Consider the following 56,390-nt stretch of genomic DNA (forward strand, 5'->3'; position numbering starts at 1 on the left):
CGGCCGGCGCGGCCCCATACTGCCGCGCCGCGCGGCCGAGCTGGGCATCGCCACCGTGCTGCAGGGCGAACGCGACAAGGCCGCGGCGCTGGCGCGCCTGGCCCAGGAACAAGGCTGCCCCATGGAGCAGGTCGGCTTCATGGGCGACGACATCATCGACCTTGCCGCCATGCAGCGCGCCGGCCTGGCCGTCAGCGTGCCGCAGGCGCCCAGCTACGTGGCCCAGGCCGCGCACTGGGTGACCACGCGCGACGGCGGCGCGGGCGCGGTGCGCGAGTGCTGCGACCTGATCCTGGCCGCGCAGGGGCGCCTGCGCACTTTTCTCGGCGCACGCCCCGCCAGCGTGGCCGGCGCCGCGGTGCAATAGGCGGCCATGAAAGACCGCATTCCCGCCGTCATCGCCGTAGCCCTGCTGGTGGCTCTTGTACTGGGCACGTGGTGGGCGGCCGACTATGCGCAGCGATCCATACCCATAGATCCGCCGCGGCGCATCAGCCACGACCCGGATTCCTGGGCCGATCAGTTCATCATGGTGCGCACCGACCCAGCGGGCATCGCCATCAACCGCCTCGAGGGCGTGCACATGGATCACTACCCGGACGACGATTCCTACAAGGTCACCACCGCCCGGGCCATCGGCCAACAGCCCGGCTCGCCCATCACCGTCGGCACCTCCAAGATCGCCATCATGGACAAAGACGGTTCGCGCATCGTCATGCAGGGCGACGCCCATCTGCACCGGCTGCCCGACCAGGATCACGCGCCGCTCGACGTAACCAGCCAGAAGCTCACCCTGCTGCCCGACAAAGACGTGGCCTACACCGACCTGCCGGCGCTGGTGGTGAACGGCAATTCCACCATGAACGGCAAGGGCATGCGTTACGATAACAAGACTCGCGTCCTGCAGGTATTTTCGTCCACCGACGTCAAGATTTCGGCCCAGGACGTGCAGAATCAACAGCAATCCAACGCCAAAAAGAAAAAACCATGAATCTCGAATCCTGCACCACGCTCGCCCTGCATACGGCGGCCGCGATGCTGTTGGGCGCGGCCCTGGCCTGCGCCCCTGCCCTTGCCGCGCCTGCCGGCAGCGGCACCCGGCCGGCCCCGGCAAGCACCGGCGCCGGCAAACACGCTACGCCGGCACAGCCCGCCGCGGCCGGCTCGCAAGCCGGCTCCCGAGGCGCCTCGCAGTCGGGCAAGAAACCGGCCGAGCAGCCCGACACGGTAGTGCTGTCCGATACCCTGAACTACAACGACGCCAAGAAAGAAAGCGTGTTCACCGGCAGCGTCGTGATGACGCGCGGTCTCATGACCTTGCGCGCCGACAAGCTCGCCCTGCACCAGGACGCAGAAGGGTTCCAGTACGGCACCGCCACCGTGGGCCCGGGCAAGCTGGTGTTCGTGCGCCAGGAAAACCCCGAGAAATTCGAAGTCATAGAGGCCCGCGGCCTGCGCGCCGAATACGACGGCAAGACCGAGGAATTCGAGATGATAGGCAAGGCCGTCGTCACGCGCTTCATCTGTGGCAAGCCGTTCGACACGATCAGCGGCGAACGGGTCAAATACAACCAGAAGACCGACATCTACCAAGCCTACGGCGGCCCGAATTCCGCGGCCGCGGGCGGACGCGTGCGCTCGGTCGCGCAGCCTGGCGCCAAGGCCGACGCCGCCGTGGCGGAATGCAGCAAGAAATCCGCGCAGGGCACCGGGCGCGCCACCGGGAAACAATAAGCTTCATGTCATCGCCCCCCAACGCCGCAACTCCGCCCAACAGCCCCCCGCTGCGCACCCTGCGCGCCACCGGCCTGCGCAAGACCTACGGCAAGCGCACCGTGGTGCAGGACGTCTCGCTTTCGGTCGACAGCGGTGAAGTCGTCGGCCTGCTCGGGCCCAACGGCGCCGGCAAGACCACCAGCTTCTACATGATCGTGGGCATCGTGCCCGCCGACGCCGGCCGCATCGAGATCGACGGTACGCCGATCACCGGCCTGCCCATGCACCGCCGCGCCCGCATGGGCCTGTCCTATCTGCCGCAGGACGCCTCGGTGTTCCGGCGCCTGACCGTCGAAGAAAACATCCGCGCCGTGCTCGAGCTGCAGCTCGACGACTACGGACGGCCGATCTCGTCGGCGCGCATCGGCGAGAATCTCGAATCGCTCATCGACGAACTGCAGATCTCGCACATCCGCAACAACACGGCGATCTCGCTGTCGGGCGGGGAGCGGCGCCGGGTGGAAATCGCGCGGGCGCTGGCCACGCACCCGCGCTTCATCCTGCTGGACGAGCCCTTCGCCGGCGTGGATCCGATCGCCGTCATAGAAATCCAGCGCATCGTGCATTTCCTGAAAAGCCGCAACATCGGCGTGCTGATCACCGACCACAACGTGCGCGAAACCCTGGGCATCTGCGACCGCGCCTACATCATCAGCGAAGGCAAGGTGCTCACCAAGGGGCACCCCAGCGAAATCATCGACAACGAAGCCGTGCGCAAGGTGTACCTCGGCAAGAATTTCAAGATGTAGCAGCACCCCGCCCATCGTCCTTCGAGGGCTCCCTCATCGTTTTCCCCAAGCCCCTGTACCGGCCCCTGCCGCGGCCGCCGCAGGGGGCTTGATTTAGTTTGCACAAGCTATACACTGGACTGGTCATAACCACCGGCAAGGAGGCCGTACATCCGATACATCCGCGCCTAGCGCGCAACTGTGTGATTTTTTCTAGGAGAGCACAATATGAACCTGAGCATCAGTGGTCGTCATCTCGAAGTCACTCCCGCCATACGCGAGTACGTCTTGAACAAGATGGCGAGAGTTTCTCGACACTTTGATCATGTCATCGACACCCAGGTCATGCTCTCGGTAGAGCGCTTGAAGCATACCGCCGAAGTTACGATGCGGCTGCGCGGCAAAGACATCCACTGCGCCGCCGACGACGACAATCTCTACGCCGCCATCGATCTCCTGGCCGACAAAATCGACCGCCAGGTCATCAAGTACAAAGACAAGGCCCAGGATCATGCCCACGACCCTGTCAAGCGGCTGGAAGCGTCCGCCGGCTAAGCTTTCATAAATAGCGCCAAACTCCGTGATTGCGGGCCATCCGGCCCGCAAAGTCTTTCGTTCTTCTCCCAGCCAGAAACCATAGTCATAAGCCCATATAATGGGCCGTATGAACCTATTGTCCCGCATCCTGCCACCGCAAAACGTGGTGCTCGATCTGCCCGCCACCAGCAAGAAAAGGGCTTTCGAGCAAGCCGGCCTGCTCTTCGAAAACAACCAGGGCATAGCCCGTACTTCGGTGTTCCATAGCCTGATCGCCCGCGAAAGGCTGGGCTCGACCGCACTGGGCCATCATATTGCGGTGCCGCACGGCCGTATCAAGGGCCTGAAAGAACCCTGCGCCGCCTTCATCAGGCTGGCCGATCCGGTACGCTTCGACGCCAGCGACGGCCGCATGGCCAGCCTGCTGTTTTTCGTGCTGGTGCCCGAAACCGCCACGCAGCTGCACCTGGACTTGCTGGCCGAAATCGCCCGGCTCGTGTCCAGCCCTGCTCTGCGCCAGACGCTGGCCACGGAAACCGATGTCGCCGCCATCCACGCCCTGCTTTCCACCGACCCGCCCACGGGCGGCGCGCCGGCCTGACGCCCCGAACCGGCCCCGATATCAAATGCTCACCATCCAAGAACTCGTCAGCGACAATGCCGACAAAATCCCCTTCACCTGGATCGCCGGGCTGGGCGCGGCGCACCGCCTGATCCCCGACGTCGGCATGTCCGGGGCCGACCTGGTGGGCCACCTGAACCTGATCCACCCCTCGCGCATACAGGTGTTCGGCCGCGAAGAGCTGTCCTATTACACGCGCTTCGAGCCCAAGCGGCGCGTGCACCATCTGGAAGACCTGGTCGCCGGCGGCGTGCCGGCCATGCTGATCGCCGGCGACCAGCCGGTGCCGGACGACCTGCGCGAGTTCTGCAATCTGCAGCAGATCCCGCTGCTGGGCACGCCCATCGAGGCGGCGCAGCTCATAGATCTGCTGCGCATCTACCTGGGCAAGCGGCTCGCTCCCAAGACCACGGTGCACGGCGTGTTCATGGACGTGCTGGGCCTGGGCGTGCTGATCACCGGCGAATCCGGCCTGGGCAAGAGCGAACTGGCGCTGGAACTGATCTCGCGCGGCCACGGCCTGGTGGCCGACGACGCGGTAGAGCTGTCGCGCACCGCGCCGAACATGATCGAAGGCACCTGCCCGTCGCTGCTGCAGAACCTGCTGGAGGTGCGCGGCCTGGGCCTGCTGGACATACGCACGATATTCGGCGAAACCTCGGTGCGGCGCAAAATGAAGCTCAAGCTGGTGGTGCAGCTGATGCGCTCCAGCGCCGACGCCTTCGAGCGCCTGCCCGTGCAGGATCAAACCCAGGACATCCTGGGCATCCCCATACGCCGCGTCATGCTGCAGGTTGCGGCCGGCCGCAATCTGGCCGTACTGGTCGAGGCCGCGGTGCGCAACACCATCCTGACGCTGCGCGGCATCGACACCATGGGAGAATTCATAGAGCGCCAGGCGCTGGCGATCATGGAAAACAGCCGCAAAGAGTAATGCCTGGGCGGGCCGCGCACCTACACCTGGAATTCATCTGACATGTTTCGCGTCGTACTTATCACGGGTATTTCCGGCTCCGGCAAATCGGTCGCCCTGCGGCTGCTCGAAGACGCCGGCTATACCTGTGTCGACAACCTGCCGGTGCGCTTCCTGCACGAATTCATCGCCAGCACGCGCGAAGACTCCCTGGAGCGCGTGGCCGTCGCCATAGACGTGCGCTCGCCGGGCGAGCTGGCCGAGCTGCCGGGCGTCATCAACGACCTGCGCGCCGGCGGCACGGCCTTTCGCGTCATTTTCCTGGACGCCAGCGACCATACCCTGCAGCAGCGCTACTCGGAATCGCGCCGCCGCCATCCTCTTACCGACAAGCTGCAGCGCGGCGGCAAGACGCCCTCGCTGCAAGACTGCATAGACACCGAACGCGAACTGCTGGCCCCGCTGCGCGAGCAGGAACACGTCATCGACACGTCCGACCTGACCCCGGGCCAGCTGCGCGCCTGGGTGCGCGACCTGGTGCAGGCCGACCGCGCGCCGGTGGTGCTGACATTCGAGTCTTTTGCCTACAAGCGCGGGGTGCCGGGCGACGCCGACCTGGTGTTCGACGTGCGCTGCCTGCCCAACCCGCACTACGACCGCGCCCTGCGCCCCCTTACCGGGCGCGACGAAGCTGTGGCAAAATGGCTTGGCCAGTTCGGCAGCGTCGAGACCATGATCGAGGACATCTCGGGCTTCATACGGCGCTGGCTGCCTCTGTACATGCAGGATACCCGCAACTACCTGACGGTGGCCATCGGCTGCACCGGCGGGCAGCACCGTTCGGTCTATGTCGTAGAGCAGCTTGCCAGGCGCTTCGCCGATCACTCGCCGCTGCTGGTTCGGCATCGCGCCCAGCCTCCCGCTTAGGGTCTGTCCACAGGAGCCGCATAGCCATGAAAAATCAGGCTGAACCTATTCTGGATCCAGGGCCTGTTCACACTAAAAGGGGTGCCTCTTTTAGCGTGAACAGGCCCTGAAAGAAGTGCCCAGCGCCACATCGGGAGCCATGACCGTACTGCGTTCGCTTGCCGCCATCCTGACTCTGACCTGCCTGGCCGTTCTGGCGGGCTGCTCTACCACGCACACGCGCGGCGGCGGCTACTACAAGAACGACGGCCCCGGCGGCTACGCTCTCGACCTCAGCAAAATCCCCGACGCCGTGCCGCGCATCGAAACCCCGTCGACGGCGGCCAGCAAGCCCTATTCGGTGTTCGGCAAACGCTACGTGCCGATGGGCTCGAGCCAGCCGTTCCGCCAAGTCGGCACCGCCTCGTGGTATGGCAAGATGTTCCATGGCGCCAAGACCTCTACCGGCGAAACCTACAATATGTACGCCATGACGGCGGCGCACCCCACTTTGCCGATTCCCAGCTATGCCCGCGTCACGCGCGTCGGCACGGGCCAGTCGGTAATCGTGCGCGTCAACGACCGCGGCCCCTTCCATAGCGGGCGCATCATGGACTTGTCCTATGTGGCGGCGGCCAAGCTGGGCATTATCGGGCCGGGCAGCGGCAAGGTCATCGTCGACGCCATCACCAATACCGACATCGCGCGCGGCAATACCCATCTATCGGACATCGCAGCGGCAACCGGCGGCCGGGTACAGCCCCCGCCGCAGGCCGAGCCGGCCGCCGAGCCGGTAGTGGCCAAGGCCGTACAGGAACCCACGCCGAACGTCATGCTGGCACTGGATCAGCCGTCCGCGGCCGCCGACAGCCCGCAGCAGGCACCCGCCCCCGCCGCCACGAGCGACCCCGCGCCCCGCCCGCAAACCGCCGCCGCGGCCTACCGAAGGCCCGACTCCGGCCCCGCGCCGGCCGCCGACGCCGACGGCATCTACCTGCAGTTCGGGGCCTTCAGCGGCGCCGAAAACGCCGACCGCCTGGCACAAAAGATCAACACACGGATCGCCGGCACCGAAGGACACAACGCCCACGTCGAGCCAGGGGGCAATCTATACCGGGTTCAGTTGGGCCCTTACCCTGACCGCGGCACGGCGGTCAATGCGGCCTGGCGCATCCGGCAGAGCACCGGCATGGCCTCGACGCTGGTGACGCCCGACGTCGCCCTGCGCTGATGCGGCCTCAGGCTTGCGCCGGCCGGCGCGCCAGTGCGCGCGCATAAAGCTCATCACGCGGCAGGCCGGTCAGCTTGGAGGCGATCCGCGCCGCGTCCCGCACGCTCAGCGACTCCAGCAGGGTGTCGAGCAGCTCGGCGGTGCGGGCGTCGTCCGCCCCGGCAGCAGCCGGCTCCGCGCCCTGGTGCACGATCAGCACGAATTCCCCCTGGCTGCGGTGCGCGTCGGCCGCCAGCCAGGCTTCTATCTGCTCCAGAGGCAGCGTGACGATCTCTTCGAAGCGTTTGGTCAGTTCGCGCGCCAGCGTCAGCCGGCGCCCGGCCCCGCATACCGCCAGCAGATCGGCCACTGCCTGCGCCAGCCGATGCGGCGACTCGAACATCACCACCGGCGCCGGCACGGCGCACCATTGCGCCAGCCACTTGCGCCGCGACGCCTGGCGCGGCGGCATGAAGCCGGCAAAAACAAAGGCGGGGTTCTCGTCCGAGGTGGCGCCGCTGGCCATCAGCGCGGTGATCACGGCACTGGCCCCGGGCAGCGCCACAACCCGGTAGCCGGCCTCGCGCACGGTGCGCACGATGCGTGCGCCTGGGTCGCTGACGCCCGGCGCGCCGGCGTCGGACACCAGAGCGACACGCTGGCCCTCGGCCAGGCGCTGAACGATGGCCTGCGCGGCCTCGGCCTCATTGTGCCGGTGCGCCGCCATGAGCGGAGTGTCGACCCCCCAGGCCTGCAGCAGCGTGCGGCTGGCGCGCGTGTCTTCGGCGGCGATCACGTCGCAGCGCCGCAGCGCCTGCCAGGCACGCAGGCTCAGGTCGCCGAGATTGCCTATGGGCGTGGCCACCACGTATAGCGTGGCTTGCGGCCAGGCCTGCGCCCCGACGCGTTCGATGAGATCATTCCATGACGCCGGGGGCTCTGCAAAACGGGAGGCATCGTTCATACTCAAACCTGGATCTTGTTGCTCGTTATTCGGGATGCACCGGGCAGGCCACGGGGCCGCGACGGAGGCCGCGCAGCCTGCCCGCTACGCAAGGGGCCGACGCATGCAGGGTGAAGATTCCGCCATCCTACTCGAACTGGCACGCATTGCTCAGCGTGATGCCATACGCCGCCGCAAGCGCAGGCTGGCCGCCGCGGCCCGCCCGCAAAAACCGCGGCGCGCGGCGCCGTCGCGCATGCCGACCCAAGCCCAGCAAAACGGACTACAGGCCGAATCCCAGGCACGGCGCTGGCTGGAAAGATCCGGCCTGCGCATCCTGGCGCGCAACCTGCGCTGCGGCGTGGGCGAAATCGACCTGGTCGGGCTGGACGGAGCGGTGCTGGTGTTCATCGAAGTGCGACACAGGCGCTCGACGCAGTACGGCGGTGCGGCAGCCAGTGTAAACCGTCAAAAGCAGCAGCGTCTGATGCGGGCCGCGCAATACTTTCTGCCGCGGCTGAGCCGCCGCTATTTCGACTGCAATATCCCTGCCTGCCGGTTCGACGTCGTGGCCTTGGAGCCGTCGGGGCTGCGCTGGTACAAGCATGCCTTCGGCTCGGACTGAAGCGCTGCGCGGCGCCGGCCGATTCGGGCTTGCCGGCGACTGCTTCGGCATCAAGAACTTTTAATCACAATTGTGGTTGTCAATATTACCAACGTGATTGAATAACATTATTCAATCACGAATGTGAATACCTTTGCCGAGCGCATGCGCCACGCCCGCAAGCTGCGCCACCTCACTCAAGCCGAGGTGGCGATTGCTTGCGGCTTGTCGCAAGGGGCCATCGCCAACTACGAAAGCGGCAATCGCGCCGCGCCCAAGGATATATTCGGTCTGGCCGAAGCCTTGAAGGTCAATGCATTCTGGCTGCGGCACGGCAAAGGCGAAATGGATCCCGTCCCCCTCAGCGAGCCCCTGGTGGACGAGCCCGGGCCCAAAGGATCCACACACACGTGGCCGTTCGAGCGCATTCCGCCGCAATCCTACTGGAATCTTTCGGTGCACGACCGCCAGCTCGTCGAAAGCACCGTCCTGAGCCTCATCACCTCGCTGTCCGGCGGCCAATGATCGCGCAAAAGGCAAGGCAACCGGGCCCCGATCGGGCTCAGGACAGCACGACTTTGCTGCTTTCCCGGACAAGCAGCTCGCACGGCACCAGCGTGCGGCTGGCGACAGGCTCGGGCTCGGGGCTCGCGGCAAGCAAGCGCAGCACGGTGCGGGCCGCCTGCTGCCCGATTTCATAGCGGCCCGGCCGCAACGTGGTCAAGGCCGGCTTGAGACTGGCGGCAATCCCGGCACCGCCGAAACCCGCAATCGCACAGTCCGCCGGCAGGCGAACCCCGCAATCGGCAGCGTGCAATATGGCCCCCGCGGCCATATAGTCATTAGTGAAGATGATGGCCTGTGGGCGCGTATCGCGCGGCCCCGCCTTCAAGGCGGCGATCTCGCGCGCGCCGGCCTCGTAGTCATCGCTTGCATCGGCCCTGCGCACGTCCGGGGCCAGGCCGGCCGCCGCCATGGCTCGGGCGTACCCCTCGGCGCGCTGGGTCGCGCGAAAATCTTCTTCGGCAAAAGGCAGCACGAAGCGCACTCGTTTGGCGCCCTGCTCCAGAAAGTGCCTGGCCAATTCGGTTCCGGCCTCTGCATGAGGAAAGCCGACCTGGTGGAAGGGCCGGCCATCCACAAAGCCCCATGCCTCGACGATGGGAATATTCAACGCGCCCAACATGGCTTCGGCGGCAGGGGTATGGTCGTCGCGCGTCAGTATCAGCGCACTGGGATGCCAGCCCACGAACGCGCGGATCGCATCCTCTTCCAAAGACCGGGAATAGCGTGCATTGGCCAACAGCAGCTGCAGGCCGGAGGCCTGCAGCTCATCGGTCATGCCTTTGACCAGGTCGGCGAATGTCGCGCTGGCAATGTTCTGCATGACCGCGCACACCACGCGCCCGCGCCCCGAAGCCAGGCCGCCGGCCACCTGGCTCGGTACATAGCCTATGCGCTCGATGATCTCGCGCAGGCGCTCGCGCACGGCCTCGGACACTTTTTCCGGGCTGTTGAAGTAGCGCGAGACCGTGATGGACGAAACCCCGGCAAGTGCGGCCACGTCGCGGATGGTTCGCGTGCCTGCCTTGCGGCGCGAGGCGCGCCGGCTGCTGGGCTGGTTCATGGTTTTCACCTATGGTTCCGTGACGGATAAGAACTTTACACTCTATCCGATGTTAGCGGTAACATAAATATAAGAAAACATGCCGCGGAAATACGCCGGAAAGCCTGGCAGGCAATGCCACCCACCTGTCGAGTGGCAGCGGCTTTGCGGGAGACAGGGCCCACTTTGAATAGGAGACAAACTCAATGAACCGCCGACAAATGTTGTTCCGCTGCCTTACCAGCCTTGCGGTCTGCGCCATGCTGGACGTACCGCAGGCCGCCGTGGCGCAAGCTTCCGGCGCCTACCCCAGCCGGCCCATCACGCTGGTGGTGCCCTATCCGCCGGGGGGTGCGGCCGACCAGTTCGCGCGCTCATTGGGCCACGCGCTGGGCGAGCGCCTGGGCCAGTCGGTGGTGGTCGAGAACCGCCCGGGGGCAAACGGCAATATCGGCTCCGCCTACGTGGCGCGGCGCCAGGCGGCCGACGGCTATACGCTGCTGCTGGGCTCGGCCAGTACGCTGACGATCAACCCCAATCTGTATGCCGACATAGGCTACGATCCGGTCAAGGACTTGCAGCCGATCACCCTTACCCACCAGATGCCCAACGTACTGGTGGTCAGCTCGAAGACCCCGTACAAGCGGGTGGCCGACGTCGTCCGCGCGGCCAAGGCAAACCCTGGCCACATCGCCTTCGGCTCGGCCGGCTACGGCAACACCATGCACCTGGCCGGCGTCCTGTTCCAGAGGCAGGCTGGCATCAAGCTGGTGCACGTGCCGTACAAGGGAGGCGCGCCGGCGCTCATGGACGTGCTGGCCGGCACTATTCCGATGATGTTCAACAACCTGCCGGCGCTGGTGCCGCTGAAAGACAGCGACAAGGTACGCCTGCTGGCCGTGGCCGACACCAAGCGCTCGCCCGTGCTGCCCAAGGTTCCGACCTTCGCCGAAGAAGGCCTGCCGGGCGTGGTGTCCGTCGTGTGGAACGGCATACTGGTGCGGCGCGGCACGCCACAAGCCATCGTCGACCGCCTCAACTGGGAAATGGGCAGCATCCTCAAATCACCCGCGTTCCGCCAGCCGCTGGAGGCGCAAGGATACGAAGTCCTGTCGTCCACCCCCGGCGAGTTCGAAGCCCTGATCAAGAAGGACCTGGCGAACATGCACAAGCTCACCAAAGAAGCGGGCATGAAGATAAATTGAGCCCGGCTCGGCGGGCAAGGCGTGGCCCACGCAGGCACCAGCCGGGCCAGGCTGCGCCAAGACGGGCGCTGCCTACAGCCTAGAGCGAGTTTGGCTCAAGTGTTTACCGGGTTTTCGTGGCGCTTGTCTAATGCAATTGCTTCGAAGCATGTAAATACCTGAACTGGAAATGCTCTAGCCTGGCCTGGCGTGGCTTTGGCCGGAATGGGCCAGGCCGCGGCGCCGTTCAGCGCCCGACGAAGCGCGCCGGCCGCTTTTCCTTGAAGGACGCGACGCCCTCCTGGAAATCGGCCGTCTGCCGGATCTGCGGCTGGATCAGCGCCTCCATTTCAAGGAACTGGTCGAGGCTGGGCGACAGCGAGAACTGGAACATTTTCTTGGCCATGGCCAGCGCATAGGTCGGCTGCGCCGCCATGGCCTCGGCGAGTTCCAGCGCCTCGCGCTCGAGCGCATCGTCGGGAACCACACGCGTCACCAGATCCAGCGCGGCAGCCTCTTGCGCCGAGAAGAAGCGTGTGCTGAACACCAGCTCGCGCGCCCGCGCCATGCCGATGGCGCGCGACAGAAAGAACACCGCGCCCGAATCGGGAGCCAGCCCGCGCCGCGCGAAAATACACGAAAACTTCGCGGTCTCGGAAGCCACCACCAGATCGCATGCCAACATCATGCTCAGGCCTATCCCGACCGCGATGCCGCGCACCGCGGCAATCACCGGCTTCTCGATGTTGTAAAGATTGCGGATCAGGACATGCGCGTTCTGCTGCAGTTGCATGCGCGAGTCCTTTACGTCGCGCGGCGCCATTTTCGAGACATCGGCACCGGCGCAAAAACTGTCGCCAGCGCCGGTCAACAGCACCGCCCGCACCTCGTCGTCGACATGCGCGCGCAGGAATGCCTCGGCCAATTGCGCGCGCATGTCGCCGGCCAGCGCATTCTTGCGCTCCGGGCGATTGATCAGTATGTGCGCGACCGCGCCTACGCGCTTGAATTCGATTTCCGCCATGTTTGTTTACTCCGCCTTCGCCACCGCTGCGTCTTCGTGCCGTGAACCGGCCGCTGCGGGCGCAGCCGCCACCACCAGCGCATCGACGGCGCACACGCCGCCGCCGCGCTCGAACAGCATGACCGGATTGAGATCGATTTCGGCGATCTGCCGCGGATACGCCGCCGCCAGTTCGGACACCGCCACCAAGAAGCGCGCCAGCGCGTCGAGGTCGGCCGGCGCCTGGCCGCGCGCACCGCGCAGGATATCGACGCCCTGCAGGCGCTCGATCATGGCGTGGGCGCCCGCCAGATCCAGCGGCGCCAGCGCAAACACCACATCGCGCAGCACTTCGACGTAAATGCCGCCGAAGCCCAGCATCACCATCGGGCCGAAATCGGCATCGTTGACCACGCCGACCACCATCTCGCGGCCTTGTGTCATCATGCGCTGCACCTGGATGCCTTCGATGCGCGCCTGCGGCGCGTGGCGTCGTACGTTCTGCATGATGCGGTCGTAGGCCGCGGCTACCTGGGCCTCGTCGGCCAGCCCGAGCGCCACGCCACCGGCTTCGGTCTTGTGCGGGACATCGGGCGACACGATTTTCAGCGCCACGGGAAAGCCGATGCGCGCGGCCGCCGCGCGGGCCTCTTGCGGCGTGGCCACCACCGCCTCTTCGGCCATCGACACGCCATAGGCGGACAGCAGCGCACGGGTCTGCGCCGGATCCAGCGAGCCGGCCGCGGCATCCAGGGCAATACGCGGAGCAGCCGCCGCGTCCCTTGCGGCGCTACCGGACGCTGCGCCCGCTCGCCGCCAGCGTTCGACGAATTCGCGGTGTTCGCAAAGGCGGCGCATCGCATACGCGAAGTCGCCCAGCTGCATGTGCAGGCCGCCGATCTCGCTGAGCAGCTGCATGCCCTCGGCGGCCGGCTCGCCCGGCGAATGGAACACCAGCGGCCGGCGTCTGGCCTGCAGCATGGGCGCGAGGCGCTCGGCCACATCGCGCACCCGGTTCGAGGTGACCATCGAGACGATGATCAGCCCGATGTCGATGCCATCGGCGGCCGACACCAGCTCCAGGATATTCATCAGGGTCTGGCCGCCGTCCTCGACCACGCGCGCGGTCACGTCCACCGGGTTTTCCGAGGAGCCGTAGTCGGGCACGATGGTGGCGAGCTGCTGCTTGAAGGCCGGTTCCAGCGGCGGCACCTCGAGCCCTTCGGCCTCGCAGATGTCGGCGGCCCAGCCGCCCGCGCCGCCCGAGGTGGTAATGATGCCGACTTTGCGTCCGGCCGGCTCCATGCCTGCGCTGACCGCCGCGGCCAGCGCCAGCATCTGTTCAGGACGATCGGCGCGCAGCAGGCCGTATCGTTCGAATGCCGCATCGTAGGCGGTGTCGGCCCCGGTAAGGTGCGCGGTATGCGAGACCGCGGCGCGCTGGCCGGCGCCCGAACGGCCGATTTTCGCCACGAGCAGCACGATGCCGGCAGCCAGTGCGCGCTGGGCCACGCCGGCAAGCCGTTCGGGATTGCGGAAGCCCTCGACGAACAGCATGATCGCGCGCGAAGTGCCCAGCGTGATCAGATAATCGACCACCTCGAGCAGCTCCACGTCGGCTTCGTTGCCGGTCGAGACCAGGTGGCGTATGGGGATGTGCAAGGCGCGCGCCCGGCTGTACAGGGCATAGGCGCTGGCTCCCGACTGCGAGACAATGCTGACGCCGTGGCGCCGCTCTACCGTGCCGGGCGCCGGCAGGGGCACGACTTCCAGGGTCGGGCTGAAGGTCGCCACCACGCGCGCATCCGCGTCCAGGTAGCCTTCGGCATTGGGCCCCAGAATACGGATGCCGCTGCGGGCGGCGAACGCGGCGACGTGATCCTGCAGCCGCTCGCCGACCGGCGCGTGGCCGCCGGCGCTGAAGATCGCCGCCGCCTTGACGCCGCGCCGCGCACATTGTTCGAGCACGTCCATGACCTGATCGGCCGCCACCGCGATCAGGGCCAGATCCACCGGCTCGGGCAGCGCATCGACACTCGGGTAGGCGGCCAGGCCCTGGATCTGCTTGCTGCTGGGATTGACCGGATAAACCTTGCCGCTGTAGCCGCCGTCGAGCAGCAGCTTCAGCAGACGCCCGCGGATCTTGTTGGTGTCCTGCGAGGCGCCGACCAGCGCGACTGCGCGCGGGGCGAATAGGGAAGACAGACTTTCCACCTTGACTTGCTCCTGTGCTGATACCGGCTCGCCACCGCCTGGCGCGGCCATGTCCGCGGCCCTCATGGGGCCAATCGGGCACGCCATTGCGCGCGCGCCTCTTCGTATTCGATTGCCAGTCGATCCACCAGTTGCGCGGTGCGCGGCACGTCGCCGATCGCCCCTACGCCCTGGCCCGCGCCCCAGATGTCGCGCCAGCGCTTCTGCCGGTCGCCGCGGGCGCGCACCGCGGCCGCATCGACGACCGGCAGATTGCGCGGGTCGAGGCCGGCCGCGACGATGCTGGCCGCCAGATAATTGGCCGGGATACCCGAGAAATGCGGCGTGTAGACCACGTCGGCCGCACGCGACTCGACCAGCATCTGCTTGTATGCCGGCACGGCCGACGACTCTTCGGTGGCAATGAAGCGGGTGCCCATGTAGACCAGATCGGCGCCCATCACCTGCGCCGCGAGTATCGAGCGGCCGTCGCCGATGGCCCCGGCCAGCACCAGCGGGCCGTCGAACCTGCGCCGCACCTCGCCAAGCAGGGCAAACGGGCTCAGCGCCCCCGCGTGGCCGCCGGCCCCCGCACACACCAGGATCAAGCCGTCGACACCGGCCGCCAGGGCGCGCTCGGCATGCCGCAGCGAAGTGACGTCGTGGAACACCAGCCCGCCGTAGCCATGCACCGCCCGCACCACTTCGGTCGGCGCCCCCAGGCTGCTGATGACCAGCGGCACGCGGTGGCGCACGCAGCTGGCCAGGTCGTCCGCGAGCCGCTGGTTTTCCGCTTTCACCACGAGGTTGACCGCGTACGCCGAGGTGCCGGCATAGGCGGCCCCTGCAGCGGCGGCACGCGCACGATGCGCCGCCAGGCCGTCCTCGATGCGCGCCAGCCACTCGTCGAACACCGGCTGCGGCCGCGCATTGAGCGCCGGCACCGCGCCCAGCACCCCGCTGGCGCATTGGGCGACCACCGTCTCGGGATTGGACACCAGGAACATCGGCGAGCAGATCACCGGCAGGCGCAGGGAGCCGAGCAAGGAGGCCACCGCCTCGGATTGCGGACGGTCAAGAACGGGTGGAGATACTTGGTTCACTGCGCTTTCGCCTTGCCCATTACCTTGGCCATGAAGGGCGTCAGGGTCTGGAGCTGCTTGGTGACCTTGGCTTGCATTTCTTGCGGCGAGCCGCCCAGAATTACATAACCATTGTCCAGCAAATACTTCTTGTTGTCCTGCAGGGCGTGGGCAATGGCCTGGTTCAGCTTTTCCACCACGGCGGCGGGCGTGCCGGCCGGTGCGGCGATACCCGTCCAGGTATCAGCGTCGTAGTCGGACAGGCCCAGCACTTCGCCGACGGTCGGCACGTCCGGGATCAACGGCAGGCGCTTCGGACTGCCGATCGCCAGGATGCGCACCTTGCCGGACTTGACGTTCGGCAAGGCCGAACCGACATACCCGAACATCATCGATACGCGCCCCGCCAGGAAGTCGACCAGAGCCGGGCCGGCGCCCTTGTACGGGACATGCAGAATATCGACCTTGGCAGCCTGCTTGAACATCTCGCCGGACTGGTTCAGCGAAGTGCCGACGCCGGCAGAGCCGTAACTCAGCTTGCCCGGATGCGCCTTCGCGTACGCGATCAATTCCTGCACGTTCTTGAACGGCGAATTGGCGAGCACGGTAAGCACCAGCGGCGCGCCGTTGGTCAGGCCGACGAAGGTAAAGCTCTTGACGGGATCGTAAGGCAGGTGCGGATAGATGGCCGGGTTGATCACGTGCACGCCGGCAGTCGTATAGAGAATCGTGTAGCCGTCCGGCTCCGCCTGGGCCACCGTCTCGGCGCCGATGATCGCGCCGGCACCGCCGCGGTTGGTGACCACGATGGGCTGCTTCAGGTACTTGGCCATCGAGTCCGCCATCAGACGCGCCACGGTATCGGTCGCGCCGCCCGGCGGGAACGGCACCACCAGACGGATCGAGTGGCTGGGATAACCGTCGGCATGGGCCGGTATGACGGCGCCCAAACCGAACGCCGACATGGCGATCAACAAGCCGCAGGCGCGGCGTAGAATCGAGAGCATCAAGTTCGTCTCCTTGAGAAATTCGGCCCGTGGGCACTTGCTGTGTGTTGTCTGCCGGCCTCGCCGCACGACGCGGCCGATGGCATATCGATCTTAGGCGGCGGCCGGCGGCCAGGCTTGACGAAGCGGCAAAGGATCGTTCTGCTTACGCCAATGCCCGCATCGGCTATAGATTGCAATTGCCGCGCAGCAGCGCCCGCGCCACCATGCGCCGTTGAATCTCGCCGGTGCCGTCGGGAATGCGCATCTGCCGCGCCAGGCGATAGCCCTCTTCCAGCCGCAGTGCATTGGACAGGCCAACCGCGCCATGCACCTGGATGCTGCGATCCATGACCCGGTTCAGCATTTCGGTGGCAAACGCCTTCACCATCGAGGTTTCGGCAATTGCCCGCTCGCCCTGCGCGATGCGCCAGGCGCAGTTCTGCACCATATTCTTGGCGGCGTAGATATCGATGGCGCTGTCGGCCAGCAACTGCTGCACGGCCTGGTGCTCGCCTATCGGCTTGCCGAAAGTGCGCCGCACCTTTGCATAATCGACCGCCAGATCCAGCGCCCAGCGCGCCATCCCGACGCAGCTGGCCGCCATGCTGAGCCGCCCCGCATGGACACCGGACAACGCTTTCGACAGCCCTTCGCCGACCGGCCCGAGCCGGTGATCGTCGGCCACGCGCACCTGATCAAGCACGACCACGCCGATTTCCGCACCCAGGTGCCCCATGGTCGGGATCACCGAGCTTACGGTGAAGCCCGGGTCGGAGGTATCGACGAAAAACCCGGTGATGCCGCCCTTGCGCTGCTGTGCCAATTCGGGATCGGTGACGGCGAACACCATCGCATAGTCGGCATACGGGGCATTGGTGATCCATTGCTTGGTGCCGCTGATCACCCAGCCGTCGCCGCTGCGTTCCGCGCGCGTCTTGATCGCGAAGGCATCCGAGCCGGCGTCGGGTTCGCTCAGGCAGAAGCACAAGGTTTTCTCGCCCGAGGCGATGCCCTCCTGGTAATGCGCGAACACCTCGGGATCCAGATGCCGCAGCACCGGCGACAGACCGTTGGTGAAAGGCGAAGGCAGCACCACCGTCTGTATCAGCTTGCGCGCCGGCCCATAGCGATGGTTCAGTTGTTCCTGCACGTGCACATTGGCCAGCACGCCCAGGCCCAGCCCACCCAGCTCTTCGGCCGCGAACGCGCCGTAGAAGCCCAGTTCCGCCGAGCGCATGCGCACCTTGCGGCGCAGTTCCCGCACTTCGGGAACGAAGCGGCCGTCCTCCTGGTACAAATTGCGTTCATTCTCGAACAGGGCGCGGTTGGCCTGCTCCAGCGGCACCACTTCCTGGTCGATGAAGCGCAGCAGGCCATCGGCGAACAGCACCGTATCCGAATCGATCTCGAAATCCATGTAATTCTTTCCCTTCTTTCCCTGCAGCCTACAGCGTATCGGCGGTGCCCAGAATGGTGGTCGACTGGCTCGACAGCGTGCCGCCGTTGCCATGCACCAGCGCGGTGGCCGCGCCCGCCACCTGGCGTTCGCCGCAAGCCCCGCGCAGCTGCCGCACCGCTTCGACCGTGATGAACGCCCCATACATGCCGGGATGCACGCAAGACAGGCCGCCGCCATTGGTATTGACCGGCAGGCTGCCGCCCGGCGCGATGGCGCCGCTTTCGACGTAGCGGCCGGCCTCGCCCTTCGGGCAGAAACCCAGGTCTTCGAGGAACAGCAGCGTGTTGATCGTGAAGGCGTCGTACAGCTCGAGCACATCCATCTGCTGCGGCCCCAGCCCGGCCATCCGGTAGGCGCGCTGCCCCGAATCGACCGCCGCCGTGACGGTAAGATCCGGCATGGACGAGATCTGCTTGTTCCACATTGCCGTGCCGCTGCCGAGCACGTATACGGGCGGCTGCGGCAGGTCGCGGGCGCGATCGGCGCGCACCATGACATAGGCCGCCGCGCCGTCGCTCACCAGGCAGCTGTCGCGCACCGTCAGCGGGTCGGACACCATGCGGGAATTCAATACGTCTTCGATGCTCAAGGGCCCGCGCGCATAGGCTTCCGGGTTGAGCTGCGCCCACTTCCGCGCCGCCACCGCGACGTGCGCGAGCTGCGTGCGGGTGGTGCCGTACTGATGCATGTGCCGCGACGCGGCCAGCGCATACGAGGTCAGCGGCGGCAGCGGTTCGTAGGGATCTTCGTAGGGTTGCGGCTCGAGCTGGCGCCGCGCCTTCTTGATCGCGGCGCGGTTGATGGTCGCAGTGCGCTGGGTGCTGCCATAGCACACCAGCACCGCATCGCACTGGCCCGAGGCCAGCGCCAGCATCGACGGCAGGATGTGGGCAACGAAACTCGAGCCGCCGATCATGGTGCTGTCCATGAAGCGCGGCCGCAGCCCCAGGTATTCGACCACCGACAGGCCCCACATCGCCGAGGAGCTGCTGGCGGTCGCCAGCCCGTCGATCTGCTGCATCGTCAGGCCGGCGTCGGCAACCGCCTTCTGGCTGGCCTGTGCAAGGATTTCCATTTCGGTGAAGCCGGATGCGTCGCCGCAGCCGGCCTGCCCGACCCCGACGATGGCGACCGCGCCGCGCAAATCATGCAATGAGGTCACGCTGCATCTCCTTGGGGATTGAACACCACCATCGACCCGTCGGCCGCGTCGACGATGCGGGCCACCACCCGCATTCCGATCTGGACTTGATCCGGGGCGATACCGTCGATGCGGCTCATCATGCGTACGCCCTCGTCCAGATCCACCAGCGCGACGTTGTAGTCGCCGCCGTCCTCGGGCTTTTTGCGCACCACGCTCGAGGCGTAGACGGTGCCGCCGCCCTGGGCCGGCACCCAGCCGGGCTCGGACGCACCGCAGTGCGGGCACAAGGCTCGCGGATAAAACACATGGCGCGCGCAATGCTCGCAGCGCTGGATCATGAACTTCCCTTCGCGCAGGAACGCGAAATACGCGCGCTGCACGCCCCCTTCGCCGCCCGCCTGAGCGGCACTGCCTTGAGTCGATTTCATGCTGGTTTCCTTCAGGATCGGCGCAGCCGGATGCGCCCGTTGTCCAGTACCTTGACCGCGCGGCTCCTGACCCAGGCGCGGAACGACACCACGTCGCCGTCGCGCCACACCTCGACGCTGATGGTTTCGCCCGGGAAAAGCGGCGCCGAAAAACGCACATCGAGCGCCTCTACGCGGGCGGGATCCTCGCGCAGCGCCTTGAGCGCCGCGGCCGCCGCGATGCCGAAGGTGCACAGGCCGTGCAGGATCGGCCGCTCGAAGCCAGCCTTGGCGGCCACGTCGGGATCGACATGCAGCGGGTTGAAGTCGGCATTCAGGCGGTACCAGAGCGCGGTTTGCGGCAAGGTTGGCCAGTCGATCTCGTGATCGGCGGGCCGTTCGGGTATGGAATGCGGCTGGCGCACCGGCCCGCTCGGGCCGCCGAAGCCGCCGTTGGCGCGGCAGAACGAAGTGGCGCTAAGGGTGACGACCGGAGCGCCGGTATCGGCGTCGAAAATCTGCCTCTCGGTATAGACCAGCGCGCCGCGGCCTTCCCCCTTGTCGATCACGTCGACAATGCGGGTGCGGCCGCGCAGGCGCGCCTCGGGCGGCAGCGGCTGGTGCAGGATCACGCCCTGCTCGCCATGCAGCACCCGGTTGCGCACGATGCCGGTCGCGGGATCGGCATTCCACGGCCCCGGATGGCACAACACCACGGGGAAGGTCGGCAGCACGCGCAGATCTTTCTCGTAGACGAAGCGCAGCTCGTCGCGGTCGACCGGATCCGCACCCAGGCCCAGGCTCAATGCATAAAGCATGGCGTCCTTGGCGGTGTAGTGCTGGTATACGTCTTCGAACGGCCACTGCAGCAGGCGCTCCCGGTCGATACGCGGGGCATCCATGCTCAGATCGCCTCCCAGCCGAACACGTCGCGCGTGCGCTCCAGCGGCGTGAGCGAGCTTTTCCAGGCCGCCGGCAACTGCGCGGCGAGCGACTCGGGCGTCCAGCCGTCGCCCCGATGCAGGGTGCGGATCGGGCGCGGCTGGCTGTACAGGTAGACCTCATTGCCGCGCGCGCCGAAGATCTGGCCGCTGACGCCGGCCGCGGCATCGCTGGCCAGGAACACCGCCAGCGGCGCGATCTGGTCGGCGCGCGTTTGTTTGCGGCGCTTCTCGAGATTGGCGGCCTTTTCTTCGGGCGACGCCCCCGGCACCGATTCGATCATGCGGCTGAAGGCATGCGGTGCGATGCAGTTCGAGCGCACCCCGAAACGGCTCATGTCCATGGCCAAAGAGCGCGACAGGCCCGCAATGCCCAGCTTCGCGGCGGCGTAATTGGCCTGGCCGATGCTGCCGATCAGGCCGCTGGTCGACACCATGTGTACATAGCTGCCGCTGCCTTGCGCGCGGAAATGCGGAGCCGCGGCGCGGCTCATGTGGAAGGCGCCGTATAGATGCACCTTCAGCACCGCGTCCCATTCGGCCGGCTCCATTTTGTGGAAAATCGCGTCGCGCAGGATGCCGGCGCTGTTGACCACGATATCGATGCGGCCGAAGGTGTCGACCGCGCTTTGCACGATGCGCTGTGCGGCGTCCCAGTCGGCCACGCTGTCGTAGCTGGCCGCCGCCTGCCCGCCCGCGGCGTGGATGTCGTCGACGGCCTGCTGCGCCGGCGAGGCGTCCGCCCCCTGGCCGTCCAGCGCTGCGCCGATGTCATTGACGATTACCGCGGCCCCTTCGGCGGCCATCCCCAGAGCAATCTCCCGGCCGATGCCGCGCCCGGCCCCGGTGACTACCGCTACCTTCCCTGCCAGCATATTTGTCCCATTCGCCATGTCTAGTCCTGTTAGCGTCGATGATTCGTAGCACTAACAATACCGTCACGCCGATCCGCGAGAGTTGAACAAATGGAAAAGGTGCTTTCGCGAAGGCCTGCGCCGGTCGGGCGCCCGCTGCGCCGCGCCGCCGGATATCCCGCCGTCGGAAAAAACAAACGGGCCGAGCTGAACCGGCCCTGAAAGCTGGACGATGATCCAAGCTTTGAAGCCAGCCCAGCACAGCCCGCCTGCTGCTGCGTGGTAAAGCGCCGTTATTGCTTCACGGCATACAGGTAAAGCTCGACGCGGCGGTTCAGGGCGCGGCCGGCGGTAGTATTGTTGTCGCCAATGGGATTGGCCGAGCCGCGGCCTTCCAGCGCAAGCCTGGTCGGCGCCACGCCACGCTGGCTCAGGTAGTCGGTGACGGCACGGGCGCGGTTGACCGACAGGGTCTGGTTCAGGGAAGCCGAGCCGGTGCTGTCGGTGTAGCCGACGGACTTGGCCCGCAATTCAGGATGCTCGGACAGCGCATGCGCCACGCTGTCCAGCACCGGCAGCAGGGCAGGCTTGAGCACGTACTTGCCGGTATCGAAGGACACATTGCTGGGTATGTTGACCTTGAGCGTGCCGTCCGGCATTTCGGTCACGTCTATGCCCAGCTTCTGCGCACCCGACTGCTGCACTTCTTTCTTGACGCCGGCCCAGTTGTAGCCGACGATGCCGCCGGCCACGGCGCCGACACCCGCCCCGATCAGCGCAGCGCTGCTGCTATTGCCTATCAGCGCGCCGAGTCCGGCGCCCAACGCCGCCCCGGCTCCCGCTCCCACGGCGGTCTTGCCGCCCTGGCTCATGTTGTTCATATTGGCGCAACCCGCCATCAGAGCCACGGCTCCGATACATGCCGCCACTCGGCTGACGCGGTTGACCCGCACTGATAGTTCCATGTTTTTCTCCTTGTGATTGCCGCCTCGGCGGCACGGTCTCCATGCATCGGGCGGTACCCCCGGCACCGCACCGGACATCGCCCCGCGCCGCAATGGCAGATACCCCCGACGCATGGCCGTCCGGGGCAAACAGGGCGCCTCGTCCCACAGTATGCTAGCAGAGCTGCCTCCGGGCAAAATGTTATTTTTTGTTCAGGCAGGGCTTCGGCTGCCGGAAGCCCCATCTTGGGCAGCGGCGCCCGTGCCTTGCCGCACCCGCAAACAAAACCGCCGGCTCGGGCTTACCCGAGGCCGGCGGGGCAGGAACGTACCCGGCAAAGCCGGGCGGCGCGGCCGCAAGCGGCCCGGCGGGCATCAGAAGATCTTGGCGCCCGACACCTTGACGATTTCCTTGTACTTGGCCAGGTCATGCTTGACCAGCTCGGCAAAGGCCTCCGGCGTGGTCGGCTTGGCATCCGAGCCCATGGTCAGCAGCATCTTGCGCACGGCAGGGTCTTCCAGCGCCTTGGAATAGGCCTTGTTGAGGCGGTCGATGACGGGCTTGGGCGTGCCGCCGGTGGCGAAAACGCCGAACCAGGTGCCCAGGTCGAAGTCCTTGACACCCTCTTCTTCCATGGTGGGCAGCTTGGGATAGATGGACGAACGCTGCGCGGTGGTTACCGCCAGGGCGAGCACCTTGCCCTCTTTGATCAGGCCGGAGGCCGAGGCCAGGTTGTCGAACATGAAATTGGCCTGGTTGGCCAGCAGGGCCAGCTTGGCGGGCGAAGCGCCCTGATACGGCACGTGCACCGTGTCGATGCCGGCGCGCTTGTTCAGCAGCGCCCCAGCCAGATGGCCGGCGCTACCGTTGCCGCCCGACGCGAAGTTCAGCTGGCCCGGATGCGCCTTGGCGTAGGCGATCAGGTCTTGCACCGACTTGATGCTATGGGCCGCGGCGAATTCTTTGTTGACGATCAGCACATTGGGCACCGAAGCGACCAGGGTGACGGGCGCGAAGCTCTTGACCGGGTCGAAGGGCAGCTTGGAATAGAGCCAGGGGTTGATGGCATTGATCGCCACCGCGCCCATGACCAGGGTATAGCCGTCGGGCTTGGCCTTGGCCGCAATGGCGGCGCCGATATTGCCGCCTGCGCCCGGCTTGTTCTCGACGACCACCGTCTGGCCGAGTTCGGGCTGCACCTTCTGGGCCAGCAGGCGCGCGACCGTGTCCAGCGGGCCGCCGGGCGAATACGGGACGATGAACTGCAAAGAGTGGGTGGGGAAGTCGGCGGCCTGCGCGGCGGGCGCGGCCAGGGCCAGCGCGGTGGCCGCCAGCATGGCGCCGGCGGCCACCGACGTGGACCAGGATTTTATTCTCGACAGCATTGATTTATCCTCATAGAAAAAAGCTAGGATCCGTTCACACCAATAGAAATAATGGCGTAAACAGAGGCGCAATTCGCAGCAGGCAAATACTAATCCCTCTTGACGGCTGTTTCCTACTATTTTTTACATTTTGGCGCCCAGACCGCCAGCGCCCGGCCGCCGCAGCCTTGCGCACGCCAGGGTGCAGCCTCCTCGGCCCGCGTGCAGCGCAGCGGGAAAATCCGCAAGGCACGAGCCATACCCGCCGCAGTACAGGCCGGCCCCGGGCAGGAACGGAGGCGGCAGAGCCTCAGTGCAATATCTGGCTCAGGAACAGGCGCGTACGCTCATGCTGCGGGTGGTCGAAAAACGCATCGGGAGTGTTCTGCTCCACGATCTCGCCTCGATCCATGAAGATCACCCTGTCGGCCACCTGGCGCGCGAAGCCCATTTCGTGTGTCACGCACAGCATGGTCATGCCGGACTCCTCGGCCAGACCGATCATGACGTCCAGCACTTCTTTGACCATTTCCGGATCCAGGGCCGAAGTGGGCTCGTCGAACAGCATGATCTTGGGCTGCATGCACAGCGAGCGCGCGATCGCCACGCGCTGCTGCTGGCCGCCCGAGAGCTGGCCCGGATACTTGGAGGCCTGGTCGGGAATGCGCACGCGCGCCAGGTATTGCATGGCGGTGGCCTCGGCCTGCGCCCTGGTCTGCTTCAACACCCACATAGGCCCCAGCGTCAGGTTTTCCAGCACGGTAAGGTGCGGAAACAGGTTGAAGTGCTGGAACACCATGCCGACGTCGCGCCGTATGCGCTCGATCTGCCGCAGGTCGTTGGTGAGCTCTATGCCCTCGACCACGATGCGGCCCTGCTGGTGTTCTTCGAGCCGGTTGATGCAGCGTATCAGCGTCGACTTGCCGGAACCCGAGGGGCCGCAGATCACGATGCGCTCGCCGCGCGCGACCTCCAGGTCTATGCCGCGCAGCACCTGGAACTGCCCGTACCATTTGCCGACCTGCTGCATGCTGATGATGGAATCGGGAGCGGGCATCAGGGGTGTCTCCAACTATATCTGTACATGGTGTTCAGCGCCGCTGCGCGCCTTGATGGGCAGGCCTTTTCATGGTCATGCGACACCTCTTTCAGCGTGAATAGATCCTCGCTTCCAGCGAGCGGCTGTAGCGTGAAATCGAAAAACAGAAGATGAAATAAATAGCGGCGATGAACAGGTAGGCCTCGATGCTGAAGCCGCGCCACTGCGGATCGGCCAGCGCCGCCTTGGCCGACTGGGTCAGGTCGAAGATACCGATCACCACGACCAGGGAAGTGTCCTTGAACAGCGAAATGAAGATACTTACCAGCGGCGGGATGACGATGCGCAAGGCCTGCGGCAGAATGATCTTGCGCATCGTCTGCCAGTAGCTCAGGCCTATGGACTCGGCGCCTTCGTACTGGCCGCGGGGCACGGCCTGCAGGCCGCCGCGCACGGTCTCGGCGATGTAGGCGGCGGCGAACATGATGATGGCGATCTGCGCGCGCAGCAGCTTGTCGATGTCCACGCCCTCGGGCAGGAACAGCGGCAGCATTACCGAGGACATGAACAGCAGGCTGATCAGCGGCACGCCGCGTATCAGCTCGATGTACACCACGCACAGCGCCTTGACCGCGGGCATGCGCGAGCGCCTGCCCAGCGCCAGCAGCAGCCCCAGCGGAAACGCGAAGGCGATGCCGAAAGTGGACAGGATCATGGTCAGCGGCAGGCCGCCCCAGCGGCTGTCCTCGACCGACGTCAGGCCCAGCACCCCGCCCCACATCAACACCGCCACCGCGGCCAGCGCAGCGACCCAGGCCAGGGCCAGCGCCGGGTGCCAGAAGCGCCGCACGGCGCTGCATATGATGACCGCCAGCAGCACGATGGCGGCCACCAGCGGCCGCCACTGCTCGTCGTAGGGATAGACGCCGAACAATATGAGCCGGTAGTCGTGGGCGATGAAGGCCCAGCAGGCCCCGCCGGCCGCGCGGCACTGCTGCGGCGTGCTGGCGCTGAAATCGGCGCGCAGCCAGGCCCATTGCACCAGCGGCGGCAGCAGCATCAGCAGCAGCCACGCCAGCAGCACGGTCAGCAGCACGTTCAAGGGCGTGGCGAACAGCCGGGCGCGGCACCAGCCCAGGATGCCCAATCGCGGCCGCGGCGGCGGCATGTCCGAGGCCTGCCCGGCGGCGCCCGCCACGTCAGCGCTCCACCAGCGCAATGCGCCGGTTGTACCAGTTCATGAACAGCGCGATCGACAGGCTGACGGTCAGATACGCGGCCATGATGATGAGTATGCCTTCTATGGCCTGGCCGGTCTGGTTCAGCGTGGTGTTGACTACCGAGACCAGATCCGGATAACCGATGGCCACGGCCAGGGAACTGTTCTTGGTCAGATTCAGGTACTGGCTGGTCATGGGCGGCACGATCACGCGCAGCGCCTGCGGCAGCACCACCAGGCGCAGTATGCGCCGCCGCGGCAGCCCCAGCGCGCCCGCCGCTTCCCATTGGCCGCGATCTACCGCCTGTATGCCCGAGCGCACCACTTCGGCCGTGAAGGCCGAGGTATAGATGACCAGGCCGGCCAGCAGCGCCGCGAACTCGGGTGTCAGCGTCAGGCCGCCGGTAAAATTGAAGCCCTTCAGGTAAGGCATGTCCAGCGCCAGGGGCGCGCCGCCCGCCCACCAGCCCAGCAGCGGCAGCAGCACCACCAGCGCCAGCGCGGCGCGCCCCAGCGGAAAGACGCGGCCCGTGGCCTCGTGGTGGCGCCGCGCCCAATGGCCCAGCAAGGCGACGCCTACGATGGCCAGCGCCAGGCCCGCGGCCATCCAGTCCAGCGCGTCGCCGCGCAGCGCGGGCAGCTTCAGCCCGCGGTTGGACAAGAACACGCCGGGCAGCGGATGCAGCGCCTGGCGCGGCCCGGGCAGATTCTCGGTAATCACCGCATACCAGAAGAACAGCTGCAGCAGCAGCGGCACATTGCGCACGATCTCTACATAGGTGCCCGCCAGGCGCGACACCAGCCAGTTGTTCGACAGGCGCGCCACGCCCAATACGGTGCCCAGCAGCGTTGCCGCCACGATGCCCACGACCGAGACGCGCAGCGTGTTCAGCAGCCCCACCCAGATCGCGCGGCCATAGGTATCGGTGGGAGAATAGGGAATGACGCTTTCGCCGATGGCGAAGCCCGCTTCGCGATGCAGGAAGTCGAAGCCCGTGGTGATATTGCGCGCCGCCAGATTGTGCAGCGTATTGGATACCAGGTACCATGCGGCGGCGCCGACCGCGGCCAGGATCAGTACCTGGTAGACCAGCGCGCGCAGGGCCGGATCGCCCCAGGACAGGCGCAGGCGGGCATTGGACGTTTGCAGCTTTTCAATTTTCATGGGCCAGGGCCCGGGCTTCCTGTGGCGGCCGGTACGGATTCATCGAGACGGCGGCTGCGATTGCGTGGCAACAAGCACGGCGCAAGAGCAGGCGCCGCGCCCATTGCAAGCACCCGCATGGGCGCGCGGCGTTTTGCATATTCTAAGGGCTAATGGTTACTATTAGGATGCCCTGCCCGAAGGGCCTGTTCACACTAGACCATGATCGAATTTCAACACGTATTCAAATCATATGGCCGCGGCAGGAACATTCTTGCGGACATCAACTTCCGCATCGAGCCCGGGGAATTCGTGTTCGTGTCGGGCCCTTCGGGCGCCGGCAAGTCCACCCTGCTCAAGCTCATAGGCGGGCTCGAGCCCTCCAGCCGCGGTGCGGTACACGTCAACGGCCATCGCCTCGACAAGATGTCGGCGCGGGCCCGCCCCTACCTGCGCCGCGCCGTGGGCATCATTTTGCAGGACACGCACCTGCTCTACGACCGCAGCGCCATGAACAACGTGCTGCTGCCGTTGACCGTGGCCGGCCAGGAACGCCGCCAGGCGCAGACCCGGGCCCGGGCAGCCATGGAAAAGGTCGGGCTGTCGGGTAAAGAAGACCTCAACCCCATAGAAATGTCGGGCGGCGAACAGCAGCGGCTGGCGATCGCCAGGGCCATCGTCAACCGCCCCGCCATCCTCGTCGTCGACGAGCCCACCGCCAACCTCGACCAGGACAGCGCGCGCCGCATCATGGAAGTATTCCGCGATTTCAACCGCGTCGGCGTCACCACGCTGATCGCCTCGCACGACCGGGCCCTGATGGCCTCGTACGCCACGCGCACCCTGCGCATCGATCACCAGGGCCGCTTCTTCGACACCCCCGGGGTGCAGCTGTGAACCGCTGGGCCCGGCATCACCGCTACGCGCTGGTCGTGGCATTGCGACGCCTGTCGGCGCACCCCTTCTCGTCGCTGGCCAATGTGCTGGTCATCGCGCTGACGCTGGCGCTGCCGATACTGGGCGCCTCGATCCTGATCTCGGCACAGCCGGTCGCCCGCCAGGTGTCGGTCACGCCGGAAGTCACGGTATACCTGAAGCCGGATGCTCCGGCCGGCGCCGGCAAGCAGGTGCTGGGCCGCATACAGGAACAGTTCCACGACAGCATACACGCGGCGCGGCTGGTGCCGCGCGACCAGGCGCTGCGCACGCTCAAGGCCAACCCCACCTGGGCCGACGCGCTGGCGGCGCTGCCCGGCAATCCCCTGCCCGACGCCGTCGTGGTCACCCTGGACAATGGCCCCGACATGGCGCAGCGCGCGAGCCAGCTGGCGCAGCAATGGGGCGGCTGGCCGCAGGTGGATGCAGTACATCTCGACAGCGAGTGGGTGCAACGGCTGGAAGCGCTGCTGCGCTTCGGCCACATCGGCCTGGGGCTGCTGGCCATAGGCGTGGCGCTGGTGGTGCTGGCCACAGTATTCAACACGGTGCGCATGCAGGCCCTGACCCAGCGCGAGGAAATCGCCGTGGCGCGCCTGGTGGGCGCTACCGAATCCTTCGTGCGCCGCCCTTTCCTGTACCTGGGGGCCCTGACGGGCATCGTCGCCAGCCTGCTCGCGGTGCTGTTCTCGGCGCTGGCGCTCATCCCCCTGAACAACGCCCTGGCCCACCTGGCCCGCAGCTACGGCGCCAGCTTCGCGCTGCGCCTGCCTGATACGCCCAGCCTGGGCCTGGCCATCGTCGTGGTGGCCATACTCGGCGCACTGTCGGCACGCTGGTCGGTCACCCGCAGCACGCGCTTCTGATGTCGTCCACAGACGCGGCGCCCGCCGCCGGCTTTGCCGAGACCGTCGTGCGCTGGCAACGGGCCAGCGGCCGCCATGGCCTGCCCTGGCAGGGCACACGCGATCCCTACCGCATCTGGCTGTCGGAAATCATGCTGCAGCAGACCCAGGTCGCCACCGTGGTGGACTACTACCTGCGCTTCCTCGCCCGCTTTCCCGACCTGCGCACGCTGGCCGCGGCCTCGCAGGACGAAGTCATGCCCTACTGGGCCGGACTGGGCTACTACGCCCGCGCACGCAACCTGCACCGCTGCGCGCGCGAGATCTGCGAGCGCCTGGGCGGCGCATTCCCGCGCCGCGCCGAGGACATCGCGCAACTGCCCGGCATAGGCCGTTCCACCGCGGCGGCCATCGCCGCCTTCGCGTATGGCGAGCGCGCCCCCATCATGGACGGCAACGTCAAGCGCGTTTTCACCCGCTACTTCGGGATCTACGGCAACCCGGCCGCGCGCGCGGTGGAACTGCAACTGTGGGACACCGCACAGGCCATGCTCGACGCGGCGGACGCCAGCCTGGACATGGGCGCCTACACACAGGGGCTGATGGACCTGGGCGCAGGCTGCTGCACGCGCGGCAAGCCGGCCTGTACGCTATGCCCGCTGGCCGGCGGCTGCTACGCCCGCATCAATGCCAAGCAACATGAATTGCCCGCGCCCAAGCCGCGCAAGCAGGCTGAAGAAAGGCAGTGCGCGATGCTGATCCTGGAGCAGGACGGCTGCGTGCTGCTGGAACAGCGGCCATCTTCGGGCATCTGGGGCGGCCTGTGGTGCCTGCCTCAATACGACGACGCCCAGGCCATGCGTGCGGCCTGCCGCAGCCAGGGAACCGACCCCGGCCCGGCACAGCGCATGGCGGCGCTGTCGCATACGTTCACGCACTTCAAGCTGCACATCGAGCCCTGGCTGCTGCGCGGCGCAGCGCCGCGGCTGCGGCAGCCTGCGCCGGGGCAGGCCTGGACACCCGTGGCGGCACTGGCCGACACGGCGCTGCCGGCCCCCGTCAGGAAGCTGCTGTGCGGCCTGTATCCGACCGACGGCCTGCTGTAGACGGTCGGCGGCCTGCTGTAGACGTATCAGGGCCTGTTCACACTAAAAGGGGAGCCGCTTTTAGTGTGAACAGGCCCTACTCCGATTCGGGCCGATAGCGGTTGATGCTCATCAAGATGCCGCAGGCAATGCCCAGCGTGCTAAGCGCCGTGCCGCCATAGCTCATGAAAGGCAGCGGCACACCCACCACGGGCAGAATGCCGCTTACCATGCCGATGTTCACGAACACATAAACAAAGAACATCATGGCCATGGAGCCGGCCATCAGGCGCCCGAACTGGGTGCGGGCCTTGAGTGCGATCGACAGCCCGCGCGCGATCAGCAGCGTGTACAACGCCAGCAGCATGATGCCGCCATACAGGCCGAATTCCTCGGCGTACACCGCGAAGATGAAATCGGTGGTGCGCTCGGGGATGAAGTCGAGATGCGACTGCGTGCCCTGCATATAGCCCTTGCCGTACACGCCGCCCGAGCCGACCGCGATCATCGACTGTATGGTGTGAAAACCCTTGCCCAGCGGATCGGAGCTGGGATCCAGCAAGGTGCACACCCGGTGTTTCTGGTATTCATGCAGCACCACCCAGTCGACGCCGGGCTGGCAGATCGTGGGCTCGTAGTACACCAGCGACCCGAGCGCCACTGCTCCCAGCAGCACCAGGGGAATCAATAGCTTGAAGGACAGCCCGCCAAAGTACATGACGCAGAAGCCGGCCGCGAACACCAGCATCGCGGTTCCCAGATCGGGCTGCTTGGCGATCAGGCCGAACGGGATGGCCAGCAGTACGCCGGCGACGACGAAGTCCAGTATGCGCAGCTTGCCCTGGTGTTCATGGAAGTACCAGGCCAGCATCAGCGGCACGGCAATCTTCATCATTTCCGAGGGCTGGATGCGGCCGAAGCCCAGGTTCAGCCAGCGCGTCGCGCCCTTGCTGGTCTCGCCGGCGAACTCCACCCCGAGCAGCAGGGCGACACCCAGAATATAGAAAGGCACGGCAAGCTTCATCAGCTTGGGCGGCGACAACAGGGCCGCCGCCCACATCGCGAAGAACGCGATCATGAAATTGCGCAACTGGTCGGAGAAGCGCAGGTCGGTGCCCCCCACCGCCGAATGCATGATCGTCATGCCCAGCAGCATCAACAGCACCAGTATGGCCAGCAAGGGCCAGTCGAATACGGTCAATGCCTTGACGATTGCGTCGACGATACGTTTCATTGCCGCTCCGGTTCACGGTGTTCGCCCAGGGCCGCGGCCGGCGCGGCCACGCCGTGCGGACGCAGCGGCGCCAGGGGATCCTTGTCGTCCTGCTCGTCCTCGGGCTGGTCTTCGGGCGGCACGACGGCGTCGGGCGACTCTTCCGAGACGCCGGCATCGGACTGGGGTGCGGCGGCCGCGCGAGTCTCGGTCACCGCCTCGCGCACCTTGGGAGGCAGATTGTCGACCAGGTCGACGGGCATGGCGACCCGGTTTTCGTTTTCCGTGCGATCGGGCGACAGCCAGTAGTCGAATACCTGGCGCGCGATCGGCGCGGCCACGGTAGCTCCCCAGCCGCCGTTCTCGACGATCAGCGCCAAGGCAATGCGCGGATCGTCGGCCGGCGCATACGCCATGAACAGCGCATGGTCGCGCAGCCGCTCCGGCACATTCTTGTTGTGATAGCGGCCGCGCAGGCTGTACACCTGGGCCGTGCCGGTCTTGCCCGCCGCCTGGTAGGGCGCGCCGACGAAGGCCTTGCGTGCGGTGCCGCGGCGCACCACGTCGACCAGCGCGTCCTTGACCACCTTGAGGTTCTCGGGCTTCAGGGGGATGGTGTATGAAGGCTTGGTGACCGTGCGCTTGACGTGGCCCGTCATGGGGTTTTCGACCAGGCTCACCAGGTGCGGCTTCATGTACACGCCGTCGTTGGCCAGCACGGCGGTGGCCTGCGCCAGCTGCAGCAGGGTGAACGAGTTGTAGCCCTGGCCCACCGCCACCGAGATGCTTTCGCCCGTGTACCAGTGCTGCTGCGAAGGCTTCTTGTAGGCGTGGCGCTTCCAGGCGGTGGAAGGCAGCACGCCGCGCCGTTCGCCGTCCAGGTCGATGCCGGTAAGCTGGCCGAAGCCGAACTGCTTGGTGAAGTCATGCAGCGCGTCCACGCCGAGTTCCGGCCCCAGGGAAAAGAAATACGTATCGGAAGACACCACCAGGGCGTGATGCATGTCGGTGGGGCCATAGGCGGCGCCGCCGGCGTTGCGGTATTTCTGCCCCGCGAACTCGAAATAGCCGGGGTCGGGAATGCGTTCGGTGGCGCTGCGCTTGTGCAGCTGCAGCGCGGCCAGCGCCACGAAAGGCTTGTAGGTCGAACCGATCGGATAGGTGCCGTACAGGGGCCGGTTGATCAGGGGGTGATCGGGCGAATCGTTCAGCTTGCGCCAGTTTTCCACGTCGATGCCGTCGACGAAAAGATTAGGGTCGAACGAGGGCGAGGAGACAAAGGCCAATACATCGCCCGTCTTGGGGTCGATGGCCACCAGCGCCCCGCGCTTGCCCTCGAAAAGTTTCTCGGCCACTTTCTGCAGGCCTATGTCCAGCGACAGCACCAGATTGGCCCCGGGCACCGGATCGACCCGGCGCAGCACCCGCACCGGACGCCCGGTGGCCGTGACCTCGACCTCTTCGATGCCCGTATGCCCGTGCAGCGCGTCCTCCCAGGTTTTTTCTATGCCCTTCTTGCCGATCACGTTGGTGCCGCGGTAGTTGCCGGCGCGGCCCTCGTCTTCCAGTTTGGCCTCGTCGGACTCGGAAATGCGGCCGACGAAACCCAGCACGTGAGCGGCGGTCTCGTGCTGCGGATATTCGCGCACCCAGCGGGCGCGCAGCTCCACCCCGGGGAACTCATAGGCATGGGCCGCGAACCACGAGGCCTCGGTGTCGTTCAGGTTGTTGCGCAACAGCACGTGGGCGTAGCGGCCGTTCTGGGCAAGGCGCTGATGAAAGCGCCTGCGATCCAGGGGCGTCAGGGTCACCAGGCGCGACAAGGCATCGAGCATCTTGTTCATGTGCTCGACCCGGGCGGGAACCACCTCGAGCGTGTAGTCGCGGTAGTTGCGCGCCAGCACCACGCCGTTGCGATCGACGATTTCACCGCGCCGCGGCGGAATGGGCACCACCGCGATGCGGTTCTGGTCGGCGCGCTCGGCCAGGCCTTCGTAGCGGTCGACCTGCAGGTACCAGAGACGCGCCAGCAGGCCGCCGAAGCACAGCAGCGCAAAGGCCCCGGCGACCCAGATGCGCAGCACGATGCGCCGTTTCTGGCGGTGCGATGTTTTCTTGAATTCGAACATAAAGACCGGGGCCAGCGAGCCCTAAACCGCGCCGCGGTGGTCGGTTTCATCCAGACGGCGCTGCGGCATGTGCAGCAGGATGTCGGCCACCGGCCACAGCACCGCCGTGAACAGCGCCGACCACAACCACTGCCAGCCGCCCCATTCGCCTGCCAGCCAGGCGTGGATCAGGTGCGTGGCCATGGCCGAAAACACGAATACAGGCAGCAGGTGAATGGCCTGTATCACCGCGCCGAAGCGATGCAGCCGGCGCGCCAGGGCCACGGCGCCATAGGCCACCAGTGTATACGCCAGCGCTTTCTCGCCCAGCAGGCCGGCGTCCTGCACGTCCATGGACAGGCCGAAGATGAAGGCGGTGAACATGGAAACCCGCTGCGGCTCGTTGAGGCACCAAAAAGCAATGACCAGCAGCAATATGTCGGGCGCGGCCAGCCAGTCGCGCCAGGGCAGAAACGAAATCAGCCACGCCAGCAGCACCGTACTCCACACGAACAACGGATGCGCCGGCTGCCTGAACGGCGAAGCATCTATGGGCTGCAGGGCGCTCAGGGGCGAGGCGCCGCTCGGCCGGCGCGTGGATTCACTGTGCGGGCTGCGAACCATGGGCTTGAGCCTCCGGGTCGGATGTGGGCGACGGCATGCGCGAAACGTCCACGCGCAGCACCAGGAAATGCCGATAGCGTTCCGGATGCGACAAGGGCGTGGCCAGCGCGCGGGCAAAGCCCGTGGCCGAATCGCGTTCGACCTTTTCTATCTTCGCCACCGACAGGCCGGCCGGGAACAGCCCGCCTATGCCGCTGGTGACCAGCGTATCGCCGGCATGGATGTCGGCGTTGGCCGTCAGGTAGCGCACCTCGACCCGGCCCGAGACGTTGCCGCCGAAGGCGATCAGGCGCAAGCCGTTGCGCAGCACCTGCACCGGTATGGACACGGTGTCGTCGGTCAGCAGCGCAGCCTCGGACGTAAAGGGCGTGACCCGGACGATCTGGCCGACCACGCCGCCCTCGTCGATGACCGGCATGCCGGCGCGTATGCCGTCGGAAGTGCCCTTGTTGAAGATCAGGTGATGGACGAACGCATTCGGCGGTTCGTACATGACCTCTACCGCCACCGAAGGCTGCGAGACCGTGTCGGCCACCTTGAGCAGGCGCCGCAACTGTTCGTTCTCGGCCGAAAGCTGGGCCGCGTGCGTCGCGATCTGCGCAAGCTCTATGCGCTGCTTCTGCAGGGCTTCTTTTTCGGCGCGGGCCACCGTGGCCGCATCCATCCAGTTATTGAAATTCTCGACCAGGTCGCGCGGCGCCAGCACCAGCCGCTGGAACGGGTACAACACCACGGAGATCGCCTGCCGGGCCGGATCGAGCACGCGCCAGCGGGCATCGACCACCAGCAGCGACAGGGACAGGATGACCAGCACGACCAGCCGGAATTCGGCAGTCGGTCCGTGCCTGAACAGCCTGATCGTCCGATTTTCTTGCATGACAGTTGTATTCGCGCCTCAACCCGCTCGGCTTACGCTGAGGAGTCCGAACTGGAACAGAATCGGAACCTGTACATGCTACCGGAACGTTTTGTTCAGACTTCAGAGTACAGGTTCGAGGGGCTGTTTACACCAAATGGAATGAGGATTATTCCATTTTTAATGAAAACGCCTTAATCGTAAATGAACACCGTACCCAGGCGTTCGAGATGTTCGAGCGCCTCGCCACATCCCCGCACCACGCAGGTGAGCGGGTCTTCGGCCACTACCACCGGCAGGCCGGTTTCTTCCTGCAGCAGGCGGTCGAGGTCGCGCAGCAGCGCGCCGCCGCCGGTCAGTGAAATACCTTTGTCGGTAATGTCGGCGCCGAGTTCCGGCGGAGTCTGCTCGAGCGCGGTCTTGACCGCCGACACGATCTGGTTCAGCGGGTCGGTGAGCGACTCGAGGATCTCGTTGGAAGACACCGTGAAGCCGCGCGGCACGCCCTCGGACAAGTTGCGGCCCTTGACCTCGATTTCGCGGATCTCGGAACCCGGAAAGGCCGAGCCCACTTCTTTCTTGATCAGTTCGGCCGTGGGCTCGCCGATCAGCATGCCGTAGTTGCGGCGGATGTAGTTGATGATGGCTTCGTCGAACTTGTCGCCGCCGACGCGCACCGAGCCTTTGTACACCATGCCGCCCAGCGAGATGATGGCAACCTCGGTGGTGCCGCCGCCGATATCGACCACCATCGAGCCGCTGGCGTCGGACACCGCCAGGCCCGCGCCGATGGCCGCCGCCATGGGCTCTTCGATGAGGAAGACCTGGCTGGCGCCGGCGCCCAGCGCCGATTCGCGGATGGCGCGGCGTTCGACCTGTGTGGAACCGCAAGGCACGCAGACGATGATGCGCGGGCTGGGCGCAAACATGCTGCGCGGATGCACCATGCGGATGAACTGCTTGAGCATCTGCTCGGTAACGGTGAAGTCGGCGATGACGCCGTCTTTCATGGGGCGGATGGCCTCGATGTTGCCGGGCACCCGGCCCAGCATCTGCTTGGCTTCCTGGCCTACCGCCTGGATGATTTTCTTGCCGTTGGCACTGCCGTCGTGGCGTATGGCCACCACGGAGGGCTCGTCCAGCACAATTCCCTTGCCCCGGACATAAATCAGCGTGTTGGCGGTGCCGAGGTCGATCGCCATATCGCTGGAAAAATAACTACGTAGGAATCCGAACATGGACACTCAGCCAAGTCTAAATTTGAAGATGAGCCCGCTGTCGACGCCGCGATGCACGGCACGCAAGGGCAGCCCAGAAACACGACGCAGCACGAGGCCGCACGGCGGCAAGCAGCCTGGCGCAGACGATTTCCATCGGATTCGTGCGCCCCGGCGCCACAAGCCCGGGTAGGCAAAAAAGACGGGGAAAACGAATCGCCGCAGCACACCGGCAACCAGCAAAACTTTTGCCGCAAAGACCACTGGGGATTAAACCGATAATGATAACTTATAATTTGGCTTTGTTAAGCCCGCGGAGAGCCCGTTAAGCTTTGTAACAGGCTCCTTTGGGCCAGGCTCCGCAAGCCCCTTCCCGGCCATCTCCCGGCCGGGCTCGCCGCTTGCTCCGACACCGGAATTCCCATGGCCATCGACCACCAAGACGTCGCGCGCATCGCGCAGCTGGCGCGCCTCGAACTCACGCCCGACGCGGCGCAACGCGCGCTGTCCGAACTGAACGGCATCTTCGCCCTGATCCAGCAGCTGCAGGCCGTCGACACGCAAGGCATCGAGCCCATGGCTCACCCCTTGTCGGCGCACCAGGAAATCGCGCTGCGGCTGCGCAGCGACGCCGCTGCGCCCACGCACACACTGGAACAGCGCCAGGAACTCATGTCGAACTCGCCCGCCGCATCCGAAGGCCTGTTCCTGGTACCGACCGTCATCGAGTAACACATGTCCGACACTTCCGCCCTGCACACCCGCTACGACAGTATCGAAGCCCTGCGCGCGGCCTTGCGCGCCAAGGAAGTCAGCGCCCTGGAACTGGCCGACAGCGCGCTGTCGGCTGCCCAGGCCAGTTCCCTGAACGCCTTCCTGCACATTGACCCCGAACTGACGCGCGCCCAGGCCCGTGCAGCCGACGCGGCATTGGCCGCCGGCAATGCCGGGCCGCTGGCGGGCATACCCATCGCGCACAAAGATGTCTTCGTCACGCGTGGCTGGCGCACCACCGCGGCCAGCCGCATGCTCGAGCACTACACCAGTCCCTTCGACGCCACCGTGGTGCAGCGGCTGGCGCAGGCCGGCGCCGTTTCCCTGGGCAAGCTGAACTGCGACGAATTCGCCATGGGCTCGGGCAACGAGAATTCGGCCTACGGGCCGGTGCGCAATCCCTGGGATCCCGGCTGCGTGCCCGGCGGCTCTTCGGGCGGCTCGGCCGCGGCGGTTGCCGCAGGCCTAGCCGCGGCCGCCACCGGCACCGACACGGGCGGCTCGGTGCGCCAGCCCGCCGCGCTGTGCGGCGTCAGCGGCATCAAGCCCACCTACGGCACCGTGTCGCGCTTCGGCATGGTGGCCTTCGGCTCCAGCCTGGATCAGGCCGGCCCCATCGCCCGCCATGCCCGCGACCTGCTGGAATTGCTCGACGTCATCAGCGGCTTCGACCCGCGCGATTCCACCAGCCTCGAACATTGCGACGGCGCGCCCAACCAGCCGGGCCGCGTACGCGCCGGCTTCGATGCGGCCCGCGCCGCGCAGGCCGCCGCCGGCGCCAAGCCGCTGCAAGGCCTGCGCATAGGGGTGCCGACGGAGTTTTTCAATGCCGGGCTGGCCGACGATGTGGCCCGCGCCATCGAGGCGGCGCTGCAGCACTTCGAATCGCTGGGCGCCGCCCGCGTGGCCGTCTCGCTGCCGCGCACCAGTTTGTCGATTCCGGCGTACTACGTCATCGCTCCGGCCGAGGCTTCCAGCAACCTGTCGCGCTACGACGGGGTGCGCTACGGCCACCGCGCCGCGCAATACCGCGACCTGGCCGAAATGGTCAGCCGTTCGCGCAGCGAGGGCTTCGGCCCCGAAGTCCTGCGCCGCATCATGGTCGGCACCTATGTGCTGTCGCACGGCTACTACGACGCCTACTACCTGCAGGCGCAAAAGGTGCGGCGCATGATCGTCGACGACTTCCAGCAGGCCTACGCGCAGCATTGCGACGTGATCATGGGGCCGGTCACGCCCGCCGTGGCCAAGCCCCTGGGCGTCAACCGCGACGACCCCACGGCCGACTGGCTGGCCGACGTGTACACGCTGGGCGTCAGCCTGGCGGGCCTGCCGGCGATGTCCGTGCCCTGCGGCTTCGGCGGCCCGCAAGGCCGGCTGCCGGTCGGACTGCAGATCATCGGCGACTACTTCAGCGAAGGCCGGCTGCTGGCAATCGCCGACTGCTACCAGCAGACCACCGACTGGCATCAACGCAAACCGGAAGCGCAATGATGGAATGGGAAATCGTCATCGGGCTGGAAACGCATACGCAGCTTTCCACCGCATCGAAAATATTCTCGGGCAGCAGCACGCGTTTCGGCGCGCCGCCCAATACCCAGGCCAATGAGGTCGACATGGCGCTGCCCGGCAGCCTGCCGGTCATGAACCACGACGCGGTGGATCGCGCGATCCGCCTCGGCCTGGCGATAGGCGCAAAAATCGCGCCGCGCTCGATATTCGCCCGCAAGAATTATTTCTACCCCGACCTGCCCAAGAACTACCAGATCAGCCAGTACGAGATCCCGGTGGTGCAGGGCGGCACGCTGAGCTTTTTCGTGGGCGAGCAGGAAAAAACCATCAACATCACCCGCGCCCACCTCGAAGAGGACGCCGGCAAGCTGCTGCACCAGGGCTACACGGGCCCGCACGGCGAATCGTCCAGCGGCGTGGATCTGAACCGCGCCGGCACGCCGCTGCTGGAAATCGTCTCGGAACCCGAAATGCGCTCGGCCGCCGAAGCCGTAGCCTATGCCCGCACACTGCACGGCCTGGTGATGTGGCTGGGCATCTGCGACGGCAACATGCAGGAAGGCTCGTTCCGGGTCGATGCCAATGTTTCGGTGCGCCCCAAGGGCCAGGCGGAATTCGGCACGCGCAGCGAAATCAAGAACCTGAATTCCTTCCGCTTCCTCGAGCGCGCCATCCAGTACGAGGTGCGGCGCCAGATCGAGCTCATCGAGGACGGCGGCACGGTGCGCCAGGAAACACGCCTGTACGACTCCGAGCGCGACGAAACCCGCAGCATGCGCAGCAAGGAAGATGCGCACGATTACCGCTATTTCCCCGACCCCGATCTGCCGCCGCTGGTCATAGGCGCCGACTGGATCGAACAAGTGCGCGCGGCCATGCCGGAACTGCCGGCGCACATGCGCGCGCGTTTCGAAAAAGATTTCGGCCTGAGCGGCTACGACGCCGCCCAATTGACGATGGATCGCGCCACCGCGTCCTACTTCGAAGCAGCCGCCGGCGGCCTGCCCGCGGGTCAGGCCAAGCTGGCCGCCAACTGGATCATGGGCGAAGTGGCCGCGGCCCTGCACCGCGACGAAATCGGCGTGGCCGACTGCCCGGTGGCACCGGCGCGGCTGGCGACGCTGATCGGCCGCATCATCGACGGCACGATCTCGAACAAGATCGCCCGCGAGGTGTTTGCCGCCATGTGGGCCGGCGAGCAGCAGGGCGACCCCGACGCCATCATCGAGGCTCGGGGCCTGCGCCAGATCAGCGACAGCGGTGCGATCGGCGCGATGATAGACGAGGTGCTGGCGGCCCACCCCGCCGTGGTCGAGGAATACCGCGCCGGCAAGCAGAAGGCCTTCAATTCACTGGTCGGCCAGATCATGAAGGCGGCCAAGGGCAAGGCCAACCCGCAGCAGGTCAACGAGCTGCTGAAGCAGAAGCTGGGCTGAGGAATTGCCTGAATTGCCCGCGCATTACCCGAAAGCCCGGCCCGCTTTCGACCAAAGAGCCCCGGCACCCTTACCCTGGTCATAGGGTAGGCGCGAACCGGCGCCCGGCCCGCGATGCGGGCGGGCGCCGCCACGTGGCCGGCCATGGCCCGTGCACCTGTTGCCCCGCCTCGAGCACGCGCCGACACGGCGCATGCTTCGGAAAGCAGGGAGCCTTCTTCCGCCGCTACCCGCCGAAGCGGAAGCTCGACGCCGTGATGGCGCCAAAGGCGTTGTCTTCGTGATACACACAGGTGGCCGGCTCTTCGCCGGCCGCGACGGCGGCCACCATCAGGGGGATCAGGTGGTCTTCGCGCGGATGCGCCATGCGCGCCGAGGGCGCCTGCTGCCAGTCCAGCAAACGCTCGGCGCGCTGCGCCGGCGGGCCGTTCACCACCACATCCTGCAGCCAGGCGTCGAAGCGCGCCGAAGGCACGCGGCCCGGCTCGCCCAGGCCGCGCAGGTTGTGATAGCTCAGGCCGCTGCCCAGGATCAGCACGCCCTCGTCGCGCAGCGGCGCCAGGGCGCGGCCCAGCGCGATATGCCGCGCCGGGTCGTAGCCGGCGTCGATGGACAGCTGCACCATGGGCACATCGGCCTTGGGGTACATTACCGCCATGGGGACGAAGGCGCCGTGATCGAAGCCGCGCTGGGCATCCAGACCGTTTTCCAGCCCCGCCTGGTTCAGCAATTGCTGCACGCGTGCGGCCAGTGCCGGAGAGCCCGGCGCCGGATACTGGATCTGGTAGGTATGCGCCGGAAAGCCGTAATAGTCGTACAGCATGGGCGGCCGCGGGTTGGACTGGATGCCGAAGCCGCCACGGACTTCCCAGTGCGCCGAGACCATCAGCACGGCGCTGGGCGTGGCCGGCAGCTGGGCCGGCAATTCACGCAGCGACGCCGCCAAGCGCGCATAGCCCTGCTGCGCCTCGGGCATGTACGGCCAGGGGCCGCCGCCATGCGAAATGAAATAAACCGGCATGTTCATTTGAATACTCCCGCCTAGGCCTTCCTGCGCGCGGCGTCCAGGCTCCATGCCCCGCCGCCGGCCGCAGCCAGGAACAGGAATATGAAGCAGTACAGCACCGCGGCCTCGCCGCCATTGAGTATGGGCAGCAAGGCATGGCCGCCGCCGCCGACGTGGCCCATGAAATAAGCGAAGGCCATTTCACCGGAAGCGATGAAGGCGGCAATCCGCGTGAACAGGCCCAGAATCAGCAATATGCCGGCCACCACTTCGATGACGCCAGCCAGGCCCATCAAGGAAAACAGCTGCAGATTGTCGAAATAGGCCACGTGCGGCACATGGAACAGCTTCGAGCAGCCGTGCAGCAGGAATACGTAGCCGGCGACGATGCGCAGCAGCGCCTGCGCGCGAGCGGCCCAAAGTTGGCAATTAGCGTCGGATGTCATGGAACTTCCTCCTGAAGGGGGGAGAGAAATGCAAGCGGGCACCATGCCCGGCTCGCCCAGGCAGGCTTCCGGCCGATTCCGGAACCTGGCACAGGTACAGGCAACACCGGACAAGCGGCCCGACAGCCAGGCCCGCGACAAGGCACGCCAGGCTCCAGGCCACTTGTTCCGTACTTTCTATGAAGTAAAGTTTATTGAAATCCTACCAAGAAATATATACATCAATTATTATCGATTCATTTCCTTACAAGAAATGATCGCTACAGCATGGACACACTGCTCAGCCTCAAAGTCTTCTGCGAAATCGCCGCCGGCGGCAGTTTCGTGTCGGCCGCCCGGCGCCTGGCGCTGTCGGCGCCCATGGCCAGCAAACATGTAGCGCATCTGGAAAAATACCTGGGCGTGCGGCTGCTGAACCGCAGCAGCCGGCGCGTCAGCCTGACCGAGGCCGGCGCGCTGTATTACGAGCAGTGCAGGGCCGCGCTGGAAACGCTGTCGCTGGCCGAAGTGGCCATAGGCCGCAGCGTCGAGGCGCCCCAGGGCGTGCTGCGCATCACCGCGCCGGTGTGGTTCGCCCATCCACGCGTGGTGCGGGTCATGGCCGCCTACAAACAGCGCTATCCGGGGGTCGTGCCCGACCTGCACTTCTCCAACCGCAAGGCCGATCTGGCGGCCGAGGGCTATGACCTGGCCCTGCGCGTCACGCGCGACCCTTCCGCACACCTGATCGTGCGGCGCATCTGCCGGGTGCCCTTCTACCTGGTCGCCGCCCCCGCCTACCTGGCGCCGCACGGGGTTCCGGCCGCGCCGGCCGACTTGGCCGCCTACGGCGGCATCCTGCCCAATTACCTGCCGGCCGAAGGCTTCGAGCTCGACGGCCCCAAAGGCAAGGCGCTGATCCGCCTGGCGCCGCTGATGCGCTCGGACGACACCACCTTCTCGTACCAGGCGGTGCGGGCCGGCGCCGGCATCGGCTTCCTGCCCTCGTGGCTGGTCGACGCGGATCTGCGCAGCGGCGCGCTGCTGCGCGTGCTGCCGCAATACAGCCAGGCGCCGCAGGAACTGTACGCCACTTACATCAGCCGCCAGTACCTGACGCCCAAGGTGCGCAGCTTCATCGACTTCCTGGCCGAGCCCGAATGCCGCGCCATGCTCGAGGACAGCGCGACCGGCTAGACCCCGGCCCAGCGCCGCGCAGCGATGGCGCGTTCACGGCCATGGCAGGCATCCAGGCCCGCCGCGGCGCGTCGATGGCGCCCGCCTCCGCCGGGCTTGCGCCGGGAAGGGCCGGAATCCTCCATAATGACGCTTTTGTCTCTTTTGTCTCTTTTGTTTTACCGCTTTTGTCCGAAGACGCGACTCCACCTGCCTCCACTACCGACACACCATGACAGACTCCGCCCAGAACCGCAATGAATTCGTCCGCTACTCCCTGCAGCAAGGGGTGCTGCGCTTCGGGCAGTTCAAGGTCAAGTCGGGGCGCCTGAGCCCGTATTTCTTCAATGCAGGCCTGTTCAACACCGGCCTGTCGATGGGACGCCTGGCCGCCTTCTATGCCCAGGCGCTGGTGGACTCGGGCCTGGAATTCGACATGCTGTTCGGGCCGGCCTACAAGGGCATACCGCTGGCGGCGGCGACCGCCATCGCGCTGGCCAATCATCCCGCCCGCGCCGGCCGCGACGTGCCCTACGCCTACAACCGCAAAGAGGCCAAGGATCACGGCGAAGGTGGCTCTCTGGTGGGTGCGCCGCTGGCCGGCCGCGTGGTGATCATCGACGACGTCATCACCGCCGGCACCTCGGTGCGCGAGTCGGTCGACATCATCCGCCATGCGGGGGCCCAGCCCGCTGCCGTACTGATCGCCCTGGATCGCATGGAGCGCGCCGGCGCCGACGACGCCCTGTCGGCCCATTCGGCCGTGCAGGACGTAAGCGCCACCTACAACATGCCGGTGGTCAGCATCGCCTCGCTTGCCGACATCATGGCCGTGCTGGAAGGCGACCCGCAACTGGCCAAGCACCGCGGCGCGGTTGCCGCCTACCGCGACCGATACGGCGTATGAACGCAGCCGTCCAGCCCGGCGCGAAGCACGCGGCCTCTTCGAGAGCACGCGCCTCACGGCGGCAGTAGGGCCTGCCGCGCCCGAGCCCACGGATGCGGCCCGACCTCGCCCACACCTACAACATAGACAAGGAACCAGCACCATGCGCATCGTCTCGCTCAATGTCAACGGCATCCGCTCGGCCTTCCGCAAAGGCCTGCCCACCTGGCTCGCGGCCCAAGGCGCGGATGTAGTGTGCCTGCAGGAAATCAAGATCCACGCCGACGACCTCAGCGACGAGCTGTTGCATCCAGCAGGCTACACGGGCCACTTCAACCACGCGCAGAAAAAAGGCTACAGCGGCGTCGGGCTGTACATGGCCCAGCCGGCCGAGACGCTCGTCGACGGCATGCAGAACCAGGAATTCGACGGCGAGGGCCGCATCATCCGCGCCGACTGGAAAGACGTAAGTGTAATCAGCGCCTACCTGCCCTCCGGATCCAGCGGCGACGAACGCCAGCAGGCCAAATACCGCTTCCTGGATCATTTCGCCCCCTGGCTCGACGGCCTCATGCAGGAACACCGCAAGTCGGGCCGCGAATTCATCGTCTGCGGCGACTGGAACATCGCCCACCAGGAAATCGACCTGAAGAACTGGAAGGGCAATATGAAGAACAGCGGCTTCCTGCCCGAAGAACGCGCCTGGCTCAGCAAGGTGCTGGGCGACATGGGCTGGGTCGACGTCTACCGCAAGCTGCACCCCGACACCACCGGCGAGGCCTACACCTGGTGGAGCAACCGCGGCCAGGCCTGGGCCAAGAATGTCGGGTGGCGCATCGACTACCACGTCGCCACCCCAGGCATCGCCGCCCGCGCAAGCGCCGCGTCCATCTACAAGGACGAGCGCTTCAGCGACCACGCGCCCCTGACCATCGACTACGACGCGGCGCTGTGAATGCGCCGACGCCCGTGCAAACTCGTATGAAAAGGAGCCTGTCATGCGAGAGCTGCCCCCCATCCACCCCGGGGGAAATCGCGCACGGGAAGCGCGCAACAAGTGCCGATACCGACCCGCGCCCGCGCCCGCGCCGCTATCTTGGCTTGTCCCACGGCTACTGGCTGCGCGGCCAGGCCCGCTACGACACCGGGCGGGCCCAATCCGCCATGGCCGGCGTGCCGGCGCGCATTCGCCGGTGCGACGCAACGGCGGCCTAGTGTCGTACCCGGCCCATGGATCAGCCAGACAGAAGATTATGGAACCCGAAGATCCCACAGCGTAACAGTGCAAAAGCGCTAGCCCGCTCAATAAGAACAAGTGGATCCCGGGTCAAGAGGCGCCCCGCCAAGGGTGGCCGGTAGCCTGTTCCAGTATGATGGATCTTGCGATTCATTTTCGACGCATTTTCTACTATGGCCGGGCCTGCCGGCTACACGAGCTTTGTCATGCAGAATCCCACCCTTTCGCCCACCGCCCTGATCGACAGCGATCATCCCGACGTGCAGGCTTTTGCGCGCCGCCATCTGCGCGACAACACCAAGGACACCGCGGTGGCGCTGTACTACGCGGTGCGCGACGGTTTCCGCTACGACCCCTACCGCCTCGACCTGTCGCCGGCCGGCATGCGCGCCAGCTCGGTGCTGGCGCAGGGCTATGGCTGGTGCGTGCCCAAGGCCGCGCTGCTGGCCGCAGCATGCCGGGCCGCCGGCATACCGGCCCGGGTCGGCTATGCCGACGTGCGCAACCACATGAGCACCGAGCGCATGCGCCGGACCATGGACGGCGATGTCTTCATCTGGCACGGCTACACCGACATCCAGCTCGACGGCGCCTGGCGCAAGGCCACGCCGGCCTTCAACATCGAACTGTGCGAGCGCTTCGGCCTGCTGCCGCTGGAATTCGACGGTACACAGGATTCCATCTACCACCCCTACGACCGGGCCGGCAACCGGCACATGGAATACATCCGGCAACGCGGCGCCTTCGACGACATGCCCCTGGAACAGATCGCCGCCGACTTCCGTCGCACCTACCCCAGGTGGCTGGAACAGGCCTCGCCCCTGCGCGGCGCCGACTTCATGAACGACGTGGCGCGGGAAGGCCCGCCAGACTAATCTGGCTAGTATCCTGCCGCAAAAATAAATTCGACAATACCAATTGAGCGCTGCCCGCAATACGCTGCATCATGCCACGAAGGACGTAACAGACGAGACATTTGACTTTCCGCATATATCCATGGCAGGGCAAGCGTAGGGCTTCGCCATCGAGTCAGCTATCAATATCACAAACAATGCGTTGCAATTGCGCGGATCTTCCGGCTACGGAAGAGTCTTCCCCACAGAAGGACAGGCATGGAATTCCCGCATGTTTACCATCACTGGCGGCACCGCACGGATTTTGCGCACGCAAATTGCGCCACTAGTGCGGGGACTGAAGCTTCCATAGACGCGCGACGGCTATTCGTGACGAAACAAAGCTGGATAAAAGAAATATGCCGCATCCACAAGGCAGTTCGAAGCACTCTCCCCCTTACCGAACACCTACCTCTGACCGGCGAACTCGAGCTCGGCTTTCTGGAAAAACACCGCATCAGACTACTTTGCTAAATCCATCAGTGCGCGGATATCCGCTTCGGTTCGTATCGGACGGGCGTTGAATCGCGTCAACAACGGATGGGCCATCGCCAGCGGTACGACAGCCTCCACTTGTTGTGCAGTGATGTGCAAGTCCCCTAAGGTTGTCGGCAGGTTTAGCTTCTTAAGCAGTTCATATATCGCGTCCGACAGGCGCCTCTCTCTCACCCCGATCACCTCCTGGATGTCGCGATGGCGCGGTACACCTATCTCTTCGAACCATTTCGCCTGAGCCAACATCAACACAGCAGCGGTTTCACTGTGCCCCACACCCGCGTAGGGAGCGAGGACATGAGTCATGTAATGGCTGAATCCATGTAGCGGTGCCATGGTCATCTGCCCCATTCCCGTATACCAGGTGGCCATCTGGCAATTAGCAATGGGTTCCACATCATCCGGCGAGTCAACCATACATGGCAGGTTTTCGAAATAAAGTCGTATCGCCTCCAAAGAAATCAGATCAACGAACGGATGAGGATGAATTGACACATAAGAATTAATCGCGTGATCCAGACCACGGATCGCCGTCGAATATAACAGTCGCGCCGGCGTCAATTTCAGCAATGCTGGATCATAGATGATGGCCTGAGGAGTACCCATGTTCGCACGCAATCTAGCCTTCTGGCGCGTGGATTCATCCACCGGCGTCCCCCCAGGCGTCCATTCCGCCGCAGCCAGCGTAGTAGGAACAGCGATATGTCTGATCGCAGGCGCCGATTTCGCCGGGTTAATTCCTTCCATGCCATCGGAAGACACAATCCATTGAAAACGCAACAATTCCTCTTTGGTATAGGCGTCTTCGGAAATGCAAAGCTGGATGAATTTCGCAAAATCTATTACCGAGCCACCGCCGACGGAAATAATGACATCGGCACGAAGATCCTGCAGATTACGGGCACACGCCAGAACATTGCCAATCGGCGAATGCTCTCCAACTTCGTCCGTCATTCCGACGAACCGTTCTCCGATCGCACGCCGTAGCTTTACCACAGCATCGGTCTTCCGATTCAGAGTCTTGGAGCTGATGATGAATACACGCTGGTAGCCGTAGCGATCGAGCAGATCTGCAACAACATCGGTCATCGGCCGATTGCGAACGACCCGCTCAACACCTGGCGGCATCAGAAACTGCATCATTTCCATATTTCCCCCTGCTCGATGACCCACGGCCCTTGGCACCGCACGTGACAACATGCCGCCATTAGATCGCCGAAACCGTTGGAGGCCGCAGAAACCTTTCTCCTCGATCCCCCTTGACGTGAAACTCCAGTTCGCGGGTAAGCATAGAGATTTCCGCAAGAGTATCCAATCGTCCAATCAATGATCGCACTCTATCGATACGATCCTGATTCATGACCCAACTGGAGCAATCGAAGAATTTTCGGTGTCGGATCTGCTCAGTAAATGGATTGTTCACCGTGCCGACTGGATCCGCACACTCACCTGCGAAAGTGCGGCCGTCTTTTAATCTAATTTCTACCGTGTGCGGCCTAGTCCGGGGCGGATCGCCATCATCAAATGGCTTGCCGAAGCTGATCATTTGCGTCAAACTCAACAAAGCTCGAATCTGTGGTCGATCGACAGAGCCAGGTACGAAGTCCTTGAGCGTCACGCCTTTGGTGTATAGAGCTACTGCAACCGCGTACTGTAGCGAAAAACGGCCTTGCAGCTCATCCCGCGGCGCGTCGTACATCAGATTCTGAGTATTGACGTCAGAGACGCGTGCCACCACAGCAGCAACCTCATCGGCTTCAAATTGCTCTTTCTTCTGAAGATCTAGAACTATGTCTAGCACTCGGCTATTGGATCCGCAACACGGGTAGCGCTTGAAAAGTAGCCCAGGCGATTCTATGCCGGTCTGATCCGAAGTGAGAAAATGCGCGGCAGCCTTCCAATCAGCCGGATGGTCAGGATGGCAAAACAGCTCCGAAAAGCCTAGCTTGCCTTCCATTACTCCCGCACTGCCGTATAAGCCGGCCCGGGCCAACTCTATTGACTGGACGGCACTCTGCGCAGCCAAACCCGCATGTAGAGGTTTCATCGGGGTGCCAAACTGCACCTTGGTTCCACCCGCCATACTTACAGCGATTGCCATAGCTTGCGCAATCTCATCCTCGCTACAATCGAGCATGCGCGCGCCGGCAGCAGCAGCCCCGATACAGCCTAATGTCGAGGTGGTGTGCCAACCGCGTAGGTAATGGCCTGGCATGATCGCTTTTGCTATCACCGAACACAAATGGATACCTACAACGAAAGCATCAACCATGTCTTTGCCAGCACACTTATGAGCATCGCCAAGTGCGAGCAATGTTGAAGCAAGAACGGCCCCAGCGTGATTGGATGCACCGATAAGCACATCATCGAAATCTAACGCATGCGCTGCCGTACCATTGGCAAGTGCGGCCAGATGAGGACTGGTACGTCCACCTCCGAGTATCAACGCAGCCCCAACAGAACCGGAAGAAGCGCTAGCCCGCACTTGAGCAGCAGCCAAGTCGCCAGCCCCAGCAATCATGCATGCGACCGCATCCTCTATCGCCGCCTTAGCGAGACTAGAAGCGGCAGAATTATCATTGTGGTAGGCGGCTGACCACCCTGCCATTTCACGAAGAATTGTCATAGATTTATTGCGGTTTGAGGTGGTACTTAGCAGCTATACCGCCGTAGTGTTTGTCGTCGTCGCGGATCCGCTGAGCAAATTCCTGCGGGGAGCTCGGAATGAGGCTCAAACCCAAATTCTCCATCGACTTGACAGTCTCGGGCGATTTGAGGAATTTGATCATCGCAGCATTAACTTTGTGAATAATAGGCTCCGGCGTTCCAACTGGTGCGAGTACACCGTACCAGCCAAACGTCGGAAAATTCTTGTACGTCTCAGTAATTGACGGAACATTTGGCAACACGGCAATCCGCTGAGCGGAAGTTACGGCTAGAGCACGCACCTTGCCTGTTTGCAAGCTGTTCAGTGCGGACAAACTAGTGTCGATTTCGAAAGAAACTCGGCCAGCCACCAAGTCTAGAGCAGCCGCGCCACCACCTTTATAGGGGACATGCAGGGCTTTTATGCCTGAGAGCTCCTCAAAAACCAGTCCATACAGGAATTGGCTGGATCCGATTCCCGTCGAAGAGAACGACAAGTTGCTTCCCGGCTTGCGACCCAAGGCAATGAATTCCTGCAGCGTGTGTGCGGGGATCGAGTTGTTGACGAGCAGTACGCTCGGCGCCAGAGCCGCCGTAGAGATAGGCGCAAACGAGGTCTCGGCGTTGTAGCTTAACCCCTTGTAAAAATACTTTGCATTCACCACACTGGCGCCCGTACCCATAAGCAGGGTATACCCATCATTCTTTGAATGCGCGACATAGCTAACACCGATAGTCCCGCCAGCGCCTGGTCGATTCTCCGGTATGACTGAAACACCCAATTCTTTCGACAGCCCCTGTGCAATGATTCTGCCAATCGTATCCGTACTACCGCCCGCACTGAACGGCAGGATGAGCCGAATGGGGCGATCGGGAAACGTCTCGGCGATTGCCGTCTGCATTGTCATGACACCAAGCATGAGCGCGGCAGCGCCCGCTAAAGCGGGCCAGCCTTTATCTATGTTGTAAATGTCCACTTATCTCGTCCTCCACTTTTCTGTGTATGCAGACTCATTCTAGAGAGACGATGGATTCAAGGCCATCGAGTTCTGGCAAAGAACTCATTTGTAAATCGTAAACGGCTCGAGGCTAACGCTTTCCATGTGGCAGGAGCTGAGCGGCAAAGACTGAATTTCGTAATGAGGCTGAGGGCCTGCCCATCCTACAAGAGAAGCCCCCGGCCGCTCCCTTGATTTTTATTATTACCTCGCAACTTACGAAACGATTTCCAGGGGCTAGGATGATTAAAAGGCACGAAGCACGCGAATGCCAGCCAGTGCTTCACAGTCGACGTATTCAAGAAAAATCGCACACCCTTCGCGCCTACAAAGGTCATAATCTTGTCAAGACGGGTGTATCCCGAGTTCCTGTAGTATCTTCCGATCCTTCTCGTAGGTGCGCTTCACGATTTTTTCGGAGTCCCCCACCGACGTTGTGACCGGGACGATGTACATCGAAGCAAATTTGTCCTTGACCTCACGAGCCTGCAGAATTCGAGCAACCTCGGCCTGGAACTTATTCACAATCGCATCAGGCGTTTTTTCCGGCGCGAAGAACGCGAGCCAGGCAGCGGATTGATAGTTGGGTGGGCTGGGTTCCGACGGGAACGCGCCGAGCCCACTAAGAACGGCACCACTTGGGGGCGAGGTCAGCGCACGAATTCGACCCGACTTCAACTGAGGGATAACTAACGCGGCGGGGGAAAATGTCAACTGCACCTGATTGCTGACCACTGCGGTAAACGCAGGGCTGACTCCGAGATAGGGAATGTGTGTAAGTTTGATTCCAGACTCACGGGAAAAATACTCCGCGTGAATCTGCGAGGAACTGCCTACGCCAGAAGATGAGTAGTTGAGCTTGCCGGGCCTGCTTTTAGCATACGCAATCAGTTCGTCAACCGTTTTTACCGGGAGGCTCGGATTGACGATAAGCATGTTAGGCACCCATCCGAACAACATAATTGTTCGCAGGTCACGCAGGGGGTCATAAGGCAAGTTTTTGATGAGTTGCGGCCCAATGGTGTGGCTACTCGGTGTTCCAAGCAAGATTGTGTAGCCATCCGGGGCAGATTTCGCCACATAGTTTTCGGCAATCGCACCGGTAGCGCCAGGCCGGTTCTCGACCACTACCGGCTGACCCCAGTCTTCAGTTATCTTCTGAGCAATAAGTCGAGCTGGTAGATCGGCGCCCCCGCCCGGAGAGAACGGAACGATTATCTTGATCGGTTGTTTCGGATATTGAACAGCCTGCGCCGTAGCAGTTAGGCCACAGGCAGCGATAACCAGGCATGCAATCGAGACTGCGTGTTTCATTGTTGTCTCCTTTTTGACGACACTTGATTCCAGGGCATTTGAGCTTCGGCTTCACGCCGCCGCAGCCGAAATCCGTAGCTTTCCGGCAATACCGAAAATGGATCTGATAATCCCAGCGACTTGGCGGCGTGGCTGGCCCAATGCGGGTTCCACATCAATTCGCGCGCCAGTGCGATGAGATCAGCACTTTGCGCTCGCAGGATATCCTCCGCCTGAAGGGCGTCGGTGATAAGCCCTACAGCCATTGTCGCAACACTACAGCGATGCTTCACTTCACGTGCATAATCGACATGGTAGCCCGGTACGCGTGGCACGATTGGCATATCTGTGGATCCGCTTACTCCTCCGGAGGAGCAGTCGATGACATCGACTCCTCGAATTTTCAATTCGTGGGCCAGGGCAACGGTATCTTCAATATTCCAGACCCCCCCTTTCCCGTCGACTGCCGACACCCGGAAAAATAGTGGCAATTCGAGCGGCCATGCCTCACGAACAACTTCAGTAACTTCGAGTGCAAAACGCATCCGCCCATACAGATCTCCTCCATAGGCGTCTGTTCTATGATTCGTGATTGGCGAAAGGAACTCATGGATCAGGTAACCATGCGCACCATGAATCTCGAGAACCTGAAATCCGGCATCCACAGAACGCAATGTCGCCTCACGCCATCGCTTCAGGTTGGCCGCGATATTGTCGCGATCCATCTCTCTGATCTTTGGCCACGGCTTGGCTCCACGCGGCACACTCGGCCCAATTACTGTCCACGGCGGGCATTCGGATGTCGTATTCTCCGGCGTGAGCGCTTCCCAATTCCGCAATGCACCGTGGCACGAGCCGCGAAATCCAGAATGCCCAAGCTGGATCCCTGGTGTTGCTCCATGTTCTTTCAAGAAATCATTAATCCGACGATATGCCCTGACATGCCGATCCGCCCATAAACCGGCGCAATCGTATGTCTTGCGACCAGCAGGTTCAATGGCCGTTTCTTCTCCGAATACTAGCCCCGCCCCCCCAATGGCAAACTTGCCCAAATGCACCAGATGCCAATCGGTTGGCGCTCCGTCGACGGACATGTACTGGCACATCGGCGATACAACAACTCTGTTCCTCAGCTCGACCGACCGCAGCTTCAACGGGCTGAACAAACGGGGAGATTTTTCCTCCGACATTGATGTCTCCAGACGTTCCACCTTTTCAATTGGCCCAAGCACTCATGCATGTCCTTCCGTCAGCAAAACGGGAGGACAGCCGCAGACCGCCGCCGTCCAAATCCGCATGCATTATCAAACTGTCACCGAGCGTAGCAGGCGCATGGCCCCGATAATCAAATTGGCACAACGGCCTGCCCGTCAGCGCTTCGGCGAATCCGGCCAGCAAAGTAGCATTCAATGGGCCATGGATGACCTGGCTCGAATATCCTTCTTCGTTGCGACAATAATCGCCGTCGTAGTGAATGCGATGGCCATTAAACGTCAATGCCGAGTATCGAAAAAGCATTACAGAATCAAACTGCACCGATCGTTGATAGTTTCCCTCTCGAAGGGGCTTCGCAGTTGATGCGAACTGACGGATCGGCCCTGCATTCCGGTAGACAATATCGTGCTCCTCCCGAATGTAAAGCTCGTTGCACACCGAAACGCGGTGTTCCACGGTTACAAAAATCAAATCGCCAGCTCGACCTGTCTTGTGACATACGTCGAGAATTCTAGATTCTTTGCGCGCCGTAGAGCCGAACGGTAAGGGGCGTAGGAAATTTACACGACCACCCGCCCACATGCGGTTCCGAAGAGGAACGGGAGGGAGAAAGCCACCTCGGGAAGCATGGCCATCCGGCCCCAGTTCCGCTGCGGGCGCGCCTTCGAGAAAATAAAGCCAATGCCAAAGCGGCGGTAATACACCGGCACACGTGATTTTTTCTGTATCAACGTTGACAGTCGCGGCCATTAGTAACGCTTGCCGCAACCCAATGACGTCTTCGTCAGCGACCTGCCTGCCAATCCAACGTTGAAGATGCGCTATGTCCATTTTAGCCACGGTCGATGGGGCCCTAAAAGGCTACAGAAACTCTTCGCGTATCGCGGCGCTATGCTGGCCTAGATCAGGCACAGCATCGAATTCGAACTGATCCCATTCCGCGCGTACTGGCGGGGCGATGAGTTCGATTGAACGTAATCCCGCTTGCATCGGCCACGTTCTGAGCGCTGGATGCTCTGCGAACTCCGCCACCGTACGAACCCGCCCATAAGCTGTTCCCGCCTGTTCAAGAAGGGCGAGAACATGCTCGGTAGCCAAGAGCAGAAAGCGGCTTGCAATCATTAGATCTAGCGCCTCGCGGTTCTTGACACGGGCGTTGTTTGAACTAAAACGGGCATCTGAAGCCACCCCGACATCACCTAGGAATGTACCGCAGAAGGAGCGCCACTCTCGCTCATTCTGTATGCTTATCACGAGATCATGCCCGTCTCTCGTCTTGAAAGCTCCGTATGGAGCAATGGACGGATGTTTAAGACCTTGGCGTGTCGGGGCACTTGAACTGTAGACATGATGCAAATATGGAATAGTCATCCAATCAGCCGCCGCGTCGAACAGGGACACTGAAATCCCTGTCCCTTTACCCGTGCTTGAACGCAGGGCCAGCGCTGACAACACACCGATTATTGCGTTCATGCCAGCCCCAATGTCGCAGATGGAAACACCGATGCGGCCACAGGCTTCAGGAGCCCCACTGATTCCCGCTAGGCCGCTTTCGCATTGAACCAGCAGATCGTATGCCTTAAGTCTGCTTACCTCACCGTCAGAGCCATACCCGCTAATGTCACACGTAATCAGCCTCGGGTATTTTTCTCTTAATGATTTACTGCCGAATCCCGCACGTGTCAGAGCGTCCGGTGCCAAATTTTGTATGAAAATATCAGCCTTTCCGAGGATACGTCGCAACAACTCAGCATCTTCGTCTTTCTTGAAATCCAGAACTAGAGATTCCTTTCCTCGATTAGTCCACAAAAAATAGGAAGACATCCCGTGGACGGCGCCATCGTATCCCCGCGCAAAATCACCTTCTGCGCGCTCCACTTTGATGACACGGGCCCCCATCTCGGCTAACCTCCCGCTGCACAAAGGCGCTGCCAGAGCTTGTTCAATGGAGACGACCAACAGGCCAGCCAAGGGTTTTGGTGTAGGTGTCGATTGAATATCGTGATGCATTGCACCCGCCAGAGAAGCTAATTACACGCTCGATCGTGAGGCCGCAAAAAATAAGCATTTCATTGTATGTTGCCCAGCGAAGATCGAATATTGGCCATTCGCAACGCCGGCTTTTGCTTTTGGCAAAAGCCTTAAACTCTGTGGAGACAGCAGCGCCATGCCGACTGGATACTCTACAACGGGCTAGTACAATCTACGATAATCTAATGTTAGAACAGCGTTGCATGCTCTACAGCATGTGATGCGAGGCAGCATGAATAGAGAACTCCCGCATTTAAATATCCGACGGTATGACTTCACGGACTTGGCGGTGTTTTTATCTGTCGTAGAGTCTGGAACGGTAACGCTTGGTGCCCGCCGCTGCCATCTGTCCCCGACGGCGGTGAGCTTGCGTATAAAACGATTGGAAGAAGATGTAGGCGCCGCACTACTGACGCGGGATCATCGCGGCGTTTATCCGACTGCAGCAGGGTCGGTACTAGTCGAGCATGCTCGTTTATGCGTTGCACAAATCGAGCAGATGCACACAGACATGCTTCCGTTTTCGCAAGGTCTTACTGGCCACGTCATACTCTTTGCCAACACAAACGCAATTAACTCATACCTCCCTGACGACCTGGCCATATTTTTTGAACGCTTCCCGAACGTCCGGATTGCTTTGGAGGAGAGAACCAGTCACGAAATCGTCAGCGCCGTCGCGCAAGGCCGTGCTGACGTGGGGGTTGTCGCCATGCACACAATGCATCCGGATCTGGAATTTTTACCTTACCGTGAAGATGAACTTGTCGTCCTGGTGCCGTCTCAGCACGATCTGAGCAGGCGTGAGCGTATTGAATTCGCCGAATGCATTGGCTGCCCCTTTATCAGCCTGCAATCGGGTGCAGCCTTACATACCTTTCTTACTGAACACTCCCAGCGGCTCGGAAGGTCTCTCGACATACGAATCCAAGTCACCAGCTACGGTGCAATTACGCGTTTGGTTTCATCTGGCGCGGGAATCGGGATCATCGCCAAGTCGGCACTGATTGGGACGGAACGAGGCGTCGCGGTTCTGCAACTCGATGAGCTGTGGGCCAAGCGCGATCTTCGTGTATGCGTCAAACGAGAACCAAGCCACAACAACATCTATCGAGATCGCTTGGTATCAACGTTACGCCGCTCCGAGACCCGAGACTCAACTCCGATGAGATGACCAACTCGGACATCAGACAGACTGTCCCAGACCAAGTTCCGGCGCGCACCGAGCCGCAACGAACCAAGACCACGGCGCGCCATTTACGTAGAGCACAACGCCAGCCATCAGATATCCTCGCCGAGCATATTCAACTTATCAAGTGAAAAGTATTGCTGCTAGATTCCCTTCTCCACCATGTCCAGCAGCCGCTCGGCGATGGCATTTCTTTGCGCGGCCGTGACATTGCGCAAGGGGCCGTCGGCCACCAGCAGCGCCAGTCCATGAACCGCCGACCAGGCCAGGTATTCGGCCCCCGGGCGGCGCGCAGCGGGTAGCGCCCCGCAAGCCGACAGCTCATCCAGGGCCGAACTCAGCAGTTGAAAGGGATTCATGCCGCTGCGCCCGGCCTTGGCCGGATCGGTATCGCCCTCTACTTCTTCGGGGCCGGAAAACGCCGTGTGGAACAGGCCCGGCTCGGCGCGCGCGAATTTCAGATAGCCCTGTCCGACCGCGCGCAGCCGCGCGCGCGCCGCCTCGACTGCCGGCAGGCCGGCGGGAATCCGGGCAATCTCGCGCTCCATGGCGACGGCCAGCTCGGCCAAGGCAGCCGCACGGACGGCCTGGAACAGATCTTCGCGGCTGGCAAAATGCCGATAGGCCGCATTGGGCACCACCCCCGCGCGGCGCGTCGCCTCGCGCAGCACCACGGCATCGGGCCCAGCGGCCCGCGCCAGAGCAATGCCCGCATCGAGCAGCGCGCGCCTCAAGTCTCCGTGACGATAGGTGCCGCGTGGCGGCGGCGGTTCCGCGGTTTTTTTTCTGCCTGGCATCCGGACTCCGGCTAGCAAGTGCACGATTGATTTAGCAGTGGAATGAATTCCGTATGGCCCGGGCCATCGCTGGCATCGGGCCAATGTGTACGCCGTCCATTATATGTGCTACATTTTCATCAAACTTAGTGTACAGCGTACACATATGTGCGGCGCAAGCGCTGCTTGCGATAGCCGGCACACAGATACGCGGTTCTCATACATGCCCCCGCACAAGGATGGATCTGCCATGAGCTCTTTGTTTGCGTTCCTGCATTTCATCGCCGCATTCGCCCTGGTGGGCGCGCTGACGGCGCAGCTGGTACTGCTGAGCCAGGAGATTTCCCCGCCCGTCGTGCGCCGCTTGCGGGTCGCCGACGCGGTCTATGGCGCCGCGGCGACACTGGTCGCGGCGGCGGGACTGCTGCGGGTGTTCTATTTCGAGAAGGGTGCCGCCTATTATTTCTTCAACGCGGCATTCCTGGCAAAGCTGGCCCTGTTCCTGCTGGTCGGGCTGCTATCCATCTACCCCACACTCAAGTTCCTGGCCTGGCACCGCGCCGTCAAGGCGGGCGCCGCGCCGCGGGTCGAAGCGAAGACACAGGCCGCGCTGCGCGCCACCTTGCGGCTGGAATTGGCGGGGGTGGCGCTGCTGATACTGTGCGCCTCATTGATGGCGCACGGCGTCGGCAGCCTGGGATGAATGCCG

Annotated in this window: 56 protein-coding genes (1 of these 56 cut by a window edge); 25 read left to right on the forward strand and 31 right to left on the reverse strand. The window is 64.0% G+C overall.

The genetic code is table 11. The features are described 5' to 3' along the window. The 9 genes from CEY11_RS12630 to CEY11_RS12670 all read left to right on the forward strand — a co-directional run. On the forward strand, positions 1-367 hold the 3' portion of the coding sequence (locus tag CEY11_RS12630; protein WP_088603767.1) for a KdsC family phosphatase. The gene continues 236 nt to the left of window position 1, outside the view; the window shows 367 of its 603 coding nt (coding positions 237-603); its start codon lies off the left edge, out of view; it ends in the stop codon at positions 365-367. 6 nt (positions 368-373) lie between these two features. Continuing rightward, entirely contained in the window at positions 374-991 is a 618-nt protein-coding gene (lptC, locus tag CEY11_RS12635; protein ID WP_088603768.1) for an LPS export ABC transporter periplasmic protein LptC, read from the forward strand. After that, positions 988-1,734 carry a lipopolysaccharide transport periplasmic protein LptA gene (lptA, locus tag CEY11_RS12640; protein ID WP_233154861.1) on the forward strand — a complete coding sequence of 249 codons (747 nt, stop codon included), beginning with the start codon at positions 988-990 and terminating at the stop codon, positions 1,732-1,734. Before lptC ends, lptA begins: the two co-directional genes overlap by 4 nt. A 5-nt stretch (positions 1,735-1,739) precedes the next feature. Further along, positions 1,740-2,525: an LPS export ABC transporter ATP-binding protein gene (lptB, locus tag CEY11_RS12645; RefSeq protein WP_088603769.1), complete on the forward strand. Its 786-nt coding sequence runs from the start codon at positions 1,740-1,742 to the stop codon at positions 2,523-2,525. Between the two features lie 207 nt (positions 2,526-2,732). Further along, positions 2,733-3,059: a ribosome hibernation-promoting factor, HPF/YfiA family gene (hpf, locus tag CEY11_RS12650; protein WP_088603770.1), complete on the forward strand. Its 327-nt coding sequence runs from the start codon at positions 2,733-2,735 to the stop codon at positions 3,057-3,059. A gap of 109 nt (positions 3,060-3,168) precedes the next feature. Next, complete coding sequence (locus tag CEY11_RS12655; RefSeq protein ID WP_198958892.1) at positions 3,169-3,642, forward strand: PTS sugar transporter subunit IIA; 474 nt, start codon at positions 3,169-3,171, stop codon at positions 3,640-3,642. A 25-nt stretch (positions 3,643-3,667) separates the two neighbouring features. Then, on the forward strand, positions 3,668-4,597 hold the full coding sequence (hprK, locus tag CEY11_RS12660; RefSeq protein ID WP_088603772.1) for an HPr(Ser) kinase/phosphatase: 930 nt from the start codon (positions 3,668-3,670) through the stop codon (positions 4,595-4,597). 42 nt (positions 4,598-4,639) lie between these two features. After that, complete coding sequence (gene rapZ / locus CEY11_RS12665; protein ID WP_088603773.1) at positions 4,640-5,503, forward strand: RNase adapter RapZ; 864 nt, start codon at positions 4,640-4,642, stop codon at positions 5,501-5,503. Positions 5,504-5,642: 139 nt separating this feature from the next. Continuing rightward, positions 5,643-6,713 carry a septal ring lytic transglycosylase RlpA family protein gene (locus CEY11_RS12670; protein ID WP_198958893.1) on the forward strand — a complete coding sequence of 357 codons (1,071 nt, stop codon included), beginning with the start codon at positions 5,643-5,645 and terminating at the stop codon, positions 6,711-6,713. A 7-nt stretch (positions 6,714-6,720) separates the two neighbouring features. Here CEY11_RS12670 and rsmI read toward each other — a convergent pair whose 3' ends face one another. Continuing rightward, complete coding sequence (gene rsmI, locus CEY11_RS12675; protein ID WP_088603774.1) at positions 6,721-7,656, reverse strand: 16S rRNA (cytidine(1402)-2'-O)-methyltransferase; 936 nt, start codon at positions 7,654-7,656, stop codon at positions 6,721-6,723. Positions 7,657-7,759: 103 nt separating this feature from the next. On the opposite strand from rsmI, the gene CEY11_RS12680 reads away from it, so the two are divergent. Further along, positions 7,760-8,260, forward strand: coding sequence for a YraN family protein (locus CEY11_RS12680; protein WP_088603775.1), 501 nt, complete (start codon positions 7,760-7,762; stop codon positions 8,258-8,260). A gap of 123 nt (positions 8,261-8,383) precedes the next feature. Continuing rightward, positions 8,384-8,764 (forward strand): helix-turn-helix domain-containing protein, encoded by a 381-nt coding sequence (locus CEY11_RS12685; RefSeq protein WP_088603776.1) that lies wholly within the window; start codon positions 8,384-8,386, stop codon positions 8,762-8,764. A gap of 37 nt (positions 8,765-8,801) precedes the next feature. Here the strand turns inward: CEY11_RS12685 and CEY11_RS12690 are convergent, their stop codons facing one another. Further along, positions 8,802-9,866, reverse strand: coding sequence for a LacI family DNA-binding transcriptional regulator (locus CEY11_RS12690; RefSeq protein ID WP_088603777.1), 1,065 nt, complete (start codon positions 9,864-9,866; stop codon positions 8,802-8,804). A 185-nt stretch (positions 9,867-10,051) separates the two neighbouring features. Here CEY11_RS12690 and CEY11_RS12695 point away from each other — a divergent pair, with 185 nt between their 5' ends. Further along, entirely contained in the window at positions 10,052-11,050 is a 999-nt protein-coding gene (locus CEY11_RS12695; protein WP_233154862.1) for a Bug family tripartite tricarboxylate transporter substrate binding protein, read from the forward strand. Positions 11,051-11,276: 226 nt separating this feature from the next. On the opposite strand, the gene CEY11_RS12700 is transcribed toward CEY11_RS12695, so the two are convergent. The 14 genes from CEY11_RS12700 to CEY11_RS12765 form a co-directional block, all read right to left on the reverse strand. After that, positions 11,277-12,053 carry an enoyl-CoA hydratase/isomerase family protein gene (locus tag CEY11_RS12700; protein WP_088603779.1) on the reverse strand — a complete coding sequence of 259 codons (777 nt, stop codon included), beginning with the start codon at positions 12,051-12,053 and terminating at the stop codon, positions 11,277-11,279. A 6-nt stretch (positions 12,054-12,059) separates the two neighbouring features. Further along, positions 12,060-14,246: an acetate--CoA ligase family protein gene (locus CEY11_RS12705; protein WP_158215299.1), complete on the reverse strand. Its 2,187-nt coding sequence runs from the start codon at positions 14,244-14,246 to the stop codon at positions 12,060-12,062. Positions 14,247-14,308: 62 nt separating this feature from the next. Continuing rightward, complete coding sequence (locus CEY11_RS12710) at positions 14,309-15,232, reverse strand: NAD(P)H-dependent flavin oxidoreductase (protein ID WP_088604021.1); 924 nt, start codon at positions 15,230-15,232, stop codon at positions 14,309-14,311. Between the two features lie 92 nt (positions 15,233-15,324). Next, entirely contained in the window at positions 15,325-16,314 is a 990-nt protein-coding gene (locus CEY11_RS12715; protein WP_088603781.1) for a Bug family tripartite tricarboxylate transporter substrate binding protein, read from the reverse strand. Between the two features lie 166 nt (positions 16,315-16,480). Next, complete coding sequence (locus CEY11_RS12720; protein WP_088603782.1) at positions 16,481-17,713, reverse strand: acyl-CoA dehydrogenase family protein; 1,233 nt, start codon at positions 17,711-17,713, stop codon at positions 16,481-16,483. 28 nt (positions 17,714-17,741) lie between these two features. Continuing rightward, a complete protein-coding gene (locus CEY11_RS12725; protein ID WP_233154863.1) occupies positions 17,742-18,917 on the reverse strand; it encodes a thiolase in 1,176 nt (391 codons plus the stop codon). Next, positions 18,914-19,327, reverse strand: coding sequence for a Zn-ribbon domain-containing OB-fold protein (locus tag CEY11_RS12730; protein ID WP_088603783.1), 414 nt, complete (start codon positions 19,325-19,327; stop codon positions 18,914-18,916). Before CEY11_RS12730 ends, CEY11_RS12725 begins: the two co-directional genes overlap by 4 nt. A gap of 11 nt (positions 19,328-19,338) precedes the next feature. Continuing rightward, complete coding sequence (locus CEY11_RS12735; RefSeq protein ID WP_088603784.1) at positions 19,339-20,208, reverse strand: MaoC/PaaZ C-terminal domain-containing protein; 870 nt, start codon at positions 20,206-20,208, stop codon at positions 19,339-19,341. 2 nt (positions 20,209-20,210) lie between these two features. After that, the gene (locus tag CEY11_RS12740) at positions 20,211-21,122 is read right to left on the reverse strand and encodes an SDR family NAD(P)-dependent oxidoreductase (RefSeq protein ID WP_088603785.1); all 912 of its coding nucleotides are present in this window, start codon (positions 21,120-21,122) and stop codon (positions 20,211-20,213) included. A gap of 272 nt (positions 21,123-21,394) precedes the next feature. Then, positions 21,395-22,066, reverse strand: coding sequence for an OmpA family protein (locus CEY11_RS12745; RefSeq protein ID WP_408608125.1), 672 nt, complete (start codon positions 22,064-22,066; stop codon positions 21,395-21,397). 354 nt (positions 22,067-22,420) lie between these two features. Next, complete coding sequence (locus tag CEY11_RS12750; RefSeq protein WP_088603786.1) at positions 22,421-23,431, reverse strand: Bug family tripartite tricarboxylate transporter substrate binding protein; 1,011 nt, start codon at positions 23,429-23,431, stop codon at positions 22,421-22,423. 289 nt (positions 23,432-23,720) lie between these two features. Beyond that, positions 23,721-24,467: an amino acid ABC transporter ATP-binding protein gene (locus CEY11_RS12755; protein ID WP_088603787.1), complete on the reverse strand. Its 747-nt coding sequence runs from the start codon at positions 24,465-24,467 to the stop codon at positions 23,721-23,723. Positions 24,468-24,558: 91 nt separating this feature from the next. Then, positions 24,559-25,617, reverse strand: coding sequence for an amino acid ABC transporter permease (locus CEY11_RS12760; protein WP_088604024.1), 1,059 nt, complete (start codon positions 25,615-25,617; stop codon positions 24,559-24,561). A gap of 31 nt (positions 25,618-25,648) precedes the next feature. Further along, entirely contained in the window at positions 25,649-26,833 is a 1,185-nt protein-coding gene (locus CEY11_RS12765; protein WP_088603788.1) for an amino acid ABC transporter permease, read from the reverse strand. Positions 26,834-27,034: 201 nt separating this feature from the next. Between CEY11_RS12765 and CEY11_RS12770 the strand changes: the two genes are divergently transcribed. The 3 genes from CEY11_RS12770 to mutY are packed head-to-tail and all read left to right on the forward strand — an operon-like array spanning position 27,035 to position 29,699. Then, on the forward strand, positions 27,035-27,709 hold the full coding sequence (locus CEY11_RS12770) for a cell division ATP-binding protein FtsE (protein WP_088603789.1): 675 nt from the start codon (positions 27,035-27,037) through the stop codon (positions 27,707-27,709). Beyond that, the gene (locus CEY11_RS12775; protein ID WP_088603790.1) at positions 27,706-28,614 is read left to right on the forward strand and encodes a cell division protein FtsX; all 909 of its coding nucleotides are present in this window, start codon (positions 27,706-27,708) and stop codon (positions 28,612-28,614) included. Before CEY11_RS12770 ends, CEY11_RS12775 begins: the two co-directional genes overlap by 4 nt. Beyond that, positions 28,614-29,699, forward strand: a complete 1,086-nt coding sequence (mutY, locus tag CEY11_RS12780; RefSeq protein ID WP_088603791.1) for an A/G-specific adenine glycosylase — start codon at positions 28,614-28,616, stop codon at positions 29,697-29,699. Before CEY11_RS12775 ends, mutY begins: the two co-directional genes overlap by 1 nt. A gap of 76 nt (positions 29,700-29,775) precedes the next feature. Here the strand turns inward: mutY and rodA are convergent, their stop codons facing one another. From rodA to CEY11_RS12805, 5 genes are all read right to left on the reverse strand, one after another. Continuing rightward, complete coding sequence (rodA, locus tag CEY11_RS12785; protein WP_088603792.1) at positions 29,776-30,912, reverse strand: rod shape-determining protein RodA; 1,137 nt, start codon at positions 30,910-30,912, stop codon at positions 29,776-29,778. Beyond that, positions 30,909-33,020, reverse strand: coding sequence for a penicillin-binding protein 2 (gene mrdA, locus CEY11_RS12790; protein WP_088603793.1), 2,112 nt, complete (start codon positions 33,018-33,020; stop codon positions 30,909-30,911). Before mrdA ends, rodA begins: the two co-directional genes overlap by 4 nt. Positions 33,021-33,041: 21 nt before the next feature. Beyond that, positions 33,042-33,623 (reverse strand): rod shape-determining protein MreD, encoded by a 582-nt coding sequence (gene mreD / locus CEY11_RS12795; RefSeq protein ID WP_088603794.1) that lies wholly within the window; start codon positions 33,621-33,623, stop codon positions 33,042-33,044. Then, positions 33,601-34,500, reverse strand: coding sequence for a rod shape-determining protein MreC (gene mreC, locus CEY11_RS12800; protein ID WP_088603795.1), 900 nt, complete (start codon positions 34,498-34,500; stop codon positions 33,601-33,603). The genes mreD and mreC overlap by 23 nt, the downstream gene beginning before the upstream one ends. A gap of 173 nt (positions 34,501-34,673) precedes the next feature. Then, positions 34,674-35,717: a rod shape-determining protein gene (locus tag CEY11_RS12805; protein WP_088603796.1), complete on the reverse strand. Its 1,044-nt coding sequence runs from the start codon at positions 35,715-35,717 to the stop codon at positions 34,674-34,676. A 402-nt stretch (positions 35,718-36,119) separates the two neighbouring features. Between CEY11_RS12805 and gatC the strand changes: the two genes are divergently transcribed. From gatC to gatB, 3 genes are read left to right on the forward strand one after another with little or no spacing between them, the layout of a single operon-like run. After that, on the forward strand, positions 36,120-36,428 hold the full coding sequence (gene gatC / locus CEY11_RS12810) for an Asp-tRNA(Asn)/Glu-tRNA(Gln) amidotransferase subunit GatC (protein ID WP_088603797.1): 309 nt from the start codon (positions 36,120-36,122) through the stop codon (positions 36,426-36,428). Between the two features lie 3 nt (positions 36,429-36,431). Next, a complete protein-coding gene (gatA, locus tag CEY11_RS12815) occupies positions 36,432-37,964 on the forward strand; it encodes an Asp-tRNA(Asn)/Glu-tRNA(Gln) amidotransferase subunit GatA (protein ID WP_088603798.1) in 1,533 nt (510 codons plus the stop codon). Then, entirely contained in the window at positions 37,964-39,418 is a 1,455-nt protein-coding gene (gene gatB, locus CEY11_RS12820; protein WP_088603799.1) for an Asp-tRNA(Asn)/Glu-tRNA(Gln) amidotransferase subunit GatB, read from the forward strand. Before gatA ends, gatB begins: the two co-directional genes overlap by 1 nt. A gap of 226 nt (positions 39,419-39,644) precedes the next feature. Here gatB and CEY11_RS12825 read toward each other — a convergent pair whose 3' ends face one another. Further along, a complete protein-coding gene (locus CEY11_RS12825; RefSeq protein ID WP_088603800.1) occupies positions 39,645-40,445 on the reverse strand; it encodes a DODA-type extradiol aromatic ring-opening family dioxygenase in 801 nt (266 codons plus the stop codon). Positions 40,446-40,459: 14 nt separating this feature from the next. Continuing rightward, on the reverse strand, positions 40,460-40,870 hold the full coding sequence (locus CEY11_RS12830; protein WP_088603801.1) for a DoxX family protein: 411 nt from the start codon (positions 40,868-40,870) through the stop codon (positions 40,460-40,462). 267 nt (positions 40,871-41,137) lie between these two features. Between CEY11_RS12830 and CEY11_RS12835 the strand changes: the two genes are divergently transcribed. From CEY11_RS12835 to CEY11_RS26100, 5 genes are all read left to right on the forward strand, one after another. Continuing rightward, a complete protein-coding gene (locus tag CEY11_RS12835) occupies positions 41,138-42,046 on the forward strand; it encodes a LysR family transcriptional regulator (protein WP_088603802.1) in 909 nt (302 codons plus the stop codon). A 211-nt stretch (positions 42,047-42,257) separates the two neighbouring features. Then, on the forward strand, positions 42,258-42,932 hold the full coding sequence (gene pyrE / locus CEY11_RS12840; RefSeq protein WP_088603803.1) for an orotate phosphoribosyltransferase: 675 nt from the start codon (positions 42,258-42,260) through the stop codon (positions 42,930-42,932). Between the two features lie 142 nt (positions 42,933-43,074). Next, positions 43,075-43,866, forward strand: a complete 792-nt coding sequence (locus tag CEY11_RS12845; RefSeq protein WP_088603804.1) for an exodeoxyribonuclease III — start codon at positions 43,075-43,077, stop codon at positions 43,864-43,866. 488 nt (positions 43,867-44,354) lie between these two features. Further along, positions 44,355-45,023, forward strand: coding sequence for a transglutaminase-like domain-containing protein (locus CEY11_RS12855; protein WP_088604025.1), 669 nt, complete (start codon positions 44,355-44,357; stop codon positions 45,021-45,023). Positions 45,024-45,171: 148 nt separating this feature from the next. Then, a complete protein-coding gene (locus CEY11_RS26100) occupies positions 45,172-45,354 on the forward strand; it encodes an acyl-CoA dehydrogenase family protein (protein WP_088603806.1) in 183 nt (60 codons plus the stop codon). A gap of 149 nt (positions 45,355-45,503) precedes the next feature. Here CEY11_RS26100 and CEY11_RS12865 read toward each other — a convergent pair whose 3' ends face one another. The 7 genes from CEY11_RS12865 to CEY11_RS12890 form a co-directional block, all read right to left on the reverse strand. Further along, the gene (locus CEY11_RS12865) at positions 45,504-46,685 is read right to left on the reverse strand and encodes an iron-containing alcohol dehydrogenase (protein WP_088603807.1); all 1,182 of its coding nucleotides are present in this window, start codon (positions 46,683-46,685) and stop codon (positions 45,504-45,506) included. Between the two features lie 58 nt (positions 46,686-46,743). Continuing rightward, a complete protein-coding gene (locus CEY11_RS12870) occupies positions 46,744-48,162 on the reverse strand; it encodes an MmgE/PrpD family protein (RefSeq protein ID WP_088603808.1) in 1,419 nt (472 codons plus the stop codon). A 4-nt stretch (positions 48,163-48,166) separates the two neighbouring features. Beyond that, positions 48,167-49,159, reverse strand: coding sequence for a Bug family tripartite tricarboxylate transporter substrate binding protein (locus CEY11_RS12875; RefSeq protein ID WP_088603809.1), 993 nt, complete (start codon positions 49,157-49,159; stop codon positions 48,167-48,169). Positions 49,160-49,525: 366 nt separating this feature from the next. Next, positions 49,526-50,494 carry a Bug family tripartite tricarboxylate transporter substrate binding protein gene (locus tag CEY11_RS12880; protein ID WP_088603810.1) on the reverse strand — a complete coding sequence of 323 codons (969 nt, stop codon included), beginning with the start codon at positions 50,492-50,494 and terminating at the stop codon, positions 49,526-49,528. Continuing rightward, entirely contained in the window at positions 50,491-51,663 is a 1,173-nt protein-coding gene (locus tag CEY11_RS12885) for an NADH:flavin oxidoreductase/NADH oxidase (RefSeq protein ID WP_088603811.1), read from the reverse strand. The genes CEY11_RS12880 and CEY11_RS12885 overlap by 4 nt, the downstream gene beginning before the upstream one ends. A 25-nt stretch (positions 51,664-51,688) precedes the next feature. Next, complete coding sequence (locus CEY11_RS25125) at positions 51,689-52,519, reverse strand: MaoC family dehydratase N-terminal domain-containing protein (RefSeq protein WP_198958894.1); 831 nt, start codon at positions 52,517-52,519, stop codon at positions 51,689-51,691. 30 nt (positions 52,520-52,549) lie between these two features. Then, entirely contained in the window at positions 52,550-53,698 is a 1,149-nt protein-coding gene (locus CEY11_RS12890) for a CaiB/BaiF CoA transferase family protein (protein WP_088603812.1), read from the reverse strand. 253 nt (positions 53,699-53,951) lie between these two features. Between CEY11_RS12890 and CEY11_RS12895 the strand changes: the two genes are divergently transcribed. Beyond that, entirely contained in the window at positions 53,952-54,890 is a 939-nt protein-coding gene (locus CEY11_RS12895; RefSeq protein ID WP_088604026.1) for a LysR family transcriptional regulator, read from the forward strand. Between the two features lie 158 nt (positions 54,891-55,048). Here the strand turns inward: CEY11_RS12895 and CEY11_RS12900 are convergent, their stop codons facing one another. Further along, on the reverse strand, positions 55,049-55,702 hold the full coding sequence (locus tag CEY11_RS12900; RefSeq protein WP_088603813.1) for a TetR/AcrR family transcriptional regulator: 654 nt from the start codon (positions 55,700-55,702) through the stop codon (positions 55,049-55,051). Between the two features lie 229 nt (positions 55,703-55,931). Here CEY11_RS12900 and CEY11_RS12905 point away from each other — a divergent pair, with 229 nt between their 5' ends. Further along, positions 55,932-56,384: a DUF2214 family protein gene (locus CEY11_RS12905; RefSeq protein ID WP_088603814.1), complete on the forward strand. Its 453-nt coding sequence runs from the start codon at positions 55,932-55,934 to the stop codon at positions 56,382-56,384. Positions 56,385-56,390: the final 6 nt, after the last annotated feature.

Source organism: Candidimonas nitroreducens (genome assembly GCF_002209565.1).
Taxonomy (GTDB): Bacteria; Pseudomonadota; Gammaproteobacteria; order Burkholderiales; family Burkholderiaceae_B; genus Candidimonas; species Candidimonas nitroreducens.

Bases quoted from the DNA above. Each gene is read 5' to 3' on its own strand.
- hprK (WP_088603772.1), top strand. From the start codon at position 3,668: ATGCTCACCATCCAAGAACTCGTCAGCGACAATGCCGACAAAATCCCC.
- CEY11_RS12765 (WP_088603788.1), bottom strand. From the start codon at position 26,833: ATGAAAATTGAAAAGCTGCAAACGTCCAATGCCCGCCTGCGCCTGTCC.
- CEY11_RS12730 (WP_088603783.1), bottom strand. From the start codon at position 19,327: ATGAAATCGACTCAAGGCAGTGCCGCTCAGGCGGGCGGCGAAGGGGGC.
- CEY11_RS12855 (WP_088604025.1), top strand. From the start codon at position 44,355: ATGCAGAATCCCACCCTTTCGCCCACCGCCCTGATCGACAGCGATCAT.
- CEY11_RS12720 (WP_088603782.1), bottom strand. From the start codon at position 17,713: ATGGATTTCGAGATCGATTCGGATACGGTGCTGTTCGCCGATGGCCTG.
- CEY11_RS12890 (WP_088603812.1), bottom strand. From the start codon at position 53,698: ATGCATCACGATATTCAATCGACACCTACACCAAAACCCTTGGCTGGC.
- CEY11_RS12880 (WP_088603810.1), bottom strand. From the start codon at position 50,494: ATGAAACACGCAGTCTCGATTGCATGCCTGGTTATCGCTGCCTGTGGC.
- CEY11_RS12695 (WP_233154862.1), top strand. From the start codon at position 10,052: ATGAACCGCCGACAAATGTTGTTCCGCTGCCTTACCAGCCTTGCGGTC.
- CEY11_RS12830 (WP_088603801.1), bottom strand. From the start codon at position 40,870: ATGACATCCGACGCTAATTGCCAACTTTGGGCCGCTCGCGCGCAGGCG.
- lptA (WP_233154861.1), top strand. From the start codon at position 988: ATGAATCTCGAATCCTGCACCACGCTCGCCCTGCATACGGCGGCCGCG.
- CEY11_RS12865 (WP_088603807.1), bottom strand. From the start codon at position 46,685: ATGGAAATGATGCAGTTTCTGATGCCGCCAGGTGTTGAGCGGGTCGTT.
- lptC (WP_088603768.1), top strand. From the start codon at position 374: ATGAAAGACCGCATTCCCGCCGTCATCGCCGTAGCCCTGCTGGTGGCT.
- CEY11_RS12745 (WP_408608125.1), bottom strand. From the start codon at position 22,066: ATGGAACTATCAGTGCGGGTCAACCGCGTCAGCCGAGTGGCGGCATGT.
- CEY11_RS12715 (WP_088603781.1), bottom strand. From the start codon at position 16,314: ATGCTCTCGATTCTACGCCGCGCCTGCGGCTTGTTGATCGCCATGTCG.
- CEY11_RS12760 (WP_088604024.1), bottom strand. From the start codon at position 25,617: ATGCCGCCGCCGCGGCCGCGATTGGGCATCCTGGGCTGGTGCCGCGCC.
- CEY11_RS12740 (WP_088603785.1), bottom strand. From the start codon at position 21,122: ATGCTGGCAGGGAAGGTAGCGGTAGTCACCGGGGCCGGGCGCGGCATC.
- CEY11_RS12895 (WP_088604026.1), top strand. From the start codon at position 53,952: ATGAATAGAGAACTCCCGCATTTAAATATCCGACGGTATGACTTCACG.
- gatA (WP_088603798.1), top strand. From the start codon at position 36,432: ATGTCCGACACTTCCGCCCTGCACACCCGCTACGACAGTATCGAAGCC.
- mreD (WP_088603794.1), bottom strand. From the start codon at position 33,623: ATGGTTCGCAGCCCGCACAGTGAATCCACGCGCCGGCCGAGCGGCGCC.
- CEY11_RS12755 (WP_088603787.1), bottom strand. From the start codon at position 24,467: ATGCCCGCTCCCGATTCCATCATCAGCATGCAGCAGGTCGGCAAATGG.
- CEY11_RS12700 (WP_088603779.1), bottom strand. From the start codon at position 12,053: ATGGCGGAAATCGAATTCAAGCGCGTAGGCGCGGTCGCGCACATACTG.
- gatC (WP_088603797.1), top strand. From the start codon at position 36,120: ATGGCCATCGACCACCAAGACGTCGCGCGCATCGCGCAGCTGGCGCGC.
- CEY11_RS12770 (WP_088603789.1), top strand. From the start codon at position 27,035: ATGATCGAATTTCAACACGTATTCAAATCATATGGCCGCGGCAGGAAC.
- rodA (WP_088603792.1), bottom strand. From the start codon at position 30,912: ATGAAACGTATCGTCGACGCAATCGTCAAGGCATTGACCGTATTCGAC.
- lptB (WP_088603769.1), top strand. From the start codon at position 1,740: ATGTCATCGCCCCCCAACGCCGCAACTCCGCCCAACAGCCCCCCGCTG.
- CEY11_RS12835 (WP_088603802.1), top strand. From the start codon at position 41,138: ATGGACACACTGCTCAGCCTCAAAGTCTTCTGCGAAATCGCCGCCGGC.
- CEY11_RS12900 (WP_088603813.1), bottom strand. From the start codon at position 55,702: ATGCCAGGCAGAAAAAAAACCGCGGAACCGCCGCCGCCACGCGGCACC.
- CEY11_RS12905 (WP_088603814.1), top strand. From the start codon at position 55,932: ATGAGCTCTTTGTTTGCGTTCCTGCATTTCATCGCCGCATTCGCCCTG.
- CEY11_RS12825 (WP_088603800.1), bottom strand. From the start codon at position 40,445: ATGAACATGCCGGTTTATTTCATTTCGCATGGCGGCGGCCCCTGGCCG.
- CEY11_RS25125 (WP_198958894.1), bottom strand. From the start codon at position 52,519: ATGGACATAGCGCATCTTCAACGTTGGATTGGCAGGCAGGTCGCTGAC.
- CEY11_RS12710 (WP_088604021.1), bottom strand. From the start codon at position 15,232: ATGTTCCTGGTGTCCAATCCCGAGACGGTGGTCGCCCAATGCGCCAGC.
- CEY11_RS12680 (WP_088603775.1), top strand. From the start codon at position 7,760: ATGCAGGGTGAAGATTCCGCCATCCTACTCGAACTGGCACGCATTGCT.
- CEY11_RS12885 (WP_088603811.1), bottom strand. From the start codon at position 51,663: ATGTCGGAGGAAAAATCTCCCCGTTTGTTCAGCCCGTTGAAGCTGCGG.
- hpf (WP_088603770.1), top strand. From the start codon at position 2,733: ATGAACCTGAGCATCAGTGGTCGTCATCTCGAAGTCACTCCCGCCATA.
- mrdA (WP_088603793.1), bottom strand. From the start codon at position 33,020: ATGTTCGAATTCAAGAAAACATCGCACCGCCAGAAACGGCGCATCGTG.
- rsmI (WP_088603774.1), bottom strand. From the start codon at position 7,656: ATGAACGATGCCTCCCGTTTTGCAGAGCCCCCGGCGTCATGGAATGAT.
- rapZ (WP_088603773.1), top strand. From the start codon at position 4,640: ATGTTTCGCGTCGTACTTATCACGGGTATTTCCGGCTCCGGCAAATCG.
- CEY11_RS12805 (WP_088603796.1), bottom strand. From the start codon at position 35,717: ATGTTCGGATTCCTACGTAGTTATTTTTCCAGCGATATGGCGATCGAC.
- pyrE (WP_088603803.1), top strand. From the start codon at position 42,258: ATGACAGACTCCGCCCAGAACCGCAATGAATTCGTCCGCTACTCCCTG.
- mreC (WP_088603795.1), bottom strand. From the start codon at position 34,500: ATGCAAGAAAATCGGACGATCAGGCTGTTCAGGCACGGACCGACTGCC.
- CEY11_RS12690 (WP_088603777.1), bottom strand. From the start codon at position 9,866: ATGAACCAGCCCAGCAGCCGGCGCGCCTCGCGCCGCAAGGCAGGCACG.
- mutY (WP_088603791.1), top strand. From the start codon at position 28,614: ATGTCGTCCACAGACGCGGCGCCCGCCGCCGGCTTTGCCGAGACCGTC.
- CEY11_RS12750 (WP_088603786.1), bottom strand. From the start codon at position 23,431: ATGCTGTCGAGAATAAAATCCTGGTCCACGTCGGTGGCCGCCGGCGCC.
- CEY11_RS12655 (WP_198958892.1), top strand. From the start codon at position 3,169: ATGAACCTATTGTCCCGCATCCTGCCACCGCAAAACGTGGTGCTCGAT.
- CEY11_RS12870 (WP_088603808.1), bottom strand. From the start codon at position 48,162: ATGACAATTCTTCGTGAAATGGCAGGGTGGTCAGCCGCCTACCACAAT.
- gatB (WP_088603799.1), top strand. From the start codon at position 37,964: ATGGAATGGGAAATCGTCATCGGGCTGGAAACGCATACGCAGCTTTCC.
- CEY11_RS12735 (WP_088603784.1), bottom strand. From the start codon at position 20,208: ATGGATGCCCCGCGTATCGACCGGGAGCGCCTGCTGCAGTGGCCGTTC.
- CEY11_RS12670 (WP_198958893.1), top strand. From the start codon at position 5,643: ATGACCGTACTGCGTTCGCTTGCCGCCATCCTGACTCTGACCTGCCTG.
- CEY11_RS12845 (WP_088603804.1), top strand. From the start codon at position 43,075: ATGCGCATCGTCTCGCTCAATGTCAACGGCATCCGCTCGGCCTTCCGC.